The 57,671-nt window shown below is 53.6% G+C and carries 37 protein-coding genes (2 of these 37 cut by a window edge); 17 read left to right on the top strand and 20 right to left on the bottom strand.

Going from position 1 to position 57,671, the window contains the following annotated elements:
* From GBK02_RS06275 to GBK02_RS06220, 12 genes are all read right to left on the bottom strand, one after another.
* Nucleotides 1-6,420, bottom strand: partial view of an Ig-like domain-containing protein gene (locus tag GBK02_RS06275; protein ID WP_203468882.1) — the 5' portion only. The gene continues 11,664 nt to the left of window position 1, outside the view; 6,420 of the gene's 18,084 nt are visible here — the first part of the coding sequence; it begins with the start codon at nt 6,418-6,420; its stop codon lies beyond the left edge, outside the window.
* A gap of 114 nt (nt 6,421-6,534) precedes the next feature.
* Complete coding sequence (locus GBK02_RS06270) at nt 6,535-7,164, bottom strand: response regulator transcription factor (protein WP_203468881.1); 630 nt, start codon at nt 7,162-7,164, stop codon at nt 6,535-6,537.
* Nucleotides 7,164-8,579 carry an HlyD family type I secretion periplasmic adaptor subunit gene (locus tag GBK02_RS06265; RefSeq protein ID WP_203468880.1) on the bottom strand — a complete coding sequence of 472 codons (1,416 nt, stop codon included), beginning with the start codon at nt 8,577-8,579 and terminating at the stop codon, nt 7,164-7,166. The genes GBK02_RS06270 and GBK02_RS06265 overlap by 1 nt, the downstream gene beginning before the upstream one ends.
* Nucleotides 8,576-10,756, bottom strand: a complete 2,181-nt coding sequence (locus GBK02_RS06260) for a type I secretion system permease/ATPase (RefSeq protein ID WP_203468879.1) — start codon at nt 10,754-10,756, stop codon at nt 8,576-8,578. Before GBK02_RS06260 ends, GBK02_RS06265 begins: the two co-directional genes overlap by 4 nt.
* 109 nt (nt 10,757-10,865) lie before the next feature.
* Nucleotides 10,866-12,932: a sodium-translocating pyrophosphatase gene (locus GBK02_RS06255; RefSeq protein ID WP_203468878.1), complete on the bottom strand. Its 2,067-nt coding sequence runs from the start codon at nt 12,930-12,932 to the stop codon at nt 10,866-10,868.
* Between the two features lie 28 nt (nt 12,933-12,960).
* A complete protein-coding gene (locus tag GBK02_RS06250; protein ID WP_203468877.1) occupies nt 12,961-14,220 on the bottom strand; it encodes a 6-phosphofructokinase in 1,260 nt (419 codons plus the stop codon).
* Nucleotides 14,221-14,232: 12 nt separating this feature from the next.
* The gene (gene adk / locus GBK02_RS06245; RefSeq protein WP_203468876.1) at nt 14,233-14,886 is read right to left on the bottom strand and encodes an adenylate kinase; all 654 of its coding nucleotides are present in this window, start codon (nt 14,884-14,886) and stop codon (nt 14,233-14,235) included.
* Nucleotides 14,887-14,987: 101 nt separating this feature from the next.
* Nucleotides 14,988-15,761: a 3-deoxy-manno-octulosonate cytidylyltransferase gene (gene kdsB, locus GBK02_RS06240; protein ID WP_203468875.1), complete on the bottom strand. Its 774-nt coding sequence runs from the start codon at nt 15,759-15,761 to the stop codon at nt 14,988-14,990.
* On the bottom strand, nt 15,761-15,937 hold the full coding sequence (locus GBK02_RS06235) for a Trm112 family protein (protein ID WP_203468874.1): 177 nt from the start codon (nt 15,935-15,937) through the stop codon (nt 15,761-15,763). Before GBK02_RS06235 ends, kdsB begins: the two co-directional genes overlap by 1 nt.
* Nucleotides 15,918-16,916, bottom strand: a complete 999-nt coding sequence (gene lpxK / locus GBK02_RS06230) for a tetraacyldisaccharide 4'-kinase (RefSeq protein ID WP_203468873.1) — start codon at nt 16,914-16,916, stop codon at nt 15,918-15,920. Before lpxK ends, GBK02_RS06235 begins: the two co-directional genes overlap by 20 nt.
* Entirely contained in the window at nt 16,916-17,332 is a 417-nt protein-coding gene (locus tag GBK02_RS06225) for a biopolymer transporter ExbD (RefSeq protein WP_203468872.1), read from the bottom strand. Before GBK02_RS06225 ends, lpxK begins: the two co-directional genes overlap by 1 nt.
* A gap of 3 nt (nt 17,333-17,335) precedes the next feature.
* The gene (locus GBK02_RS06220; protein ID WP_203468871.1) at nt 17,336-17,941 is read right to left on the bottom strand and encodes a MotA/TolQ/ExbB proton channel family protein; all 606 of its coding nucleotides are present in this window, start codon (nt 17,939-17,941) and stop codon (nt 17,336-17,338) included.
* A gap of 281 nt (nt 17,942-18,222) precedes the next feature.
* Here GBK02_RS06220 and xseA point away from each other — a divergent pair, with 281 nt between their 5' ends.
* From xseA to GBK02_RS06160, 12 genes are all read left to right on the top strand, one after another.
* Nucleotides 18,223-19,575 carry an exodeoxyribonuclease VII large subunit gene (xseA, locus tag GBK02_RS06215; RefSeq protein ID WP_203468870.1) on the top strand — a complete coding sequence of 451 codons (1,353 nt, stop codon included), beginning with the start codon at nt 18,223-18,225 and terminating at the stop codon, nt 19,573-19,575.
* A 41-nt stretch (nt 19,576-19,616) separates the two neighbouring features.
* The gene (locus tag GBK02_RS06210) at nt 19,617-20,204 is read left to right on the top strand and encodes a superoxide dismutase (RefSeq protein WP_203468869.1); all 588 of its coding nucleotides are present in this window, start codon (nt 19,617-19,619) and stop codon (nt 20,202-20,204) included.
* A gap of 264 nt (nt 20,205-20,468) precedes the next feature.
* Nucleotides 20,469-22,973 carry a class I SAM-dependent DNA methyltransferase gene (locus GBK02_RS06205; protein ID WP_203468868.1) on the top strand — a complete coding sequence of 835 codons (2,505 nt, stop codon included), beginning with the start codon at nt 20,469-20,471 and terminating at the stop codon, nt 22,971-22,973.
* Nucleotides 22,966-24,693 carry a restriction endonuclease subunit S gene (locus GBK02_RS06200; protein WP_203468867.1) on the top strand — a complete coding sequence of 576 codons (1,728 nt, stop codon included), beginning with the start codon at nt 22,966-22,968 and terminating at the stop codon, nt 24,691-24,693. Before GBK02_RS06205 ends, GBK02_RS06200 begins: the two co-directional genes overlap by 8 nt.
* A gap of 8 nt (nt 24,694-24,701) precedes the next feature.
* Complete coding sequence (locus GBK02_RS06195; RefSeq protein WP_203468866.1) at nt 24,702-28,031, top strand: type I restriction endonuclease subunit R; 3,330 nt, start codon at nt 24,702-24,704, stop codon at nt 28,029-28,031.
* 86 nt (nt 28,032-28,117) lie between these two features.
* Nucleotides 28,118-28,789, top strand: coding sequence for a M48 family metallopeptidase (locus tag GBK02_RS06190; RefSeq protein WP_203468865.1), 672 nt, complete (start codon nt 28,118-28,120; stop codon nt 28,787-28,789).
* A 5-nt stretch (nt 28,790-28,794) separates the two neighbouring features.
* The gene (locus GBK02_RS06185; protein ID WP_203468864.1) at nt 28,795-31,176 is read left to right on the top strand and encodes an McrB family protein; all 2,382 of its coding nucleotides are present in this window, start codon (nt 28,795-28,797) and stop codon (nt 31,174-31,176) included.
* A gap of 20 nt (nt 31,177-31,196) precedes the next feature.
* The gene (locus tag GBK02_RS06180; protein WP_203468863.1) at nt 31,197-32,501 is read left to right on the top strand and encodes an McrC family protein; all 1,305 of its coding nucleotides are present in this window, start codon (nt 31,197-31,199) and stop codon (nt 32,499-32,501) included.
* Between the two features lie 402 nt (nt 32,502-32,903).
* A complete protein-coding gene (locus GBK02_RS06175) occupies nt 32,904-33,821 on the top strand; it encodes a TnsA endonuclease N-terminal domain-containing protein (RefSeq protein WP_203468862.1) in 918 nt (305 codons plus the stop codon).
* 2 nt (nt 33,822-33,823) lie between these two features.
* A complete protein-coding gene (locus tag GBK02_RS06170; protein WP_203468861.1) occupies nt 33,824-36,112 on the top strand; it encodes a hypothetical protein in 2,289 nt (762 codons plus the stop codon).
* Complete coding sequence (locus GBK02_RS06165) at nt 36,109-37,596, top strand: ATP-binding protein (RefSeq protein WP_203468860.1); 1,488 nt, start codon at nt 36,109-36,111, stop codon at nt 37,594-37,596. The genes GBK02_RS06170 and GBK02_RS06165 overlap by 4 nt, the downstream gene beginning before the upstream one ends.
* 12 nt (nt 37,597-37,608) lie before the next feature.
* A complete protein-coding gene (locus tag GBK02_RS06160) occupies nt 37,609-39,126 on the top strand; it encodes a TnsD family Tn7-like transposition protein (RefSeq protein WP_203468859.1) in 1,518 nt (505 codons plus the stop codon).
* A 25-nt stretch (nt 39,127-39,151) separates the two neighbouring features.
* Here GBK02_RS06160 and GBK02_RS06155 read toward each other — a convergent pair whose 3' ends face one another.
* The 3 genes from GBK02_RS06155 to GBK02_RS06145 form a co-directional block, all read right to left on the bottom strand.
* Nucleotides 39,152-40,573 (bottom strand): TniQ family protein, encoded by a 1,422-nt coding sequence (locus GBK02_RS06155; protein ID WP_203468858.1) that lies wholly within the window; start codon nt 40,571-40,573, stop codon nt 39,152-39,154.
* On the bottom strand, nt 40,566-40,916 hold the full coding sequence (locus GBK02_RS06150; protein ID WP_203468857.1) for a helix-turn-helix domain-containing protein: 351 nt from the start codon (nt 40,914-40,916) through the stop codon (nt 40,566-40,568). Before GBK02_RS06150 ends, GBK02_RS06155 begins: the two co-directional genes overlap by 8 nt.
* A gap of 161 nt (nt 40,917-41,077) precedes the next feature.
* Nucleotides 41,078-46,297, bottom strand: a complete 5,220-nt coding sequence (locus GBK02_RS06145) for a RecQ family ATP-dependent DNA helicase (protein WP_203468856.1) — start codon at nt 46,295-46,297, stop codon at nt 41,078-41,080.
* Nucleotides 46,298-46,660: 363 nt separating this feature from the next.
* On the opposite strand from GBK02_RS06145, the gene GBK02_RS06140 reads away from it, so the two are divergent.
* Nucleotides 46,661-48,580: a lipopolysaccharide assembly protein LapB gene (locus GBK02_RS06140; protein ID WP_203468855.1), complete on the top strand. Its 1,920-nt coding sequence runs from the start codon at nt 46,661-46,663 to the stop codon at nt 48,578-48,580.
* A gap of 417 nt (nt 48,581-48,997) precedes the next feature.
* Nucleotides 48,998-51,226, top strand: a complete 2,229-nt coding sequence (locus tag GBK02_RS06135) for a hypothetical protein (RefSeq protein WP_203468854.1) — start codon at nt 48,998-49,000, stop codon at nt 51,224-51,226.
* A gap of 132 nt (nt 51,227-51,358) precedes the next feature.
* On the opposite strand, the gene GBK02_RS06130 is transcribed toward GBK02_RS06135, so the two are convergent.
* From GBK02_RS06130 to GBK02_RS06110, 5 genes are read right to left on the bottom strand one after another with little or no spacing between them, the layout of a single operon-like run.
* Nucleotides 51,359-51,841 (bottom strand): Mov34/MPN/PAD-1 family protein, encoded by a 483-nt coding sequence (locus GBK02_RS06130; RefSeq protein ID WP_203468853.1) that lies wholly within the window; start codon nt 51,839-51,841, stop codon nt 51,359-51,361.
* Nucleotides 51,829-53,445 (bottom strand): ThiF family adenylyltransferase, encoded by a 1,617-nt coding sequence (locus GBK02_RS06125; protein ID WP_203468852.1) that lies wholly within the window; start codon nt 53,443-53,445, stop codon nt 51,829-51,831. The genes GBK02_RS06130 and GBK02_RS06125 overlap by 13 nt, the downstream gene beginning before the upstream one ends.
* Before the next feature lie 3 nt (nt 53,446-53,448).
* Nucleotides 53,449-54,582, bottom strand: a complete 1,134-nt coding sequence (locus tag GBK02_RS06120; protein ID WP_203468851.1) for a cyclic GMP-AMP synthase DncV-like nucleotidyltransferase — start codon at nt 54,580-54,582, stop codon at nt 53,449-53,451.
* Nucleotides 54,576-55,580: a CBASS cGAMP-activated phospholipase gene (locus tag GBK02_RS06115; protein ID WP_203468850.1), complete on the bottom strand. Its 1,005-nt coding sequence runs from the start codon at nt 55,578-55,580 to the stop codon at nt 54,576-54,578. Before GBK02_RS06115 ends, GBK02_RS06120 begins: the two co-directional genes overlap by 7 nt.
* A gap of 2 nt (nt 55,581-55,582) precedes the next feature.
* Nucleotides 55,583-55,807, bottom strand: coding sequence for a DUF2188 domain-containing protein (locus GBK02_RS06110; protein WP_203468849.1), 225 nt, complete (start codon nt 55,805-55,807; stop codon nt 55,583-55,585).
* Nucleotides 55,808-55,982: 175 nt separating this feature from the next.
* Here GBK02_RS06110 and GBK02_RS06105 point away from each other — a divergent pair, with 175 nt between their 5' ends.
* The 3 genes from GBK02_RS06105 to GBK02_RS06095 form a co-directional block, all read left to right on the top strand.
* Nucleotides 55,983-56,303 carry a helix-turn-helix domain-containing protein gene (locus GBK02_RS06105; protein WP_203468848.1) on the top strand — a complete coding sequence of 107 codons (321 nt, stop codon included), beginning with the start codon at nt 55,983-55,985 and terminating at the stop codon, nt 56,301-56,303.
* Complete coding sequence (locus GBK02_RS06100) at nt 56,300-57,163, top strand: ImmA/IrrE family metallo-endopeptidase (RefSeq protein ID WP_203468847.1); 864 nt, start codon at nt 56,300-56,302, stop codon at nt 57,161-57,163. Before GBK02_RS06105 ends, GBK02_RS06100 begins: the two co-directional genes overlap by 4 nt.
* Before the next feature lie 455 nt (nt 57,164-57,618).
* Nucleotides 57,619-57,671, top strand: the beginning of a protein-coding gene (locus tag GBK02_RS06095; RefSeq protein ID WP_203468846.1) for a hypothetical protein. 613 nt of this gene lie beyond the right edge of the window; the window shows 53 of its 666 coding nt (coding positions 1-53); the start codon lies at nt 57,619-57,621; its stop codon lies beyond the right edge, outside the window.

Genomic DNA, 57,671 nt, shown 5'->3' with positions numbered 1-57,671 from the left:
TTTCTCGCCAGTCGGCATCGTCACTTCGATCTTCGCGCCTGGATCGCCCGTCCCGCTGATCGTCGGGGTCTTGTCGTTCGTGATGCTGTCGCCCTTCGTGCCGCTGTCCGAGGTCGGATCCAGCTTCGCCGTCAGCGTCTGCGGGACGATCGTGTCGATCGTCGCACTGTCGCTACCCGTCGCACCGGTATTGCCAGCGGCATCCTTCACCGCAGCGGTCACGGTCAACGTCACGCCTTCGCCCGGATTGCTGACCCCCGTCAGCGCGACTTTGCCACTCAGAATGTCTGCCGCGGTCAGAACAATCGGCGTCTGGGCAACGCCGTTGATGCTCACCAGCAGGGTTTCGCCTGCCTTCGCGCCCGTGCCGGCCAGGCTGACCGTCACACCAATGTCGCCACTCAGTTCGGCCTGGTTGATCCAACCGTCGTTATTGCCGTCTTCGGTGATTTCAACCACTGGGGCGCCCGGGGCTTGCGTATCAATCACCGCGCTGTCGCTGACTTCTGCCGACTTGTTGCCAGCCGGGTCCGTCACCTGCGCCTTGACCACCAGGGTTTCACCATTGGCCGGCGCCGCCACTTCAAAGATCACGCTATGGGCATCAATCTGCGCCTGCGTCAGCGTAATCGTCTGCGCCGCACTCCCGGTCGCGTTCAGCGTCAACAAATCTCCCGCCACCGCGCTCGCCGGCAGATCAACACGCACACCCACCGTCCCCTGCAATTCCGCACTGTTGATCCAGCCGTCGTTGTTCACATCTTCCGTGATCGTCACCGCCAAACCTTCCAGCGTGCTCAAATCAACCTTCGCACTGTCGCTGCCTTGCGTCGACACATTCCCCGCAGCATCAACAATCACCGCCGTCGCCGTCATCGTCGTACCGCTCGCCTGCGCCGCAAAGCTGGTCGTCACAAACCCGGCGGCCTTGTCCACCGCCGTGATCGTCACATCATTCGTCACGCCACCCGACGTGATCTTCACCACATCGCCCACCGCAACCTTGCTGCCGTCAAACTCAACCTTCACGTCCGCATTGCCCACCGCTTCGGTACGGTTGATGAAACCATCGTTGTTCGCATCTTCCGTGATCGTCACCACCGGCGCATTGCCATCATTCGGCACCGTGGTATCAACCTTCGCGCTGTCGCTGCCTTCCGCGCTGCTGTTCTGCGCCGCATCCACAATCTTCGCCGTCACCGTCATCGTGCTGCCATCAGCCGGTTGGGCAAAGTTCGTCGTCACGTAGTTGTTGGCCTTGTCCGCCGCCGTGATCGTCACCGTGTTCGTCACACCACCCGCGCTGACCAGGACCTTGTCGCCCACATCAACCTTCGTGCCGTCAAACGACACCTTCACGTCTGCATTACCAACCGCTTCCGCTTTGTTGATCCAGCCGTCGTTGTTCGCGTCTTCCGTGATCTCGACCACCGGGGCTGCACCACCATTCGGTACCAGCGTATCCACCTTCGCGCTGTCCGACCCAATGCCGCCCAGATTGCCAGCCACGTCCTTCACCTGGGCTGTCACGGTCAACGTTGCGCCTTCGCCCGGATTCTGAACATTCGGAATCGAAATGCTGTTCTTGTCGATATCGGCCTGGGTCAGAACAATCGGCGCCAGCGGCGTACCGTTGATCGTCACCAGCATGCTGTCGCCAGCCTTGGCCGTCGCCGGAACGCTGATCGAGACGTCGATCGGCCCGTTCAACTCGGCCTTGTTGATGAAGCCGTCGTTGTTCGCGTCTTCGTCAATCGTCACGATCGGGGCGCCCGGAGCCGTCAGTTGCAGGCGTGCCGTGTCGCTGACCGGACCGGCACTGTTGCCGGCCGCATCAACGATCGAGGCCTTCGCCACAAAGTCGGTGTTGTTGCCCGTCGGATTGAACGAGACATCAATGTAGCCCGTCGCCAGTTGCGCTGCGGTCAACACGAAAGTCTGCGCCACATTGCCCGAACCTTCAACCGTCAGCGTGTCACCCACCGCCGCACCGGCCGGCAGGGCAACGCGAACGCCAATGTCGTTCCCCTTCAGTTCCGACTGGCTGATGAAGCCGTCGTTGTTTTCATCTTCAGTGATGCTGATCGCAAGACCCGTGAAGTTGGTGATATCCACCTTCGCAACGTCACTGCCCTGAACGGTGCTGTTGCCAGCAGCATCCACAATGATCGCGGTGACCGTCATCGTCGTGCCGTCGGCCTGGGCCGGGAAGGTCGTCGTCACAAAGCCGTTGGCCTTGTCGGCGGCCGTGATCGCCACATCGTTGGTCACGCCGGCCGAGGTGATCTTGACGATGTCACCCACATTGACCAGATTGCCGTTGAACGACACTTTGACGTCGGCTGCACCTTGCGCTTCGGCACGGTTGATCCAGCCGTCGTTGTTGGCGTCTTCCTTGATCTCGACCGTCGGGGCTGCACCGTTGTTCGGCACGCCAGAGTCGATGGTCAGCGGCACCGTCGTGCTGATGCTGTTGCCGGCCGGGTCGGTTTCCTTCACGTTGACCACGATCGGACCTTCCGGAACGTCCTGGGTCGGCGTCACCGTCCAGCTGCCGTCCGGCTTCACCGTCGTCGTCAGTTTCTCGCCAGTCGGCATCGTCACTTCGATCTTCGCGCCCGGATCACCCGTCCCGCTGATCGTCGGGGTCTTGTCGTTCGTGATGCTGTCGCCCTTCGTGCCGCTGTCCGAGGTCGGATCCAGCTTCGCCGTCAGCGTCTGCGGGGCGATCGTGTCGATCGTCGCACTGTCGCTGCCCGTCGCACCGGTATTGCCAGCGGCATCCTTCACCGCAGCGGTCACGGTCAACGTCACGCCTTCGCCCGGATTCTGAACATTCGGCAACGAGATACTGCCCTTGTCGATATCGGCCTGGGTCAGAACGATCGGGGCCTGGTCGGTCCCGTTGATCGTTACCAGCATCTTGTCGCCCGCCTTGGCGGTCGCCGGAACGCTGATCGATACGTCAATCGGCCCGTTCAGTTCCGTACCGTTGATCCAGCCGTCGTTGTCGCCGTCTTCCGTGATCGTCACGATCGGAGCGCCCGGGGCGCTCAACTGCAGACGGGCCGTATCTTCGACCGGACCCAGTTTGTTGCCGGCCGGATCAGCGATCGAGGCGGTCGCCTTGAAGTCGGTGTTGTTGCCGGTCGGGTTGAAGGTGACATCAATGAAGCCGGTCGCCAGTTGGGCGGCCGTCAGCGTGATCACCTTGTCCACATTGCCGGAACCGCTCACCGTCAGGGTGTCGCCCACGGCGGCACCCGCCGGCAGTACAACGCGCACACCAATGTCGTTGCCCTTGAGTTCCGCCTGACCAATGAAGCCGTCATCATTCTCGTCTTCGGTAATGCTGATCGCCAGACCGCTGAAGGTCGTGGTGTCAATCTTGGCGCTATCGCTGCCCACGGCACCCAGGTTGTTGGCCACATCCTTGACTTGGGCCGTCACGGTCAACGTGCTGCCTTCGCCCGGATTGGTCACACCGGTAATCGCCACGCTGCCGGTACTGATGTCCGCAGCCGTCAGTACGATCGGCGTACGTGCCACGCCATTGACCGAGACCAGCAGGCTGTCGCCCGCCTTGGCCGTACCCGGCAGTTCGACGCTGACGCCAATCTCGCCATTGAGTTCGCCCTTGTTGATCCAGCCGTCGTTGTTGGTGTCTTCGGTGATCGTCACCTTCGGCGCACCAATGTCGTCGGTCGCGATCGTCGCCTTGTCGCTGGCCACTGCGGATTCGTTACCGGCCGGGTCCTTGACCTGGGCCGTCACGACCATTTCGGTGCCGCTACCCGGCGCCGTCAGTTCGACGATCACCTGGCCGGCGTCAATCTGCGATTGCGTCAGAATGATCGTCTGCGTCGCATTGCCCGTCGCCGTGATCGTCAGCGCATCACCGGCAACCGCCGTCGCCGGCAGCTTGATTTCTGCACCCACCGTCCCTTGCAGTTCTGCCTTGTTGATGAAGCCGTCGTCGTTCGCGTCTTCCGTGATTTTCACGGTCAACCCGTCCAGCGGGCTCAAATCCAGCTTGGCGCTGTCGCTGCCTTCTTGCGTCGTGTTGCCTGCCGTATCAACGATCACGGCGGTCGCCGTCACCGTCGTGCCTGCCGCTTGTTGCGGGAAGTCCGTCGTCACAAAGCCATTGGCCTTGTCCGTCGCCGTAATCGTCACGTCCTTCGTGACGCCAGCTGACGTGATCTTGACGATATCGCCCACATTGACCAGGTTGCCGTTGAACGACACCTTGACGTCGGTCGGTCCTTGAGCTTCGACGCGATTGATGAAGCCGTCGTTGTTGGCATCTTCCGTGATCGTCACGGTCGGTGCGGTGCCGTCGTTCGGCACGCCCGAATCGATCGTCAGCGGCACCGTCGTGCTGATGCTGTTGCCGGCCGGGTCGGTTTCCTTCACGTTGACCACGATCGGGCCGTCCGGAACGTCCTGGGTCGGCGTCACCGTCCAGCTGCCATCCGGCTTCACCGTCGTCGTCAGTTTCTCGCCAGTCGGCATCGTCACTTCGATCTTCGCGCCTGGATCGCCCGTCCCGCTGATCGTCGGGGTCTTGTCGTTCGTGATGCTGTCGCCCTTCGTGCCGCTGTCCGAGGTCGGATCCAGCTTCGCCGTCAGCGTCTGCGGGGCGATCGTGTCGATCGTCGCACTGTCGCTACCCGTCGCACCGGTATTGCCAGCGGCATCCTTCACCGCAGCGGTCACGGTCAACGTCACGCCTTCGCCCGGATTGCTGACCCCCGTCAGCGCGACTTTGCCACTCAGAATGTCTGCCGCGGTCAGAACAATCGGCGTCTGGGCAACACCGTTGATGCTCACCAGCAGGGTTTCGCCTGCCTTCGCGCCCGTGCCGGCCAGGCTGACCGTCACACCAATGTCGCCACTCAGTTCGGCCTGGTTGATCCAACCGTCGTTATTGCCGTCTTCGGTGATTTCAACCACTGGGGCACCCGGGGCTTGCGTATCAATCACCGCGCTGTCGCTGACTTCTGCCGACTTGTTGCCAGCCGGGTCCGTCACCTGCGCCTTGACCACCAGGGTTTCACCATTGGCCGGCGCCGCCACTTCAAAGATCACGCTATGGGCATCAATCTGCGCCTGCGTCAGCGTAATCGTCTGCGCCGCACTCCCGGTCGCGTTCAGCGTCAACAAATCTCCCGCCACCGCGCTCGCCGGCAGATCAACACGCACACCCACCGTCCCCTGCAATTCCGCACTGTTGATCCAGCCGTCGTTGTTCACATCTTCCGTGATCGTCACCGCCAAACCTTCCAGCGTGCTCAAATCAACCTTCGCACTGTCGCTGCCGCGTTCGGTGGTGTTTCCGGCTACATCGACGATGACGGCCGTAGCAACAACCGTCGTCCCACTGGCCTGTACCGGGAACGTCGTGGTCACAAAACCATTAAGCTTGTCTGCCTCAGTGATCGCAACATCCTTCGTTACACCACCCGAGGTAATTTTTACGACATCTCCAACACTAACCAGGTTTCCGTTGAACGACACTTTGACGTCCGTTGGCCCATCGGATTCCAGTCGATTGATGAACCCATCATTGTTAGCATCCTCGGTGATTTCGACGATTGGTGCCTTGCCATTGTTTGGCACTTCTGCATCGATCACCAATGGGACTTTTGCCGTCGTGACATTACCTGCCGGGTCAGTCGACGTAACAGCAACGGTAGCCGGGCCATTCGGCAAATCGAGGGTCGGCGTCACACTCCAGCTACCATCCGGTTTAACCGTGGTGGTCAGCTTTTCGCCTGTTCCTGGCATAGTGACAAGAATGGAAGCTCCTGGCTCCCCTGTACCGCTGATCGTCGGTGTCTTGTCATTTGTAATCCCATCTCCCTGAACCCCACTATCAGATGTGGAATCCAGTTTTGCGGTCAATGCCGGAGGCGTGACATCAACCAGAACCCCCGGCTGCTCAATCGCCCCAAGCACTCGTCCTGCACCCGTACCAAACTGAAACGCCAGCGGATCGACCGTTTCGACGACACGCAAGAACTCAACGAAGGTATGCCCTTCATTACCGCCAGTACCGACTGCGCCAGCTGCTGGTGCCTCTTGTTCGAGCAGAGAGTCGAGATCGCCACCGCCGGTAATTGCCTTGGCAATCTTCTGGAAACCCTTCGGGTTATTGATGACAGCACTGTCCGCAGCATCCGGCTTGATCGGAGCGCCAACCTCGGCATCAATCCGTGCAACCTCGCCCGGACGAACCGTCATTTCACGACCGTCGGCCAGCTTGAGGACAACCTGAGAGCCATCAGAGCTGACGACTGACTCGCCCTCGCGTATGGAGTCTCCAACCTTCAAACGACGCATTTTGCCGGAACCATCCCGGGCAAACGCCTCACCAGACATAGATGAGACTTTAGCGATAACTTGAGCTTGGGCCATGGTAAAACTCCATACAGCATTAGTGATTGCGCCAGTGTAAGGAGCTTCAAGTTTGTTGGCTATTGCACCAAAGTACAATCCAGCCATTCAGGAGAGACAAGGCTCTCCCGGGAATCAAGGTAGCCGACCGTTGATCCTGAGAGAAAGCTGCAAACGATCACGAATGCCCAGCTTCTCAAAAGCAGCAGTCAGATGAGCTTTGACTGTGCGCTCTGTAATTGCCAGCTGATTCGCCACTTCCTTATTGCTGGCGCCTCCAGCAACCAGACGAGCAACCTGCACCTCGCGCTCTGAGAGCAAAGCAACCCATGCACTGCCCTCGGCGGCATTTTCCTCTGCTGGAGCACGTTGACCGAGAAGTCGCGAAGTCGTCCCAACCAAACGCTGCAAAAGCGACTGGCCGATCCACAAACCACCATTACCGACGACCAGCGCAATCTGCCTCAATACCTCTGGTGCGGCATGAGTATTGCAGCAGCCGGCCGCCCCTAGCGAAAGAGCCTGCATGACAAGCTCCTCGTTCAGATCATCACAAAGAATGACCACCTGATGAGATACCGCATGCGCCATGTCACGAGCCAGCACGGCAAAATCTTCACCGGCACGCAACCGGCACCAGACAATTCCCGGCTCACCCAGAGAAATGCTTGGCAAATCATTGCGGACCAACAGCGCAGCCCCGGGCATTGCCTCCAACCAGGTTGGCAGTGCATTTTTGTCGACATCGATAATCCAGTGTTTCATCAACGCTCCGTCAACGCCACGCTTTTTGCTCGCAAAACCGGCTTCAACAAGTAGGCCAGTACGCTTTTCTTCCCTGTGAGGATATCAACTTCGGCAACCATGCCTGGAATAATCGGGAGATTGGCATCACCGAATCCAGGTTTGTTAGTCCTGACACGAACCGTGTAGAAAGCATTGCCCTTGTCATCCATGACGCTATCGGCACCGATATGCTCCAAGGTCCCTTCAAGCCCGCCATAAACAGAAAAATCATAAGCGGTGAATTTGACCATCGCCGCCTGACCTGGACGCAAGAAAGCGATGTCACGAGGCTGAACGCGCGCTTCCAGCAACAAGGCATCCTCAAGCGGCACGATTTCAATCATGTCCTTGCCGGGTTGAACTACGCCCCCCACCGTATTCACCAACAAGCGCTTGACCGTTCCTTTGACCGGAGAGCGGATGGAGGATTGTTTGACGCGATCAGACAAAGCAATACTTCCCTCAGCCAAGCTATTCAGCTTGCCTGAGGTTTCCGAAAGTTCCTTGCCTGCATCGTTACGAAAAGTCAGTTCAACCTCTTCGATTTTGCGATGGGCTTCGTTAATCGCCGCCTGAATACGGGTGATCTGAGCCGTTGCCATATCGCGCTCACCACGATAGCGCGAGACATCACGCTCAAGACGCAACAATTCGACTTCGGAGACGGCCCCAGAATTAATCAGAGGCTTGGTTACGGTCAACTCGCGCGACGTCAGCTCATACCCTTGCAGTGCCTGGGCCTTGCGGGCCTGCGACTCATTAAGTTCCTGCTGGCGCTGCGCCAATTGCTGGCGAGCAATCGAAACCGCCGCCTGCATCTCTTCCCGCTTTGCCTCATAGAGCAGACGCTCCTGCTCGACGAGTTCGGGCACTTCCTTCAAGACATCCGCAGGAGGAATGAAAGGTTTGCCATCCGACATCGCCTTGAGGCGAGCTGCTTTGGCAACCAGTCCCAGGTATTGGGAGCGATTTTCCTTGACCGAAGAAACGAATCGGGTTTCGTCAATTTTCACCAGCAACTGATTGGCCTGGACGACATCACCCTCACGAACGAGGATTTCGGACACCAAGCCGCCATCGATGCTCTGCAAAACCTGAAGTTGCTTTGACGGAATGACTTTGCCATCGCCGCGCGTCACCTCGTCCAGTTGAGCCACCGCAGCCCAGATAATGAAGATAGCCAGAACGATACCGATTGAGCGCAACAGAACCCGCGCTCTCAACGGCTCCTGACGGAGAATGGCCAGATCGGCATCCGTTGCAAAATCAACGACGTCGACATCCTCCTTACTGGGTAAACGTCCAAGCAGTTTTTCAACACGGGGCGCACTGCGTGCGGCCACCCCTTCCAGCCACCCATGCAGCGCCACACCGATTGCCTTGATGCGACTCATGAAGCTCTCCCGATCCGGCCGCTCTGCAGGGCCTGGATCACCTGATCGCGCGGACCATCAGCCACGATCCGACCGTCATCGACCACGATGACGCGCGTCGCCAAATCAAGAAGACTGTTGCGGTGCGTCACGATCAAGACTGTCTTGTGCGCAGCCATTGACTTGAGGCGCTGCTTGAATTGTTGCTCAGATGAAAAGTCCATTGCACTGGTCGGCTCATCAAGCAGCAAGATCGGCGGATCCATCAGAAATGCACGGGCAATGGCAACGCCTTGACGCTGGCCTCCGGACAAAGAATCCCCTCGTTCGCCAATCATCATGTCAAAGCCATCCGGATGACGATTGACGAACTCTGTCAGGCCGGCCGCCTCAGCCGCCGCCATGATTGCAGCATCATCGGCATAAGGCGCCCCGATCGAAATATTGTCACGCAAAGTGCCGTAAAAAAGCGTCACATCCTGCGCCACATAGCCAACGTTGCGTCGCAAATCTGCTGGGTCCAGCTGGCGAACATCGACGCCATCGATCATCAGCGCACCACCGGTCGGCTGATAAAGCCCCAGCAGTAATTTTTGCAAAGTTGTCTTGCCCGAACCGATCCGCCCGATCACAACCACTTTTTCGCCGGCGACAATCTTGCAGTTCAAGCCCTTCAGAGCGGCAATCGAACTATTCGGATAACTGAACTGCACGTCGCGAAATTCGATATTTCCCTTTAATTCCGGACGATGCACGAAGGCCGCATCGCTCGGACGCTCAACCGGATTGGCCATGATGGTTTCCAGCGAGGCCAGAGAAACTTTGGCGCTGTGATACTGCATGAGCAGGCCAACCATCTGGCCCAACGGCGCTACTGCGCGGGAAGTCAGCATGGTGCAGGCAATCAGCCCCCCCATGCTGAGTTTGCCATCACCAATCAGGTAGACGCCGCAGATAACGACTACGACACTGACCAATTGCTGGACTTCCATCGCCCCGTTGGTTGCTGCCGCAGAAAGAAAGCGCATCTTGTTATTGACTTGGGAAACGAAAGCAACCGACTTCTCCCACTTTGACTGCATGACACCTTCCGCCCCTTGTGTCTTGATTGTTTCCAGTGCGGTCAGGCTTTCAATCAAGGTGGCGTTACGCAATGCCCCTGCACGATACGTTGTCTCTGAAAGCTCGTGCATTTTGTGCTGAAGAATGTAGGCATAAATCACGACAAAAACAATTGCCAGCAATACCGGGATGACCAACTGCCAGGCAATCAGCGCAATCACCAGAATAAACAGCAGGGCAAATGGCAAGTCGATAAACGCCGTCACAGAAGCCGAAGTAATGAAATCACGGACCGACTCGAATGAGCGCAAATTAGATGAAAACGCACCCACAGCGGTTGGCCTTGCTTCCATGCGGACACCAAGTACCCGCTCCATGATCTTGGCGGATAGCTGCATGTCGATTCTGGCACTCGCCAGATCAATGAAATAGCCCCGCAACGAACGCAGGGTCAAATCAACCGCAACCAGCAAAGCCACCCCCAGCGCCAGGACCCACAACGTCTCCATGGCACGATTGGGAATAACCCGGTCATAAACATTCATTGAAAACAGAGGCATCGCCAGTGCAGCGATATTGATCAACAAGGCTGCCGCCAGAACATCGCGATAGAGCGGCCACTGATCAGCCAGCGCCCCCCAGAACCAGTGGCGGAGCTTGACATCCCCAACCTGCGGCGTCCGCTTATCGAAACGGAAATGCGGGCGGCAGAAGATGGCGATACCGGTATAGCGCGCAAGAAGCTCCTCGCGCGCCATCAGCACCGTACCTTGACCGGTCTCCGGGAAAAGCAGGCGGGCATTCTCTCCCGCATCATCCCAACCAAGCAGGACACAAGCCTCTTCTCCGCTGGTCAGCAAAACAGCAGGCAACAGGACCGGATCAATACGTTCGATCTGGCGCCGCATCAGTTTGGCCGACAAACCGGCACGACTCGCCGCCCGGGCGAAAAGCGAAGGGGTCAATACCCCTTTTTCAAGAGGAAGCCCAGCAATCAATGCCGCGCGCGTGCTGGGACGACCATGAATTCGGGTTAACTCGACCAGACAATCAAGCAGGGGATCGTGATGCAGCAGATCCTCGCGCACAACTGATTTACCAAGCTCAACAGTGCTGGCAGCAACTTCCTGATTCATAACTCCCCAGACAGCAATTTTTTTTAGATTCTAACGTGATAAAAAAATCGAGTTCTGAATAAATGTAAAAAGGCGGCAAAAGCCGCCTTTTACTCTGCCTCACGGCCTTTCAGGTCATCAATGGAACAATCAGCAAAGCAACCAGATTAATGATCTTGATCAGCGGATTGACTGCTGGCCCAGCCGTATCTTTGTAAGGATCGCCCACGGTATCTCCTGTGACCGCCGCTTTGTGCGCATCAGACCCTTTGCCACCGAAATGGCCATCTTCGATATATTTTTTGGCGTTATCCCAAGCACCACCACCAGTAGTCATCGAAATGGCAACAAACAAGCCGGTCACAATGGTTCCGACCAGCAAGCCACCCAAGGCCTGCGGACCGAGCAGCAGACCGATGACAATAGGCACAGCGACCGGCAAGATCGACGGAATCATCATTTCCTTGATGGCTGCCACGGTCAACATGTCCACAGCACGAGAATAGTCGGGCTTCGCCGTTCCTTCCATGATGCCCGGAATTTCCTTGAACTGGCGGCGCACTTCCATGACCACTGCACTGGCCGAACGCCCCACAGCCTCCATGGCCATTGCACCGAACAGATAAGGAATCAGGCCACCAATGAAGAGACCGATGATTACCAGATGGTTCGACAGGTCAAAGGTAAAGACCTTGCCCGACGCAGCTTCCAGGCCATGCGTATAGTCGGCAAAAAGAACGAGAGCGGCCAGGCCCGCAGAGCCGATGGCATAGCCTTTGGTCACGGCCTTCGTTGTATTGCCAACAGCGTCGAGTGGATCGGTCACATTGCGTACCTCTTTCGGCAGTTCGGCCATTTCGGCAATCCCGCCAGCGTTGTCGGTAATCGGACCGTAGGCATCAAGCGCCACGACGATACCGGCCATCGACAGCATCGACGTTGCTGCAATCGCGATACCGAACAATCCACCCATGGCAAAAGCTGCATAAATTGCAGCACACACAGAAAGAACTGGCCAGGCGCAGGCTTTCATCGAAACGCCGATACCGGCGATGATGTTGGTTGCGTGGCCCGTCTGGCAGGAAGCCGCCACATGCTTGACCGGTGCGTAGTCTGTCCCGGTGTAGTACTCGGTGATCCAGACCAATGCCGCGGTCAACACCAAGCCAACGACAGAACAGCCAAACATGGTGGCTGTATTGATCACTGATCCATCCGGCAATGTTGCACCGGCGCCAATCAACCAGGCGGTCACCGGATAGTAGGCCGCCAGCGCCAGGACCGCCGCGACGATCAAGCCGCGATAAAGGGCCGACATGATTTTCCCGCCTTCGGTCGCCTTGACGAAATAGCAACCGACAATCGAAGCGATGATCGAAACCGCACCCAACGCCAACGGATAAAGCACCAGGTTTTCACCCAGACCGGTCGCCGTCTTGATCGTCAGGGCCGCCAACACCATCGTCGCCACCACCGTCACGGCATAGGTTTCAAACAAATCGGCCGCCATGCCGGCACAGTCGCCAACGTTATCACCCACATTGTCGGCAATGACAGCGGGGTTACGTGGATCATCTTCCGGGATGCCGGCTTCGACCTTGCCAACCAGATCCGCACCAACGTCGGCCCCCTTGGTGAAAATACCGCCACCCAGACGAGCGAAAATGGAAATGAGCGATGAGCCAAAAGCCAGCCCGACCAGCGGTTCGATCACATGATGAAGATCGGCCCCCGCTGGATTGACTGACTTGAGAAAGGCAAAGTAGCCAGCCACGCCGAGCAGCCCAAGGCCGACCACCAGCATGCCGGTAATGGCCCCACCTTTGAACGCGACATCCAGTGCGGCAGAAATACCGCCCCGCGCAGCCTCGGCGGTACGTACGTTCGCCCGGACCGAAACATTCATTCCAATGAAACCGGCTGCGCCTGAAAGCACGGCACCGACCAGGAAACCAAATGCAGTCAGCCAACCCAGTTTGGGAATCAAACCAATAGCCAGGAAGAGTACGACCCCCACCAGGGCGATAGTCCTGTACTGTCGGCTGAGATAGGCTTCAGCTCCCAGCTGGATCGCCCTGGCGATCTCCTGCATGCGCTCGTTGCCGGCTGGCAACGCGAGGATCTGTCGGCTGGAAACCCAGCCATACAGGACAGCCAACACGGCGCAGGCTAGCGCCAGCAACAACGGTGTAGACATTACTCCCCCTCTTCAGGCTAACAAAAAATCAGACTTTGAACGCCTCCAGCTTTTTGGCGATGGAAACGTTCTGCAAACGAACGTAATCGGGCAAGCCGTTGCGATACGGCGGCGGCTCCTCGCCCTCGATCAGTGGCTGCAAATAGGTGCGGCAGGCATCGGTGATGTGGAAGCCATCAGCCGTGATGAACTCGGCCGGCATCTTGCGCTCGACATTGGCGACGTCCTTGAGCGGAGCTTCGCCGATTTCCCAGCGATACGGCGCATCGGCCAGGCGATCGATGGTCGCCATCACAGCATTTTTGCCCTGCAAGGCCAGGTTGACCGCAGCAACACCCAGCGCATGTGCCTGCTCGACATCAGTTCGCGATGCCAGGTGGCGCGCCGAGCGCTGCAGATAATCAGCCAGCGCCCAATGGTATTTGTAACCCAGCTTGTCCTTGATCAGTTGCGCCACGATCTGCCCAACGCCCCCCAGTTGCGAATGGCCAAAAGCGTCTTTGGTTCCCGAGTCCGCGATCAATTTGCCTTCGGCATCCGACAAACCTTCGGAAACAGCAACCGTGCAATAGCCGTATTGCTTGACGCACTCATCGACCCGCGCCAGAAAACGCTCGGGATTGAAGGGTACTTCGGGGAAAAGCAGGATGTGCGGCGGTTCTCCAGCATTTTCGGCAGCCAGCCCGCAGGCGGCGGTAATCCAGCCAGCATGGCGACCCATGACTTCGAGGACAAAAATCTTGGTTGATGTGCGAGCCATCGAGGCTACGTCATAGCCTGCTTCACGAATCGAAGTCGCGACATACTTGGCGACCGAACCAAACCCCGGACAGCAATCGGTCAGCGGCAAATCGTTATCAACGGTCTTTGGCACACCAACACAAACCACCGGATAACCCATTTTTTCAGCAATCTGGGAAACCTTCCAGGCGGTATCCATGGAGTCGTTGCCACCGTTGTAGAAAAAATAGCCAATATCGTGCGCCTTGAACACATCGATCAGACGCTCGTATTGCGCCCGATGATCTTCCAGGCTTTTCAGCTTATAGCGGCAGGAACCGAAAGCGCCACCCGGCGTGCTACGCAGGCGGGCAATGGCCTCGTCGGTTTCGAGGCTGGTATCGATCAGGTCTTCGGTCAGCGCACCGATGATGCCGTCGCGACCGGCATAGACTTTCCCGATCTTGTCGGGATGTCGGCGTGCTTCCTGGATCAGGCCGCACGCCGTCGCATTGATGACGGCAGTCACGCCCCCTGACTGTGCGTAGAAGGCATTCTTGACCGTCATCGCATGCTCCTTTTACTTCAATGCGTCGAAAACGCTCTTGGTAATGGTGTCGACCGTACCAACACCGGCCACCTTGCGAACCTTCGGCGCCTTGGCATCGCCGGCAGCGGCCCACTTGGTATAGAAATCAACCAGCGGCTTGGTTTGCGAGTGATAAATATCGAGACGCTTCTTGACGGTTTCTTCCTTGTCGTCATCGCGCTGAACCAGATCTTCGCCGGTCACGTCATCCTTGCCTTCAACCTTCGGCGGATTGAACTTGACGTGGTAGGTGCGGCCCGAGGACAGGTGGGCGCGACGGCCAGCCATGCGTTCGATGATGTCGCTGTCCGGCACGTCGATTTCGAGCACGAAATCGATCGCCACGCCGGCATCCTTCATTGCGTCAGCTTGCGGAATGGTGCGCGGGAAACCGTCGAACAGGTAACCGTTCTTGCAGTCATCCTGGGTCAGGCGATCCTTGACCATGCCGATGATGACTGCGTCCGGCACCAGGCCGCCCGCATCCATGTGTTTTTTGGCTTCCAGACCGAGGGCGGTGCCTGCCTTGACTTGAGCGCGCAGCATGTCGCCGGTGGAAATCTGGGGAATGCCGAATTCCTTGGAGATGAACGTGGCTTGCGTGCCCTTACCGGCGCCCGGAGCGCCCAACAAAATCAATTTCATGGAAAGTCCCTCGGTTTATGTATCGAAAAATCTTTTTATCGGCCTGACTTGAAGCCGCTGACTTGAAGCCGTCATGTAAGCCCGAAAAATTACTCGCTATTTCAGGCCCGGTCAAACAGTTTGCGCATCCGCTCGGCATCTTCGGGCGTATCGACCCCCGGCGCCGGTGCAGCATCGATCAATGTGACGCTGATCCGGTAACCGTGCCACAAGGCACGCAATTGCTCGAGTGATTCGAATTCCTCGGTCGGTGCCACGGTCAACCCGGCGTAAGCCTTCAAAAAGCTGGCCCGGTAAGCGTACAGACCGACATGGCGATAAGCCGGAAAATTGGGAGGCAAGCTATCGCCGCCTTTTTCGCGTGCAAAGTGATCGCGCGCATAAGGAATCGGGGCGCGCGAGAAATAGGCGGCATCGCCATCGGCCCGACAAACCACCTTGACCACGTTCGGATTGAAGAAGTCGGCCGGATCGTGAATCGGATGCGCCACCGTCGCGATATCCGCACCACTGGCGGCCAGTTGGCGGGCCGTCTGGATAATGACTTCGGGTTCGATCAGCGGTTCATCGCCCTGCACATTGACGATGATCGTATCGCTGCTCCAGCCACGCTGCTCGACCACTTCGGCCAGGCGGTCAGTACCGGTCGGATGATCGGCCCGCGTCATCAGCGCAGCTACTTCATGCGCCTCGGCCGCCGCCCGGACATCGGCATTATCGGTCGCCACCCAGATTTCTTCTGCGCCGGACAGCCTGGCTCGCTCGGCCACCCGCACAACCATCGGCTTGCCGCCCAGATCGAGCAAAGGCTTGCCGGGCAGGCGGGTCGACGCAAAACGCGCCGGAATGACCACCTTGAAAAGCAGGCCGGGCATTACTCGTTATCCGCTGACAGTTGGCGCGCTTCGTCTTCCAGCATGATCGGGATATCGTCGCGGATCGGAAATGCCAGCTTGCAGGGTTTGCAAACCAGTTCCTTTTCAGCTTTGCGGTGTTCGAGATTGCCCTTGCAAATCGGGCAGACGAGGATATCAAGCAGCCTGGCGTCCACGGAGTTTCTCCAGAATAAGATCAATAAGGGCCGGCGAAAGCTCGGCCTCGACGGGCAAAACCCAGGTTTCCCCCGCCACAAGACCGGCGCATTTTACTGCATCCTTCTCGGTCATCAGCAGAATGCTGTCTTTGGCGAAAGCAAGATCTTCTGCCGTATAAGCATGGTGATCGGCAAACGGGTGTGCCTCGAAGTCCAGGCCAAGCCCTTCAAGGGTGCGAAAAAAACGACCCGGATCGCCAATACCGGCCAGCGCATGCAGCTTTTTGCCGAGAAAAGCCCCGACCTCGCAGTGTTCAGCCGGTGCATCGAGGCGATAAAACAGGCCGGGCTGCAAGCGCATTTCAAAACGCGGCACCTCCGCCGGCAGGCGGGCATCCGGCAAACCATTGCAAATAATCGCGTCGACCGCAGTAAGGCGCGACAAGGGTTCGCGCAACGGCCCGACCGGCAGACGCCAGCCGTTACCGGCACCACGCCCGTCAAAAACGGCCAGTTCGACATCGCGCGCCAGGCGGTAATGCTGCAGCCCGTCGTCACAAAGAATCACATCGACCTCAGGATGCGCTGCCAGCAATGCGCGCCCTGCCGCAGCACGATGACGCCCCACCCAGACCGGAACACCACTGCGCCGGGCGAGCAGAATCGGCTCGTCACCTGCCTCGGCCGGCAGGGAGTCACGGTCGACCCGGTGCGGCACGGCATTTTCGCCACCATAACCACGACTGACGATCCCCGGATGCCAGCCACGTTGCTGCAAGGCATGGGCAAGATGGAGAGTAAGCGGTGTCTTGCCGGCGCCACCGACCGTGATGTTGCCGATGACAATGACCGGCACCGCCAGTTTTTCCGGCCGGGTACGCCGCCGAACCCAAGTAGAGAGCAGGACAAAGAGTCCGCTCAGCGGCAGCAGAAGCCACAACGCCGGCGCAAGCCGGCGTTGATCAAACCATTGACGCTGCAGCCACGCAGAAAACATCAGCGCGGCGCTTGGGTGGCAAAGGAAATGTGCGGATAACCGGCCGTTTGCGCGGCCTGCATGACATCGACCACGCTCTGATGCGTTGCCTTGGCATCGGCATTGATCACGATCACCGGATCCTGGCGGGAGCCCGCGGCACGGCGCAGACCATTCGAAATGCTGTTGACGTCTGCTGCGGTCAACGGCGATTTGTTGATCAAAATCTGGCCGGCTGCCGTGACTGCGACATCGATCTCGTTCGGCTGCTCGGCCTGCTTGCTGGCATCGGCCGTCGGCAGGTTGATTTCCAGTCCGGAAAACTTGGCGTAGGTCGTCGTCAGCATCAAGAAGATGATGATGACGAGCAGCACGTCGATCATCGGGATCAGATTGATTTCCGGCTCTTCCCGGCTGCGCCCGCGTTGAAAGTTCATCGCTTACTTCCGATCGCCGTGCATGTATTCGACGAGGCGAACCGCCTGCTGCTCCATCTCGACGACGAAGCCATCGACCAGCGCGCGGAAATGACGCCAGGCAATCATGCTCGGGATGGCGATGACCAGGCCGAAACCGGTGTTGTACAGCGCAATGGAAATACCGTGCGCCAGTTGCTGCGGATTCGAACCGGTCGGCGATTGCGAGCCGAAAATTTCGATCATCCCGACCACCGTGCCGAACAGGCCCATCAGCGGGCTGATCGAGGCAATCGTGCCGAGCGTCGTCAGATAACGATTCAGTTCGTGAGCCACGCCACCACCGGCTTCCTCGATCGATTCCTTCATGATCTCGCGCGACGCATTGACATTGCGCAGGCCAGCGGAAAGCACACGGCCGAGCGGCGAATGGCGCTCCAGATCATCGAGCAGCTTGTCGTTGTTGGCGCCGCGCTTGAACTCGCCGACCGCCCGTTGCAGCAGGCCATTCGGAACCACCTTGGAGCGGCGCAAGGCAACCAGACGCTCGATAATCAGGGCGACGGCAACGATGGAAGCGAAGAGCAAAGGCCAGATTGGCCAGCCGGCGGCCTGAACGATAGCAAACACGTGAGAAATCCTTGGTGGAATGTTAGCCCGTGATTCTGCCTCTCCCCCCGTCGCGGGGCAAGCCCCATAAAACCGACGGTTTTTTTCTTATCCCCAAAATCTGTGGATAAGTCTGTGAATGAATTGTCATCAAGTGCGCTAACCCCATTCCGGCAAAGGCTTTTTTATACTCTGCCAAAAAACAAGGCATATTCTTTAGATTCAATAAAATCAATAAGTTAAGAATATTTTTGACTGTCAACAGTCTGCCTCGAATATTTTTCACGGGTTACAATCCGGGGATGCAAAATATCGCTTCGCCTGTCAATAATTCAGTGCTGACCGTCGCTGGGCTCAATCGCCTGGTACGCGAATGTCTTGAAACGGCTTTCCCGCTCACCTGGATTGGTGGAGAAATTTCCAACCTGACCTACGCCGCTTCGGGTCATGTTTATTTCTCATTGAAAGATGCCAGCGCGCAGGTTCGCTGCGTGATGTGGCGAAGCCGCGCCCAATTGCTCGGCTGGCGACTGGAGAATGGCCAGAAAATCGAAGCGCGTGCGCTCGTCTCCTTCTACGAACCACGCGGCGAATTCCAGCTGAACATCGAAGCAATCCGCCGGGCTGGCCAGGGAGACTTGTTCGAACGCTTCCTCCGCCTCAAGGCACAGCTCGAAAATGAAGGTTTGTTTGCCGTCGACCGCAAGAAACCACTGCCGAGCTTCCCGCGCCACCTGGCTATCGTCACTAGCCCGCAAGCTGCCGCCTTGCGCGATGTGCTGAGCACCCTCCGTCGCCGCTCGCCGCACATCAGGCTGACGCTCTTTCCGACGCCGGTGCAAGGCGAAGGTGCCGGCGAGAAAATTGCTGCTGCATTGAATGCGGCCAGCGCCAGCGATTGCGAGGCCATCATCCTGTGCCGGGGCGGTGGCAGTATCGAAGATCTCTGGGCCTTCAACGAAGAATGTGTTGCCCGGGCGATTGCTGCGGCGCCTATTCCGGTTGTTTCCGGTGTCGGTCACGAAACCGATTTCACGATTGCCGATTTTGCCGCCGACCTGCGCGCGCCGACACCGACCGCCGCTGCCGAACTGCTGGGCCCGGATCGCGAGGCATTGCGCCTGAGCCTGGCACGCTTGCAGCAACAGCTGGTTCGCCAAATTGAACGCAACCAGGCCGAACGGCAGCAGCAGTTGGACTGGCTGGCCACACGCCTGATTCATCCGGCCGAACGCCTGCGTCAACGGCACAGCGATGTCAGCCAACTCGGGCTGCGCCTGCACCATGCCATGGCACATCAAAACCAATCCGCCCACATGCACCAAGCCAACCTCCGACAACGGCTGCATGCGGCCCGCCCGCAGCCATCAGCCCAGCGAGAAAACATCGCCCACCTGGCCTACCGGCTGCACAGCCAGGCCAATTGGCAAATTTCCCGACAAACAGGGAAACTTAATTCACTGGCCAGCAGTCTCAAGCAACTCGATCCACATGCCGTGCTGGCGCGCGGTTACGCTTTGGCGATCGGTGCGGACGGCAAAGCAATCCGCGATGCCGGCACACTGGCATCCGGCGCGTCGCTGAATATCAGTTTTGCCCGAGGGTCGGCATCCGTTACTGTCAAGCAAGTTGTCGCCACACCGGAAGCTGACTAGAATTTTCGTTTTACCCCTTTACACATACAACGGAGAAAACAATGGAACATCAACTGCCGCAACTGCCGTACGCCAAAGATGCACTCGCCCCGCACATGTCGGCCGAAACCTTTGACTACCACTACAGCAAGCACCACCAGGCCTATGTCACCAACCTGAACAACCTGATCAAGGGCACCGAGTACGAAAACCTCGACCTCGAAGCCATCGTCAAGAAGGCCCCGGCCGGCGGCGTGTACAACAATGCAGCCCAGGTCTGGAACCACACCTTTTTCTGGAACTGCATGAAGCCGAACGGCGGCGGCGCACCGGCTGGCGCGCTGGCTGCTGCGATCGACGCCAAGTGGGGCTCGCTGGATGCCTTCAAGGCCGCCTTCCAGACCTCCGCTGTCGGCAACTTCGGTTCCGGCTGGACCTGGCTGGTCAAGAAGGCTGACGGTTCGCTCGACATCGTCAACATGGGCGCCGCCGGCACCCCGCTGACCACCGGCGACAAGGCCCTGCTCTGCGTCGACGTCTGGGAACACGCCTACTACATCGACTACCGCAACATGCGTCCGAAGTTCGTTGAAACCTTCCTGGCCTCGCTGGTCAACTGGTCTTTCGTCGAAGCCAACTTCGCAGGCTAATCGCCCCTGTGATGCAGAAATAAAGTCGTGAAAAAATTAATAAAGTCCTGAAAAACCACTCAGGGCGAAATTAATAAAGTCATGAAAAGTCTGGGGAGCCATATGCTTCCCAGACTTTTTTTGTGCCTATCGAATGGAGAACTCCCTCACGGCACGCCCAAACCCCTCTTACTGGCGCGAAAATGCTGCCTTACTTCCAGCAAAAATATGGGGCAACCTATAAAATGCCATTTGGAAGCCCTAATAACTAACTATAAGTCCGCGATGCCTCTCACCCTGCCACAACTAGAACGCCACCTTTTCAAAGCCGCCGACATCTTGCGCGGCAAGATGGACGCATCTGAATTCAAGGAATACATATTCGGAATGCTATTCCTCAAGCGCTGCTCCGATGTCTTCGAACAGCGCCGCGCAGAAGTGATCCAGCTCGAAGTCGATGCGGGCAAGGCGCCCGTCGATGCTGAAATGTCGGCTGAGAATAAGCGGTGGTACAAGAAGGATGGCTATTTCTGGGTGCCAAAGGAGTCGCGTTACACATACCTGGTCGACAACTCGCGCCAAACCAATGTCGGCAGCCTTCTGAGCAAGGCACTTGCGGGGATTGAAGGCGAAAATGTCAGCCTCTACGACGTTCTGGAGCACATCGACTTCACCCGCAAAATTGGCCAGAGCAAGATTCCGGATATCAAGTTGCAGCAGCTCATTACGCATTTCGGTAAGTACCGCCTGCGTAATGAAGACTTCGAGTTCCCCGACCTGCTTGGCGCAGCCTACGAATACCTGATTGGCGAATTCGCCGATTCAGCGGGCAAGAAAGGCGGCGAATTCTATACGCCGCGCTCGGTAGTGCGGATGATGGTGCGCCTCATCAAACCCGAACTAAAGCACGACATTTACGACCCGTGCTGTGGTTCTGGTGGCATGCTGATCGCCGCCAAGGAATTCATCGACGAGCACGGCGAAGACGGCCGCAAGGCCAACTTGTTCGGTCAGGAATTCAACGGCACCGTGTGGTCCATCGCCAAAATGAACATGCTGCTGCACGGCATCAGCACCGCCAACCTGCAAAACGAGGACACCCTGGCCGAACCGCAGCACGTCGAAGGCGGCGAATTGATGCACTTCGACCGCGTGCTCACCAATCCACCGTTCTCAATCCACTGGGGCAATACCGAGAAGGATGCAGACGGCAATGCCGCCTGGAAACCCAAGTTCGAAGCCGAACGCTTCCCCTACGGCCAGGTGCCGCTTGGCGCCAAGAAGGCCGACCTGATGTTCCTGCAGCACATGCTGGCCGTCACGCGCGACGGCGGCATGGTGGCCACCGTTCTGCCCCACGGCGTGCTGTTCCGGGGTGGCGAGGAAAAAACCATCCGTGCCGGCATTATTGAGGACGACCTGCTTGAAGCCGTCATCGGCGTCGCGCCCAACCTGTTCTACGGCACCGGCATTCCGGCCTGTATTCTAGTGCTGCGCCAGCGGGTGCAGAACGGCGCCAACCGTGTCAGCGGCAAGCCCGCCGAGCGCCAGGGCAAGGTGTTGTTCATCAATGCCGACCGCGAGTTCTTCGAAGGCCGCGCCCAGAACTACCTGCTGCCCGAGCACATCGAGAAGATCGTCACCACCTTCGACGAGTTCCGCGCCATCGACGGCTTCTCGGCCATCGTCGACAACGCCACGCTCAAGGCCAACGACTACAACCTCAACATCCGCCGTTACGCCGACAACGCGCCATCGCCCGAGCCGCACGATGTGCGCGCCCATCTGGTGGGCGGCATCCCCAAGGCCGAGGTGGCCGACAAAGCCGGACTGTTCAGCGCCCACGGCCTGAACCCGATGGACCTGCTGGTGGAAAGGGATGCCAAATATTTCGACTTCGCGCCCGCCCTAGATACACGGCAAGCGCTCAAGCCGACCATCGAAACCAATGCCGGTCTGGTTGCCAAGGAAGCGGCCATCCGCGCGGCCTTCGAGCAATGGTGGCAAGCCCACAGCGCACGCATCACGGCACTGTCTGGGCAAATGGACAACGCCGCCAGCCTCGTCGCACTGCGCAACGACCTGCTGGCCAGCTTCAGCCAAAGCCTGGAAGCCATCGGCCTGCTCGACCCCTTCCAGGTGCGCGGCATCGTGGCCGGCTTCTGGTACCAAACCAAGTACGAGTTCCTCACCCTGATGGCGCGCGGAGCCAAGGGCGTGGCCGACGCATGGCGCACCAGCATCGTCACTGCGCTGGAAGACAAGGCCAGCAAGGAAAGCCCGCTGGAGCACAAGCTGGTCAAGTTCCTGATGAGTGATTTCGTCGAAGCCATCACCGAGCTGGAAGCCGAGAAGGCCGAGTTGGACAGCCGGATCAAGGCCTCCAGCCCCAAGGATGCGGAGGGCGAGGACGGCGAAGCCGCTGAGGCGGCGGAAGACGATGGCGACGAAGAAAACGCCGTGGACGAAGCCCAACTCAAGGCCTGGAAGAAGGAGCTCACCGCCGTCAAGAAGCAGCTCAAGGCCAAGAACGACAGCTTCAAGCAACATATCGCCTCTGCCGTGGACGGGCTGACGCCAGAAGCCGCCGCCGAGTTGTTGCTGACCATCCTGCACAACGACATGCAGGCCATCGTGGAGCGCTACATGGTTGCGCAGCGCAAGACCATCGTCGCCGCGTTCGAGAACTGGTGGGACAAGTACCGCGTGACCTTGACCGAGATCGAGGGTAAGCGTGATGACGCCGCCAAGGCGCTGCAGGGGTTCTTGAAGGGGTTACGGTATGTCTGAGCAATCCCTTTTGCTTCCGCCGCCAGATTGGAAGCCGGCAACACTTGGACAAGTGTCTGAGTGCATCCTCGGCGGCACCCCATCTACCGAAATTCCCCAGTTTTGGAACGGTGATGTTCCTTGGATGGCGTCGGGCGATGTTCACATTCGGAGAATCCGGGATGTTCCTGGGCGGATTACAGCTCTGGGCCTGCGCTCGTCAAACGCTACGCTTACAAACCCACCCGCCGTCGCCATCGGCTTGGCTGGGCAAGGAAAGACTCGCGGCACTGTGGCGCTCACCCTTTGTACTCTCAGCACCAATCAGTCGATAGCACTTCTGAAAGCGAACGGCAGCGACCTGCGAACGGATTATCTGTTTCACAACCTGGATCGGAGATACGAGGAACTTCGCGCCCGTTCTTCAGGGGGCGGTCGCGGAGGGTTGTCAAAAGCCATCCTGGAGGCAGTACCTATTGATCTGCCCCCATTGAGTGATCAGCAAAAGATCGCCCAAGTCCTCGACACCCTCGACATCGCCATCCACGAAACCAAGGCAATCCTCGCCAAGCTCAAGGCCGTCAAGCAGGGACTGCTGCACGACCTGCTGATGCGCGGCATCGACGTCAACGGCGAACTGCGCCAGCCCCAGGCCGAGGCGCCGCATCTCTACAAACAATCGCCGCTGGGGTGGATTCCGAAGGAGTGGGAGGACGTTACCCTCGGGGAAATTGCGCGACGCTCGGGCGGATTTCTTCAAACCGGGCCTTTTGGATCACAACTCCATGCGCACGAGTACGTGCTTGATGGCATTCCTGTGATCATGCCGCAGGACATGGTCAATGGTGAGCTATCTGTTGAAAGTATCGCCCGGATCAACCAGCGAAAAGCCACGGCTCTTTCTCGGCATCGCGTTCAGCCTAACGACTTGGTTTTTTCTCGCCGTGGGGATCTATCGCGCTGCGTGGCCATTGAGGAAGAACATCTTGGATGGTTGTGCGGCACAGGTTGCCTGTTGGCTCGATTGCCCGCTCACGATGTCAATGGTTACTGGCTTGCACTTGTCTACACGCAGCCAGGTGTTCAGACGCAGGTTATGGGACGGGCTGTTGGGTCGACCATGGCGAACCTCAATACCTCGATCCTTGCCGCGATCACCATCGCTCGCCCACCGGTTACAGAACAAAACGAAATAGCCAGACGCCTGAAGAGCCTGAACAAGCGAATCAGGTTCGAGGAAGAAGAACTCGAAAAACGGCGGTTTGAAAAAACCGGCCTCATGGACGACCTACTCACTGGTCGCGTCCGTGTCACAGGCTTGCACTGTGAAGTTCCGTTGGGCATGTCCGAGAACCCGATAGTTGTCCTGGAAAAGATATGCCTGGCTGCCTATCGAGCAGACAAAGAAACAACCGACGAAATTCGCAAAGAACTATTTGGCGACGTTAGCCTCCCGACGCTCGTAGTGATGAATAAGGATAGTGTCAAAGTTGAAATACGAACAGAGAACGTCAACCACCACGAGCCGCACATGCACATCACCCATTCTGGAAAGTTTGACGTGTCTATCAACCTCAAAGATTTTTCGCAAATGGCAGGCAATATCGACAGTAAAACGTGGAAGCGGTTACGTGCGAAATTGTGGCCATTTCAAGAAAGGCTGCTTCAAATCTGGAATAAATTGAATAAAGAAAACAACGGCATAGAAGCCAAGAAACTGATTACCGAACTGGCGCTTTAGGAGGCCGTATGGGCTGGGAACTAGATGATGTCGAAAAGCCGTTTGTAGCCCAGTTACAGGCACTCGGTTGGGCCTATAGCGCAGGCAGTCTAGATAACCCGGCAGTCACGGGTCGAAACAGCTTTGCCGAGGTAATTCAGGAGGGACTTCTGCGCCAACAACTGCGCACGCTGAACCTTGGGCCTGACGGTGCGCCCTGGCTAGACGAGGTACGGCTTTCGGAGGCCGCAGTAGCCATTACCCGATTGGGTACTCACAAGCTCATGGAGGCCAACGAAAAGGCCTCCGCCTTGTTGATCCGAGGCTTGACGGTGGACGGCCTGCCGGGCTGGGACGGCGGGCGCGGCCAGACGATTCGCTATATCGACTGGGAGACGCCTGCCAACAACCGCTTCACGGTGATCAATCAGTACCGCGTGGATTGCCCGCCTGGCTTCAACAGTGGCAAGGCCTTCATCGTGCCCGACCTGGTGCTGCTGGTGAACGGAATCCCGCTGGTGGTGGTGGAGTGCAAGAGCCCGTCCGTCCCTGAGCCGCTGGCCGAGGCCGTGGATCAACTGCGGCGCTACAGCAACCAGCGCAAGGCCGCGTTTGAGGTGGATGACAACGAGGGCAACGAGCCCCTGTTCACCACCAACCAGTTGCTGGTGGCCACCAGCTTTGACGAGGCGCGCGTGGGTTGTGTCGGCGCGGCCTTTGAGCACTATGCCCAGTGGAAGACGGTGGTCGGCCCGGACGGCACGGGTAGCGAGATTGAGGTAGCTCAGGCGCTAGGCAAATCTGCACTTTCAGAGCAGGAGCGCTTGATCGCAGGATTGCTTTCTCCTTCGCACCTGCTGGACGCAGTTCAAAACTTCATGCTTTTCATGCAGGCGGGCGGCCAAACCATCAAAACGGTTTGCCGTTACCAGCAATACCGGGCCGTGAACCGGGCGATTGACCGACTCAAGTCGGGCCAGACCCGCTTGCAAAATGGTGATCACGACCAGCGCGGTGGGATCATCTGGCATACCCAAGGTTCGGGAAAGAGCCTAACGATGGTATTCCTGGTGCGCAAGATGCGCGCTGATGCACAACTACGGCGTTTCAAGGTCATCGTCGTCACCGACCGCAAGGATCTGCAAAACCAACTGTCCGTCACCGCCACCATGACCGGCGAGATCGTAGAAATTGCAGCCAGCACGGCTGGCGTAAAGGCACTGGCTCGACGCAAGGGCCCAGGGCTGATTTTTGCGACGATTCAGAAGTACCGTGATGGCGATGTTGTAGGCGATGCACCACTTAGGGCAGATGATCTGCCGGTAGCAACTCTGCAAGTGGCAGAGCCAAAGGCCGCCTACAAAACTGAAGAGAAGTTCGAGGTTCTTAATGAGGACGATAGCATCCTCATTTTGGTGGACGAAGCCCACCGTACCCAAGCTGGTGATCTGCACGCCAGCCTGCTGGCTGGCCTGCCGAACTGTGCTCGAATTGGGTTCACCGGTACACCGATCATCATGGGTGAGAAGAAACGCACCCATGAAATCTTTGGCGAATTCATTGACCGTTACACCATCAAGGAAGCAGAAGCAGATGGCGCCACGGTGCCAGTCCTTTATGAGGGTCGCACGGCGAACGGAGCGATCAAGGACGGGGCCAGTCTGGATGAGCTCTTCGAAGACCTGTTCCGGCATCACACGCAGGAAGAGCTTGAAGCAATCAAGAAGAAGTACGCCACCAAGGGGCACATCTTCGATGCACCGGCGTTAATTGCCGATAAGGCTCGCGACATCATTCGTCACTACGTCACCAATATCTTGCCCAATGGCTATAAGGCTCAGGTGGTGGCATACAGTAGGCTGGCAGCGATTCGTTACTTCGAGGCATTGAGCGATGCGCGAGATGAATTGCTAACTGAGGCAAACGCCCTTTCGGCCGAAGATAAGTCTCTGGATGACGAAGCCTTGTGCCTGCGGCCACCCAAGGTGCAAGCCACAGTACAGGCTTGGCGTTACCGTGACACGGTGGCTAGGCTCGAATTCGCACCCATCATTTCTGGCAGCAACAACGATGATCCAGCATGGAAGCCTTGGACCGATGCTTCGGCTCAGGAACAGTTGATCAAGCGATTCAAGAAGCCGCTGTTCAACGCCAAGCCAGAAAAGACCGATCCACTGGCTTTCCTGGTCGTGAAATCGATGCTCCTCACCGGCTTCGATGCCCCCATTGAGGGGGTAATGTATCTTGACCGCCCGATCAGGGAAGCTGAACTGCTACAGGCGATTGCACGCGTAAACCGGACCGGTTTCGGAAAGCGCTGCGGCATCGTGGTGGACTACTTTGGTGTTGCGAAGCATTTGAAGGAAGCACTCGCTGCTTATGCCGATGAGGATATTGAAGGAGCACTCGCCAGCCTGAAGGATGAGGTCCCGGTGTTGCGTGACCGTCACCTCCGCGTAGTGGACCTCTTCCGCCAGCAGGACATCGAATCATTGGAGGACACGGAAGCCTGCGTCGAGGCTCTGGGTAACGAGAAGCTACGTGCCGAGTTTGCCGTCAAGCTGAAGGCTTTCCTCTCCTCGCTTGACACGGTTCTACCTCGACCGGAAGGGCTCCCGTATTCCGGTGATGCGAAGCGCCTAGCCTATATTTACGCCCGTGCTCGTAACCGCTACAAGGACACGCCCGTTCTAGGCAAAGATGTTGGTGCGAAAGTCCGCAAGCTGATCGACGACCACGTGATCTCGCTTGGCATTGATCCGAAGATCCCCCCAATTCAACTGACCGATGCTGAGTTCGACACCCACGTCAGCCGCACAGCCAGTGATCGAGCGAAGGCCTCGGAAATGGAACACGCAATCCGCTCGCATATTCACAAGCACCTGGATGAGGACCCAGTGTTGTTCCGCAAGCTCTCCGAACGCCTAAACGACATTTTGAAGACCTTGGGTGAGCAATGGAATGATCTGATTGCCCAGTTGCAGCAAATGATCGATGAACTGCGCGCGGGTAAAACCAATGATGGTCAAACCCCCAGCGATTTGCCCGAGCATTGCGCCCCGTTTCTTCGGACCGTCCTGGATGTGGTCTACGCAGGACAAACCCCAACCTCTATCGAACTGATACGGCTAAAGGATGTGACGGTCGAGCTGGTGGACTTGTTGGTGCAAGAGCTTCAAGGCAACCGCGACATATGGAGTTCTTACAAACGCGCTGCTCAGGAAGATCTGAATACACAGCTTTTCGAGCATTTGATGCGCCTGCGGCCGCCATTGGTGGACACAGACAAGGCGGGAGTTCTGGCTGACAAGTTGATGGAGCAGGCCCGCGCCAACCACGATAAATTGATGCAGATTTGAGCGCGACTTCGGCCCCAGATATGTCTATAGCGCATCTACAAGATGTCCAGACTGTAAGCGCGTGCAGTAGCTTATGCATCGATGACTTGCAATTCAGCCTGCAGCGCAGCTCACGCCGCCGAACCATTCAGATTACGGTGGAACGCAGTGGAAAACTGCTTCTGCATGCACCGCCCGAAGTGAATGAGGAACAACTCCGGGCATTCGTCCTGGAAAAGCGCTTTTGGATTTACACAAAACTTGCCGAGAAGGAGCGCCTCCAACGACGAATAGCAGTGAAGGAATTCGTCGACGGCGAGGGCTTCCTGTACCTCGGCCGAAGCCATCGGCTTAAATTGGTCGATGAGCAAGATGCAGCACTTCGCCTAATAAATGGTCGTTTTGCACTTCGCCGCGACCGATTAAGCAATGCGCGAGAACAATTCATCCGGTGGTACAGCGAGCGTGCTCGAGCATGGCTGTCTAGCCGAGTTGCCGATTATCAATCACGGATGGAAGTCACGCCAGCGGGCGTCAAAGTTCAAGACTTGGGTTATCGCTGGGGATCGTGTGGCAAAGGTAACTGGCTTTATTTCCATTGGAAGTCGATCCTCCTACCCGCACGCATCGCTGAATACGTCGTTGTTCACGAGATTGCTCACTTGCACGAACCACATCACACACCGAGCTTTTGGTTACGCGTCGAGCGTGCCATGCCTGACTTCGCACAGCGCAAGGCTTGGTTGGCAGAACATGGAATGGATGTCGAAGGGATATAAACGAGATGGCAGACTACTTCACCAGTGACCACTTCAAGCTGCTCAACAAGTGGAAGGGACTGAAACGTGATGAATCAAACCCTGAGCAAAACCGCGCCTATGAGGACTTAAAAAAAGCCTACGAGGTCACTGAAGCATGGGCTAACGAGGTCAAGAAGAAACTATTTCCTCCTGGGCTGGTGAAGGTTCGTAAGCGCCCTACTAGCCAAGCCAACTCTTTTCTACCCTATAACTGGGCTCGAATTTATCCCACCGCAGATGCCCCCAAAGAGCTTGCCTATACCGTCGGGATCGGCGCGGATGAGGGCTTTGTGGTCAAAATCGACACAGTTGGTCTTAACGATAGCGACCCAGTACGCGGACTATTACTCGGTCTGCGAGGCGCATACGACAATACCTCGCCTATCGTAGCGAAGCTGCCCATAGCAGAGGGTTTGAGTAAATCTTTGCCTGAGCTTGTTGAGTGGAGTATTGGTGCTATCCGCGCCTTCCGCCTGCGTTACGAGGATGTAGTAAGCAAATTGAATATTGGCAAGACTTTGAGCGATGAGGACTTACTTAATCATTTCGATGGTAAGCCGGCTTTTAAGACTTTCCGCGCATCTTGGTCTCCACTAGACAAAACCCTATTCTGCAGATTGGCCCGATCGGTTCATGCAGCCGGTTTCGACTGGTGGCACATGGGCAAAAATATTCAGGTCCGCTTTGGCCGCAAGAACCCTGGCAATGAACGCGCTGTAGGGGTACTCGGCATCATTCGCGGGACGCGTACAAGAACGATTTCTTCGACACGCGATATTGGCACCTTACCCAGGCAGCACCGGGAGGCGCTATCTGAAGACTTGGTATCAAAAATAGAATCCGCTTTAGCATCTGAGCGAGAAGCATTCGACGAGTGGTGGCCCTTGGAAACCGAACGCCCTGGTCTTTGGCCTGATCAACTTCGTGAAGACCCGACTGACCAGGATGACGACACGGAAGATGAGGTACCTCCTCCGACAACGGTCTCCAGAAAGCCATTCAATCGTATTTATTACGGACCGCCGGGGACTGGTAAGACTTACGAGCTTTCAAAGATACTGAAACGCGACTACGAACAGTCGATAACTTCGGTATCCAATGAAGAATGGCGCCGCGAGGTGATTACGGAAAAAATCGCCAAACTCAAATGGTGGGAAGGTGCTGCAGCAGCCCTTTATCAGCTGGGCGGGAAAGCAAAAGTTAGTGACTTACTTGCTCATCCGTTCATCCAAGCCATCATTGCCGCCACTCCTTCAAACAAAAGCCCAACCCAAACACTTTGGGGGGCTTTGCAGTACCACACGATTGACGCCTCTACGACGGTAAACACCAAGAGGGGGGTTGCACCTGCAATCTTCGACAAAACCACCGATTCCTTTTGGCAGTTCGCGGGCAACTGGACAGAGCAATGCGCTGACTTGATTGAACTCGTCGACTCTTTGCAAGTAGCCCCCAAGGACACTACCTCAGTTCAACGATTCAGCTTCGTCACCTTCCACCAGTCTTATGGCTACGAGGAGTTTGTGGAAGGACTACGCCCGGTTGTGGTTAGCAACGAAGTTGAGTCAGGCGAGATTCAGTACGAAATACGACCAGGTGTCTTCAAAGAATTGTGCCGAAAGGCACGCCTAGCGCCTGACCAGCATTTCGCCGTGCTGATTGATGAGATTAACCGAGGAAATATCAGCAAGATTTTTGGCGAACTTATCACCTTGATTGAGCCTGACAAACGGGAAGGAGCTGAGCATGCAATCTCAGTCACGCTGCCGTATTCAGGGCAACAATTCTCGGTGCCAGCCAACTTAGACATTATCGGCACGATGAATACTGCCGATCGCTCTTTGGCCTTGCTCGACACCGCATTAAGGCGTCGTTTTGATTTCATCCAAATCTTGCCAGATTCACGTGACGAACAAGGGGCTCCCCTTCACGGCCTCAGGGTCACAGCGGGAGACAAGGAAATCAATATTCCGCAAATGCTCACCACCATCAATCAACGCATCGAGGCGCTTTACGATCGTGACCACTGCATCGGACACGCATACTTCACCGGATTATTTAAGTTAGCTGATGGGGAAGAACGGTTCGTTGGTCTAGCTCAACTATTCAAAGATCGAGTTTTGCCCCTGCTTGACGAATACTTCTTCGAAGATCGCCAGAAAATACGCCTGGTCCTTGCAGATAACCAAAAACCGGAGACCGCTCGCTTCATTACAGAGAGCCGAGATCACGAGGACGAACTCTCGCGCCTCTTCGGGGATGATCACGGCCTTGACTCTTTTTCCACTGCGAAGCGCTATGTGGATCAGGAGTCTGCATTCTCTAATCCTGACGCATATATCGGCATCTACGAGACACTGTCCTGAGCACCAATGGGCATGATGCGATGAATAGCGTCACGATATTCGAATTTGGACTTATAGCCCCTCCTGGCTCCAACTCGCATATTGATATTCAGGACATTCCAGAACCGGTATTTCTCTGGCTGGAAACCTGTTGCCTAAAAAGCTCTGTTGAAGGTGAGATTGCTTGCCTAAGGCTAACCCAGAGGCACGGTCGTAAAGCAATTCAAGTTACCAGCTTTGTAGGTGTTCTAAGAGCCCCGAACGGTTTCCAAATTGAAGTTCTGCCAAAGATCGGTAAAGCCATCAGCGGTGGAGCAGAGCAAGCAAGGAATCTATTGATCGAAATGCTTCGGAGCCTCAATGGTTTCCGGCATATTCAGACCGACAGTGCGAAGCTTTCGGCAACCCGGATGCCTCTTCTCGAAGTGTTCATCAATGAATTTCTGCTTGCTGTGGACCATGTGGTGAAGCGAGGCCTACGCAGTGACTACAGCACAATTCAGGATGATTTATTTGCTCTTCGTGGAAAATTACTGGTATCGCAGCAAATCCGACGAAATTTATTTCGTGCTGACCGCTTCTTTACCGAACATGATGAATTCTCACCCAATCGCCCAGAAAATAGGCTGATTCACGCGGCGCTTCGAAGAGCGCTTTCAATTTCGTCATCGCAAGGTAATCAAAAATTCGCGCGTGAGTTGAGTTTTGTATTTTCCGACATCACAGCATCAAGCGACGTTACCCAAGATTTTAAGAAGGTGCGTATCGACCGAGGCATGAGCCACTACGGCAACGCGCTGGCTTGGGCTCGATTGATATTGGAAGGCCGCTCACCACTAACCGGTAAAGGAAGCGAGTCTGCCACTTCTCTTCTTTTCCCGATGGAAGCAGTATTTGAATCGTATGTAGCCAAATATTTGAGCAAACAGTTGGCAAAAGGCTTAACACTGAAAACTCAGGCACAAAGTCGACACCTCGTTCAACACAATTCTCAGAGCTGGTTCCGTCTAAAACCGGACTTACTCGTCCGCAATGGTGCACACAACGTTTTGGTACTGGATACGAAATGGAAACTGTTGGATAGCGCCAAAGCAAATGGCCGAGATAAATATGGTCTTTCTCAAAGCGACTTTTACCAGCTGTTTGCCTACGGGCAGAATTATCTCGGGGGGGCTGGCGACATCGTGCTGATTTACCCCAAGAACGATAGCTTTGCGCATCCTCTGCCGGAGTTCAGATTTTCTGAGTCAAATAATTTACAGCTTTGGGTACTCCCCTTCTGCCTAGAGTCTCGAAAGCTCCTTCTACCTGAAGGCCATCCACTTCACCTCAAAATATCGCCCTGAAACTCGCTGTGCATCTTCTTCCTTAGCCAATAACTTAGTAGCAGCACATTCAAAGGTGAGATCGGCAAAATACTAAATCCCTTGCCGACGCCCAACGGACAAACTGTCCTTTGTCATAACCTCTGTTAAACAATAAATCAATCTATAAGGTTGGTTTTTATATTGCTCATTCGGTTGAGCAACGTAAGTCCAGTGCCACGATAGAGGAATGCAGCCTTTGGCTCCAACTATACTAATGCATCTCAAAACATCGAATACGAATGCATAGGGAGCACCTGCACATAACCCGCCAGTAGAACATATGCACATCCAGATTTATTATACAATGTTTCTTATGTGATTGATTTTACTTTGTTTTTTCTTGATTTTGCGTTTCGATTCGATTAAATTCGATGCTCAAAAGTGCTTTTCAAATTTCGGAAAACAACTTTGGCAATAACAACAGAAACTATCGAGGCATGGATCGAAGAAGGTCGCGGGCAAGGTCATGGGACTGATTACATACCTTGGATCAAGATTCAAACCAGAGGTTCGCCTACCTTGGGCAACCTTAATTATCGGTACATCCCGGCATTCGATCGATACGGGCATTTTCTCTCTGCTGGAGAAGGCAATTTGGAGGATTTCCTGATGTTTTTAGGTGCCAGCGACCTGCGAGAGCAGTTTCCATGCTGGCCATGGAAACATCCCCATCCGTTATATGGGCATCCGGAATTCAAACCGGCTTCAATCCCTTGGAGCCCAGGAACTTTGGCTATCGCACGGAGCATGGGAATCACTCATCCCCGTTTTCCAGGCACAAAGCTTTACTACATCCCAACGATTGATGTTCTGGCGACCGTTCCAGCCCCTGTCACAAACAGAGCTGTGGCTTTTGCAGTCAAGCCTGATCTCAGCAAAGTTGAAATTGAAGAAGGTGACGCTATAAAACTCGCACTACAGCGAGACTATTGCGATAGGTTGTCCATTCCCTGGCGTCTATTTTCAAAAAACCAGATTCCGGAAACATTAAGCAACAACCTGAGAATCCTGTTTCACTACTCAGCACCAGCCCCAAATATCGCATCTATTCAAGTTCAATTCGCCGACGTTCTTGGAAATCGATTAAGTGAATCGGAAACCATTCAGGACTCCCTCTCACATACGATGCGCCGCCTCCATCTCTCGAAAAAACTGGGTCAAGAGCTATTTCATCGCGCGCTTTGGTTCAAACAAATACCAATCGACATACGAAAAGCATGGGTTTTCGCCGCCCCGCCTTTTCTCACCGATGGCCGCTGGATAACCGAAGCGCGTAACTATATGCTGGGACAGGGCTAGACATGTCCAATGACCCTATCTTGCTAGCTCTTTATCTGTGCTCGGGCAGCAAACCATTCCCTTTAAACAGCCTGCATCGAGTGATCTGGCTCAACAAGGCTGAAAATCTGATCACGCTGATTCGGATAGACAAAAAGCCATTCAGCAAGCCCCAAACGTTGGCCTATTCTAAAGTCAGAGATTGGATCTCCGACAAGCAACTGATTTTAGTTGAGAAAGAGGAGGCCGCGCCTCAGCTACGGCTATCGGATGTACAGCTTGCTGCACGTTACCCACCAAGCAATCGTCGAGAGAAAAAAGGATATACAACCACTCATAAGCTATCAGCCCCCCTGGAGTATCGGCAGAAATGGCTTAAATTTCTTGATGAAATTATTGGTCAACTTGATGGAGCTTGGAAGGGAATAACCTCTCTTTCATCAATCCTCAAACCAGCCTGCGAGAAGCATGATGTTTGTCTCAATGATAGCTACCAAGTGGTCTATGCCTTCTACGCCAATAAGTGTTCCCGACTGAGCGTCATTCCAGAAAGATTTAGATCGGGAGCCTTCGGAAAGCCTCGTGTCGGAAAAGGGCATGTGCTAGGCAGAATGACGACAAAGGCAAAGCTCGAAGGTAAAGGGAACACGAATTTTGGGCTTGATGAAAACTGGCTACAGAAAATCAGGGATACCTATCAGGAAAGCATCAAGCATGGTGTAACAGGTCCTGCGGCCTATGAAACTTTCCTCAATTTGTATTGTTTGATAAGCGTGGAGATGATCAATGGGGAACTGGAAACCACCTACTTGCCACAAGGCCAGCGCCCATCGGAGGCACAATTTTTAGCACATGGCCCAAATGATGATCCAGAGCAGGCTCTCTGGCGCAAACAACTGCTAGACCAGGAATATGAAAAGAACAATCGGCCGTTGAATGGTCAATCCAACCCGATCACTTTGCAAACAGGCTTACGCGCACTGGTCGACGCCTCTTCAAATGATCGCTACCTTGTCTCGGCATTTAACCGCTCACAAACACTTGGGCCAGCAAGGGTCATTCCCGTCGTTGAAGAAAAAACTGGGTACATATGGGGAATCTACGTTGGGTGGCGAGTCAATAAAGAGGCAGCAAAGCTATCAATTTTGAACGCATGTAGCGACAAAGTTGAATTCTGTGCGCGATACCATATTCATATTAAGCCCGAAGAGTGGTATTCACACCTACATGCAGAGTTCCGCGCCGACAAGGGAGAATTCAACTGTACTGCTGTACGTGAAAGCCTTGGCGAAACCAACCGATCAATTGAGTACGTCATAACAGGACGCCCCGATCTGAGAGGTCGCGGCGAACGTGCGCATGGATTACTTCACGACCACAATGCCAATGGATCGACATTCGGCAGATTTCGTAAACGCGGAGAAATAGATCCTGCAAAGGAAGCGGATCAAACATTATTTGACTTCACGCGGGAACTGATCAGAGACGTACTTAGAATCAATAACTTCGATCCTGTACCTCACTTACGAACAACAGAAATGATCCAAGCAGGGGTGGAGCCATACCGGCGAAATATTTTGGAATACTGCATGGCTAACGGTTACCACCACCAGATTAGCTATAACGAGGACGACCTGTATCTAGCCCTGTGTCCGGAGTTTCCAGCCAGTATCACCCGAGATGGAATTTACCCTTTAGTTAAGCGTCATTTTGACTCTGGGGACGAGATACTTCTCAAAGATCTACGCTATCTCGGCCAGAACGCGGAATTTGATCGTTGGCTGGAATCAGCTCGGCGCAATAAGCGCGAGCGCATCAGCATATTGATGAATCCAAATGATCCACGTGTTGCTTATTTCCAAGATCCAGATAATGGACTTCAAAGGCTTCGTCTCGCCACAAAAGACCCTCTTCTGGCGTCACTCGCCAGCGTCCATGATCTGACAATTCGCGCCACCGAAGATACTGTGATGCTTTACAAGGCGAATAACCGGGCAACAGAAAATTCGGCCTCCAAAGCACTTCAAAACAGCGCAGAGCGCAAAGAAATTGCTAAACAGAAAACCGCAGACGTTAAAAGACATGGCGGACGAAAGGGGGCATCATCAAACGCAAGCGGACGTAGGAAAGCCTTGCAGGATGAAGTTCGAACCCACGGCCAATCACCTATTCCTATTTCGCCCACTAAACATCAAACCTCCGTTCAGCCCGAAAACCAGACCTCATCGAGCAATGTTGTCCCACTCAGAGGCCCCCCATCCTCGGATATCGATAAGGACTTCGAGCGGTGGCTTAATGGTGACCCAGAATGAATCAGGCACGGACAACTAGGGGACAATCAGCGCCAGATTCACCCAAAACCAACCCCCTGCTAGAAGGAATATGCCTCGCATCAACAGAAAAAGAGATATTTCCTTTGATTGCGCGAAATCCCTTCCTTGATGCGGCTTGGCGTCGCCAAAACCAAGATATCGATCTATTTCCTGCCTATATGGCGGCGGTAGTGGCCCCAACCAATACTGCACTCCAACTTGGCTTAAATATCCATAGAGCTCTAAAAATCACGCTTTTTCAAAAGAACCCAACTGTCCAACAAAATCAGACATCCTATTTTTCGACTGCATCGCAGCCCTCCGATCCTGTTGTTATTCATAGTAGCTATTGCGGGGTTGTCCTCTCCGGCTTGACCGGACTTGGCAAATCGCATTTGCTAGAAGCAGCGCTACAGAGCATCCCCCAGGTTGTGTACCGAGAAAACATTTTTGGATTGGCCCTGATTGCCCAAATCACATGGATTCGGATAGACATGACCAGTATCGCGTCTATCGAAGCTTTGGCCGAGCAAATCGTAAGAGCGATAGATGACGCCCTAAAGGCCAACGGCGATATTTTCGAGGCCACACTGAAAGGCGCAAAATCTGCAAACACGAAAATGGAACGAGCTTTACGACTCCTGCGAACTCATTACGTAGGCATTCTTGCTGTCGATGAAATCCAGGCCAATAACTTTTCAAAATCTGGCTCAGCAGATATACGTGACTGGTTTTTGCGGATAGCGAACCAGCGCATTTCACTTATTTTTTCGGGGAACCCTTTGGGATTTCGATTACTCCCTCCCAAAAAAAATGAAGACGAAAAGTATGCAACACAGCAACTGCGAAGGCTGTTCGCCACCAATGAGCTTCGCCGAAACCCGGCAGAGTCGATCAACGACCCAGAATGGAAAAAGTTTATTCAAACCGTTGCAACTTGCCATCTCGATGGATCTCGAGATGTCTTCAACGAAAAAAATGAATTACTCAAACTACAACTCAGCGGTGGGTTTGAGGACTTTTATATCGAACTTCATTGCCAATTAGAAAAGCTGAGGGTGAAATTTCCAGCGAAGGAAGTCGACGATTCCTTGATCAATCAAGCAGCCGCTGCTTCTACAAAATTAAGAAAAATGAAACCTTTAATCAGCGCATTTACTGAGCACGACATCATCAAACTCAAGCAGTGCATTGACGTTGACTATGACTACTACATAGAGAAATGGGGGAAGACGTCCAGCCAAAACGTTGGGGGTCAAAGCGAAAACGATCCGCCAGTTTCTTCGTTTGTTGAGAACAATAAAATTGTCGTTGACCCTGTTGCCTCTGCTGAAGCAGATCGGAAATCAATCGAACGTAAATGTTCAAAACAACGAGAGAAACAAAGCGCCCCGTGCTCTCCCCTAAAAAACTCTCTACGCGAACATCATCTTGATGAATTAGAAACAGTCATCATCAATGGGAAGCCCCCTGATGGATCTTAGTGGTTCGCACCAATGGGCTTCGCAAATGACCTTTTCCAAAATCACCACCTTGACTGTATCCCGGCCATATCTCCAGGTGAATCACTTTTTAGTTGGTGTTCCCGCTATCACCGTATTGCGGGCATAGGGACGCCGGCAGTCACCTCCCGAAGGCTATTTGGCTCTAATACGGCTGGCTTTGTACTCGATTTTCCTGGTCGTCTTGGTCATTTTGGAAAAGCTACAGCCAATCTACTGGGCACATCCGTCGACCTCATACATCAACATACGCATTACGCTTTTTACGCGGCATTCCGACCTCCTGAAACAATGGCTAAAGTACAAGCCATGATGCTGAGTAATAGTGTTGAACGACTAAAATTTGTCCTAGGTCTTCCATCCAGTCGCGCCGCCACCTCGCATCCACTTAAGTTTTGCAAATCATGCGCGAACGAGGAAAAAGATGACCATGGAATCGCTCGTTGGTGGCTGATAAATCAATGGCCAACCACCTGGATTTGCCCCAAGCACAAACAAGGGCTTCACTATGTCTCGAATCCCAATAATCAATACACAGTAGCCTCATGGCCATTGCCTGATGACCTCGGCGAGCTTTCAAGTGTAGCCACGAGCGAAAACCTGCCAGACAAGACATGGGATCAGCTTGAACAACTTGGGCGTTTAAGCGAGCTCGCTGCTAAATCACAGATCCAGTTCCGCCCGGAGATATTGCGCCTGGCATTTTATGCACAACTTCAGGCGGCAGGATGGATTCACCCCAACGGGACTCTCCGTTGGTCTGACATTCAAAATGCTTTCCTTAATCGCCACACATACTTAGTCGACTACCCTGGATTTGATTTTATCCGTGGCATACAAAGGGAGGATCTAGGAATACTTGGCCCCATGCTAAGGGGATCTAAGCGACTTCAACATCCGTCCAAGTACCTGCTTCTAATCGATCTTCTCTTCAACTCGTTTGAAGAGTTCGTCGAGCATTATCGCCAATACAGCTCAGAAGAGGATCCCGTTCTAACGAAATTCCAAATGCAACGAAAAAACGATGACTCTTTAGATAAATCTTTAGTTGAACTTGTAATTCAGAAGGACATGTCGCTCAACAAAGCAGCTCTTGGGCTTGGCATAACTTTGAAGCGGGTGATGACTTGGGCCGAAAGGCACAAAGTGCCCTATCAAAAACGGCCTCACAAGGAATCCCCTGAGTTTACAAAGCGGCTCTTAAAGTTAATTTCAAAAGGGGCTTCCCGCGAAGAGATTGCAGAGAGCCTAGATGTTAGCAGGCGCTGGATCACTGCATACATGGCTCGCAATCAGAAACTGAGAGCCAACTGGTACAAGGCAAATCTGAATAAACAAATCAAATCTCGACGAAAGGAATTGCTGGCCTTGCTTGAAGAACACCCAGGAGCTGATCAGAAAACCATCCGAAATATTCCAGGCAATCCATTTCAGTGGCTAGTGCGTAATGACCACCAATGGCTTAAACAAAACTATCCATTTTTCGGCACTCGGAACTCCCAATGCAAATAAATAACGCGAAGGATGCACTTGGAGACTAGTTCCATCCAAGCCGAAGCTTCTGAAGTTCGGCTTTAGTAGCTGGTTGTTTAATTACCCTGCGTAGTACATCTTGAGAATTATTGGTAATACGAGCTAACTCGGAAAGATTGATAGAGCTTCGTCCTCGCCTTAATCGGGCTTTTTGACCAAGGGGCAACTTCTGAATTATCAATGCAACTCTCATATCTCGCCCCCCCCAGTCCGCACCCGCACGGGAACCGTCTCTTCTACGGCATTTAGGCACCAATTTCACTGTCAAATCCAACCATTCGGTGTCGTATTTGAGCGCCCACTCATAGTTAGCCCAACCAAGCAATTTACGTAGATCTGTTCTCCTCAAATCTGGTTTCTCTTGGATCAATGCTCTGATCTTGCTGCGTATAGCGTTGCGATCTTTGTTTTTTTCGGAACAGAAAATAGGACGTTGATGGTGTGCGACGTTGTCACACCCAGCGATCGGCATGGCCAACTCAACCTCCTTTACAGATGGCAGTCGATCAAACAATGCCCCCAATAGCAACACATGTCGAAATGATTGGCGCGGATACTGAGTGCCGTGGATCATTCCTCCCAGCCACTTCCTAAAGCCTACCCCTTTGAACTCGCCCCCTAATTGTTTTGCCAATAACTCTCCGTAACAATCTCGCAAGAACAATTCAATGCCAGACCAATCGATTGCCTTACCCGAAATGAGACCATGCCTATGTAATGCTCTTCCATAAAGTAACCTAACTTTCGATTGATCTGAAAAACGAAAGTTACTTCCCAAAACTGCATGGCTAACTTGAGCTAAAAGCAAGTGTGGATTATTAATACTCCACACGCCACTATCCAGATATGAGTCTCGAACAGACGCTACCGAAATTGAGGCGACTTCGGGAAATTCGATCTCAGCTCGCAGATCCCCTGCCTTGCCCAACGGCAAAGAACTGTTGACCAAAAAATTCCCATGACGGAAACACACTGCAACTCCAGGCAATTGATGCGCACGAATCCATGTGGTTCGCTGGTGGTTCTCCAATTGATCCTGGGCACAAACTGGGCAATATTTAGCTCTCCAAGCTTGGGCGACAAGTTGAGAACCGTTCAACCCCAAAACCCCTCTCGCCTGCACTGTGCTTGCCGCAATTTCGATTAGCCCTGCAATACCAACCTTATGGAAGGCAATGAAATACGGCCACAGTGAATGCTTGAGAAGTAGCTCGCCAGGCTCCTCTAACGATACTTTGCCCAGAAGCGCAGCCAGTCGATTTGGCTCACAATCTAATGGGTCGATCAGCCCTCCTCTAGCATCGCCAAATACAGCTGTTAGCGCCTCACCATAAGATCTCGCACCGAGCAGATTCCCGAGAGCCATTACAAGCCCATAACTTGTTTCGTCAGGAATGGGCTTAATTTTCAAAACAGACTCAAACATTTTTCGTAGCCCCGGAAGGACAATTCATTAGCTCCCTGAGCCCTTTGAGGCTAACAATGACGCGTGCCAATGCATCTGCATGTTGCAAGGTCCCATCCCACGAAAAACGAATCGCATCCACAAGCACTTGGGGGATAGCGTCCTGTTTTGCATATAACTCATGCAAATTTTCAAGGTAGGAGCTCAGCTTTTGCAGGTTCTTTGAAACTCTCCGTACCTTTCCAGACAGCATTCTAGAAATCTGTGACTGGTGAATGCCAGTAGCTGCGGAGATTTCTTGCTGACTCAGGCCGAGAACATTGACCGCATACTTCAGACGCCCAATAAGCGTGTGCTCAATCATCGATAACCGCATTCATTTGCATAATTTCGCATAGTTTATGCAATAACAAAACGCTTGGCAAACCCAAGCGAACATTATTTCGTGCGGGATAGTTAGCTGGCCATAGGGCTGTCGGAATGACAATCAGGGCGCGCCCAACATGAACGCGTCTACGGCATGTATTAGTTTTCGGCTTCCACTTGCTGGACAGCGGATTCTTGGCAAACTTTAATTCCAGGCGTTTCCGCTGGCATAACAGTTAGTGTGACCAGCGGCACATACCAGTTCTCTACGCGCATCATTTCTGCGTATGGCGGTGCAGATTGTTTTTTTGATCTACGGACCAAGGTGTCGAGCCGCACATCAACAAGCCGGCCCTCCGGCACTTTGAATCTCTTGGCTAACGCACCTATCGGCAGGCGAGATGAAGGCACCCTGATTTCAATCCGCTTTTCCGTTTGGAAGATCTGCAGCTCCTCACCGTACTCCAATCCGTCGAGAACACGATGAATGGGATGCTGATCCCCCATCCGTCCCGCATAGCCAAGATCAATGTCAGCCAGTCCTAATGCGAGGTACTTGAGCGCCAGCGAATCAAGCCTATTCACTGTCTCAGGAATTGGGATACGGATCATCCCATCACCGTTGATTCTCTTGGAAAACGGGTTCGAGCCTATTGCTGATTGGCAAAGAACAAGATTTTCTTTGGCTCGAGTCATACCAACATAGTACAGACGTCGCTCATCGTCGTTTGAGCTTGTCCAATCCTGCCCATCCAGAATCACGACATGCTTGAATTCTCGCCCCTTGGCTGAATGCACGGTGGAGAGCGTCAGCCTTCCCCGATCTGTCCTCACCGCATCCACACCAAACTCATAGAGCTCATCGGCAACGGTACTGCTGGGCACCGATATCTCCCCCCAAATACAGACGAACTCCTCGACGAACTGGCCCAGCAGATTGAGCCAAGGGTTGTCATGATACTGACCACCAAATCGCATCTCGAACCAGCGTAGCAAGCCACGTGGCTTTAGACGGCGACTGGGTTTTGATCGCAGCATGTCCAGTAGGAGATAGGCTTCTCTTGTCTGGTAAAAACGGGGACCGGCACTCTCCTTATCTGAGACTCGATATCCGATTTTGTTCTGATGGCACCAAGCTCGGAACGGATCCAGGGTTGCACGATTTCTAGCCAGCACAGCAAAATCGCCCCAATCACTGTTGGCATCCAAGGCTTTTAAACGCATCAGCTCTTCAATAACAACCACTGCCTGTCCGACATGATCGCCCGGAACACTTAGTATCTGCGTACGCCCTTGTGCAATCGGATCCAGTCGCTGCCATAGCCCACCAGGAGATTCACTCTGCCTCGCGTGATTGATACGAATTGGGTGATCAACCTTCAAGCGATTAGGATGCGAGGCGATTAATGCATTGGCTGCGGCAATGATGTTCGCATTTGATCGATAGTTCTCCACCAGATATTCAACCTTTGCCTGATAGTCCTCCTGAAAACGGTGGATAAACTCGTTGCTTGTGCCCCGGAATGTATAAATGTTTTGATCGTCGTCACCGACTGCCAACAAGGTGAGGCGAGCATCTTTATCAGCAGCCTGCCGACCGGCTAGCGCGCTGATCAACTCGTATTGGCGCTGGTCAATATCTTGATACTCATCGACTAGGATGTGGCGATAGCCCGCCAATAACCGCTCACGCAGTTCGTCGCTGTCACCTTCAATGCCGTTCAGATCCGTTTTGCCTTGCAACAACGCAATCGCTTTATCGAGTACGCCATCCAGGCTGATCGATGGCGCATCCGATGTCGCTTGTTCTGCTAGGTTGGCAAAACTCGTCCCGGTCAATCGAAATGCTAACGCGTGATAGGTCAACACCGTCACCGCACCCGCATCGGAAGCAATCAAATTCCTTAGGCGCTGACGAATTTCCCAGGCAGCCCCTCTATTGAATGCAAGAACGATAATGCTACTCGGTGGTTCGCGCAGGACACGAACCAGATAGGCAACACGGTGAACAATCACCCTGGTTTTCCCGGAGCCAGGGCCTGCTAGGATCAGGCGGTTTGTGTCAGCTTTTTCGGAGACCAAACGCTGCTGAATCGGGTGGCGAAGGGACTCAACGATCCGCCGATAGGACTCTTCAGTCGTTGCCCGGTCGAGGATCTCTTTTCGGCCGGCAAAATACCTTCGGATGAATTCGAGCTTTGGCAACGTAAAGTAGGCCAACACAAAATTCAGCGCGTCAGACAGCTTCTTCAAGCCTAGCTTGGCGTATTCATGGATGACATGAATCTGAAAATTCTTCTCGTTGTAATGCTCTTTCAGTGGCTCGTAGTCAGCATTTGTAAACCCGCGGCGCTCCTCGGAGAAAATTTCAATGGTCATCGCCGAACGGAAAACGGTTTTTCCCCGATCGAGAATTACAACACCATTGTCATGCAGATAAAGCAAGCCCGCATCTATCGCCGTCAGATCATCTTTTACCTGGGGCCCGATCTCTAGATCGGACTTGAGGGCTTCAGCCAGCTCACCGACCTTGCATTCAACACGCAAGTCGACACCACGCACTTTGTCGTCGAGCTTTCTTAGGAGGAACTGCAAAAGTACCCCTGCTACTGAACGACGTTTTTCAGCAATCTCGCGAATATTCGCCCAGGATCTGAGCAAACGAATTTTCAATATCTCTCGACGGATGAGCTTCACATCAATTGAGGCTCGGCGGCTCTTCTCTCCCTCCCCAAATGGCCGAGCAAGAGAATGGAGAACCTTCATCAAGTCGGCCGGGATGAAATCGATGCCCGTTCGATTCTTCAACTCCTGGCACAGCCCCCGCTGATTTACATCCTGCCACTCGCCGCTATCGGCATCCGGAGCCAGTTCAGGCAGCAATTCAAGAATGGCTTTTTCGATAGCAATCAGGCGTAGCAAACGATCCTGTGAAGCATCCTTGACTCCTTTCCGGAGTAACACCGTCAGAGACAAATCGTTGGTGAGAACGCCGAGTTGCTCTAGTTGATGAAGCATGCGAATCACTTCATCACTGGTCGCACCGAGAATGGCCATCAGCTCGTCAGTACTAATTCCTTCGTCATCCCGCGCGTTGATCAATACAGAAACAAGATCCCTGTACTTCCCAAAAATGTCTTCGGACAGATTGGCTCTCCGAAGTCGCTTTTCTGCTTCCTCTAGGTTAGGTACCTTTAGGCTCCCCGGGAAAACGCGAGTGTGATTTTCGTTGCGCTCAAGAAACCGGGCACGCTCAAGCCAAGAAACTGCGGTACGAACCTTGGTGTCCGCATCGGGGTTATCTGCCTCAATACTCGTTTCCAGATCATCGTCGGCAAGAATTTCTCCCGGTGTTACAACGACCTCGGTACTCTTGGTCTTGCCAGCGTATCGGCGTAAGGCCTTCAGAATCCCTGCAATATCTTGGCGGGACAACCTTGATCTTGCGGACAAGCTGAACTGGGCCTCGACATCCTCTTCGTCGTAAAGCAGGACGCATCGTGACTCTTCTCGATCACGTCCAGCTCTACCGGCCTCCTGAAGATAGTTTTCAAGAGAACCGGGAATTTCAGCATGAATCACAATCCTCACATCTGGCTTGTCTACGCCCATTCCGAAGGCATTCGTAGCAACGATGACTTTCAAGTCACCTTCAATGAACGCCTGCTGAACATCCTTTTTGACACCTGCGTCCAGACCGGCATGGAAATGTGCACAGGCCCACCCCATATCCTTGAGAAACCCTGACAACTCCTCTGCACTCTTGCGGCGAGCGGCAAATACAACCGCACCGCCTTCGCGCCCAGTTTTGGCAGGATCGCCAAACTCTTTTTCCAAAAGGCGATGGATAAGGGCTGGTTTTTCCGGTTTGGTTACCGGCATAACCTCATAGTGAAGGTTGTTTCGTTCATGGCCACCATCGAGAATTCGTAGTTCGATTCCGAGTGACTCTTGGAAGTGGCTGCGGATGTCATCAATGACCTCGCGTTTGGCTGTTGCCGTGTAGCAACTAACGGGAGCCACATCGTGAGACTGGCGGGCGTAACGTTCTCGAATGAAGCGCGAAACATACAAATAATCGGGCCTGAAATCGTTGCCCCACTTTGACAAACAGTGAGCTTCATCGAACACCCAGGTTCCGATTTGGCGATGCCGAATCGCCTCAACAAACGCGTGATTACGGAACTGCTCCGGGGAAACCAACAATATCCCGACGTCGCCTAAACGGATCTTCTCGAGCACCTCCCGTCGTTCAGGCATCGTGAGCATCCCGTTCAGGGTTGCAGCACTGTAGATACCGACTTTGACCAAGTTATCTACCTGGTCCTTCATCAAAGACTGGAGAGGCGAAACGATGATTGTGAGACTGCCGTTGCGCCAATGGCGGGATAGTGCCGGCAGCTGATAGCAAATTGACTTGCCACCTCCCGTAGGCAGGATGGCCAGAATGCTCTCTCCCGCATATCCGGCCCTGACAATATCTTCCTGTAAAGAGCCACCTTCAGCGTTCTTTGGCTCGGGCCGGAAGTTCGAAAATCCGAAATACCGATCCAGCTCATTACGAGGATCTAGATAGAGTGAACAATAGGGGCAAACGGGATCGTCGCAGGGTGTTTCGCGAAGCTGCTCAATGAAGGTAGTCGTCGACGGGTATTGAAGCCTCACCCATGGGGGCAAGACGGAATTCCCGCCGCTGACACGCAGCCAAGCCAAAACATATGAAAAGGCATGCCCTGCCTCTGTGTCCTCTAGGGATCGGAGCAGAATCTGGTTGAGGTTCTTTGGGCAAACCTTTCCTTGTGTAAGGCGCACCACCGCATCTTTGACATCTGATGCTTTGGGTGGCATCGCACCTCGTAGCTTCGCGAAAAAGCTACCAACGCCGCCTTTGGCTTCCCTCGTCAAGAAATAGTGATGACAAGCCAACTCGTCGGGCGATGTTTGGTTCAGATGCTCGAAAGCAGCGTACTGGTCCTGCCATAGCTTCAGCGATAGCTGAGCATCCTTCAACGGATCATTACGTGCATCACGCACCAATTTATAGTCTTTGACGAGGCTGTGATACGGGTTCGCAGGGAACGCGATGGGCGATAGCTCAAGCGTATCCACTGCTGGCAAATGATTTAGCCTGAGGCTTGGGAATCGAACAGCTAGAGCAGGCAGGTCATGACGAACAACATTGTGTCCAAGCACGAAGGCTGCGCCCTCCGTGAGGGCGTCTATCTTCTCAAGGGAGGATGAGATCTGTTTCCCTTGCAACGCAACAGATGCGTCAGTATCAGCCCGCCATGCGGCAAATTTATAGATATCCAGGACGTTATCGATTGCGGTTTCGATGTCCAGGCAAAGGCATCTTGGCGCAAACGATGTGTGAGTCATTCTGAATATCTACTTTAAAGCGATCTATTGAAACACGGCTCCATGACAGGTTCAACTTCCAGTTAGGAACACAGCCTCTAAAAAATTCAAATTTCGCTTTTCTGTGACCATCACAAAAACAAACTGGCAACTCCTTTAACCAACCGACTGGAGAACCAGCCATGAACCGCACTAACGCCAATCACAAATCCAACCAAAGTAACCCGACTAGTCCTGCATACCAGCAGGTTAACAACAATCGGTCAAACCAAGGAAACCCGAACAATCCGGCTTATCACAGTAGCCGTGGCACGACCGCCGGCCAGAAAAAGTAAGATTGCATAAATGAGGTCGGGCGAGCCCGGCCTCCTTCAGGAGATTTTTATGGGTCGCACAAAATCATCATCCGGAGTACAAGCTGTCATCGAAAGGCTAACTGGGCAGAAGCCATGCCCCGCGTATCTCCGTAACGCTGCAAACAAGTATCTGGACTCAAGCCTTTTTCCAAACAGCCGTCGCTCAGAAGCTGACCGTACTGAGAAACTCGCCAACAAAGAGGCTGAACTGATATTAATCAACGCACTGACGCTAGACGAAGCGTTCCGTGGCGAAACGGAAAAAGTCGCGAAAATCATCCAGAATGAACTGGACCCGACTGAACTAGCCAGAGCGATTGACGATGCTCAACGAGAGATCAATCGGCGATTTGAGATTTATGCCTACTGGAGGGAGCATTTCGGTACGCTCAAGGCGCTACTCACAGACCGACAGGTAGACTTGAAGAAGCAACGCCTCGACGAGAAGCTTCGCCAGTCTCAAGGTCAGAGCCCAACCACTCCCCCCTTACCCTTTGCGCTGCGGGCCATCCAAAACCTGGAAACTATTGAAGAGCGCGGGCGGCGAGGCCGCTGGTCAGCAGACGAATATGCAGAACAGGCCGAGGCATATTTCGCGCTAAAGGACTATGCGAAGGCTAGCCAGAAAGCTCGCGATGCGATCACGGTTGAACCCAATCACGCCCGCGCCTGGTTTATCCGCGTAATGGTCGCACTACACCAGAGAAACCGTGCAATTCACGAGATGCAACGGCAGCAAATGATTTCCGAGGAAGTCGCTGAACCAATGTCAGCACATGAAACCATGGCTCGCGAGCTTACCGACGAACAGGCCTCTATCGCAGCCTCATTCCATGAAGACCTTAATGCAATATTGCCGAAAGCGCTGTCGAACTGGCCCCGAGCCAATCGATGGCAATTTGAGCATGCCGATGAATATCGGATTGTCCGGGACATTTTCATCGACCAAGCCTTCTTAACCGCCCTGAACGGAAAGCGGAATGCGACCAGCCGAGAGGTTCGTACTCTGAATGGCCTGGGTCCAGTTTGGCCTACCTGGCACTTCCCACCATTCGACTCCGAGACATCGGACATTAAGCCAACGCTCTTGCAACATCCGTTTTCAGAAGATGAGGTCATCTTACTAACGAACCTCATCACCGAACGTGACAAGTACCGGCATACTTTTTTCAATATCCTAGGAGATGGTCTGCTAGCCCGAAATTTCAAGCTTCTCCATCTACGTTGGGTTCTTCAGCTTGATGGCTACGAAAAACATTGGCAGGAATGGTCGGAGGAAGCTGAGGGGTACGCGCCAAAGCGCTTTGAAGCAGAAATTTTGCGTAACAGCTCTCTATCCCAGCTATGGCAATCCCACAAAGTAAGGAATTCAGGAAGCTCTACTGTTCATCAATCATTGAAACGTTGGTATCACTTGATCAATGAGCAGAACAACTCGTATAGCGTTGATGTGCTATTGCATCAATACGCTCAGCTTTTCCACAGCAGCTTCGCAAACTATGACTACAAAACGTGCTTTGAAACTGCTGGCTTAGGGGAAAAATTCTTGAAGTCAAGCAAGCAGTCTCAATCCAAAACATCTCACCCAGAGCTCGAGCTGATCAGTTACCCGGCATACAACAACACGTATTGGCTATATCTACAAGCAATTTCTGTTGTCTCGGCGGGACTTGCAGAAGAAGTAGTGAGCGGCCAAATGTTCGACTTTCTGCTAACTGCATCAAAGCTTCGCGAGCAATTCCGAAAGGATGACAGCTGGCAATGGATGGAAGCTGAATTCTATGAAGAAGGAGGAGGCGATGAGTATCCAACAGTGCCTTACGAAATTGATCTTCGTGAAAAACAGCTGTGGACCGATGCGCTCACCAATCAAATCGCCCTCAATCCGGTCGATCAGCAAGGGAAAATTCTGAACGAATTGAGAAACCTTGAAGGCTTTGAATCATGAGGTATAGCGCGAACAAAGACATTTGTACTGAAGTACGCGCTTTGATAGGCAAAGGTTGGCACTTCAGCTGGGGTGGTAAGCACGGCAAACTTATCTCACCATCTGGACGAAAATTTACCGTCCCAACATCGCCAAGCGATCATCGGAGCCTACTGAATTTTCGCCGTGATGTTCGCGTTGGACTAGCAAATTCCTGAAGGAAGGCGGAAAGGGGGGAGAGGAAAATCCCCTCCTTTTCGTCCATATACTTGCCAAAGCAGAAATTCGAATCCATTCCATTGATTGGCAGGTATCAGTTGGCAACAAAACGCCCCCCCGAACCGAGCTTGATCCGGCTTTTCCTCGATAACGGACGAGGAAGCAATCTAGATAGGTAATTCAGAGCGTGGGAATAGCCGCCATCGGATAAGATGCCATTTGACTTCACTTGGTCTATTTTCTTTGAATTTCTATCAAGAACGCAGTTGTGAGCTGATTGCCTCCGGGATTTCCAGAAGCGATGCCGCCATTCTGGTTGCTGAACACTACCTCGACGGAAAACCTGCTCGTCGTGGGAAACATAAGATCACGCAATCTGAGCGTGATGCGGCATTCTGGAGCGCGGAGTTTCTAGGGCAATTGCCGTCTGCAACTTGGTGTGCAGAGGTCATGCTTCTGGCACTAGCTCGCTATCTTGATCAGGAAAGAGTTAGTGCACCAACGCTGCTGCTGTCTATCGCTCAGTCACAGCCCTCTGCGCTATGCAAAGCCATGCGATACGCCCGTATGGTTTATCGCCCAAAGGCAACACGGTTGGCTGAGCTTCGTGAGATCGCAAAAGTCACTTCTGAGATTCACGAACAGTGCTTGGTCATTGATATTTTTGTTGATGTGCACGAAGTACGCCAATCGGAGATCGATAAGTGGCAGATCAAGTTAGCCTACCTCTCTCCCTTCGAGTTCTTGATCTACGCGAGCCTGTTCGCCTTTGAACATTTGATCTCGGGGCAATCTGCCAAATCTGAATCGAGCATGAGTGATGAAGCGATTTGGTATGCCCTGACAGAATTGATTGCTTGGAAACTGAAAACCTCTCCTGACGCGAAAATTCGACTGACCGAGAAACAGATCGGTATATCGATGGCGGAGCACATAGCGCCGTTTTTGTTTCCGGGAAGCACTCAGATCCCGCCACGGCTGGATTTTATTCAAGCATTTTCAGCCCTGATGACCGCGCAGGTCGAGATGAATGAATTTATCTCTCGTTCGGTCGACGCGCATAGTTACGATGACGCGGTTCGGTTTGTCCGTCGAGGAGATCGATTGGAAATTGAGGTTGCTGACCCAAGCATCCGTAACCGCTGGGAACGAGATGGACAACGCCTGCTTTTGTGCCACGGGTACTGGCTTTACAGGGCGCTTCAAGAATTCTATTCGTCGGAAATTGCCAACCAACGGATCGGAAAACCTGAAAACCACGAGGCAAACCAATTAGCATTTATTCGCGCGCTGCGTACCCAAATGGAATTGGATGAAGTTTACGGAATCGACGATGCCGTGTTGCTTGCATCAGGAGAGAGCATTAATCTGTTCCAGGCGCTACTCTCGCTGGAACTGACCTCTGCTTTTTTCCAGCAGGACTTCCTAGCCCAATATAGTTTGCTGCTCGAGAAGTCGGAGAATTCCATGGCCGCGCTGAGCGAACTCGCATTGCAGGGGCTGACGGATGGAATGCAGATTCGTTTTCCACTGACTTGGTCCGAGCGAGAACAGAAAATCCGTTCGATAGTTGGCTGGACGGTTTCTGAAAAAAATCCGAAAGGCAGCTTGCCTCTAGCAGGCTCGATTCTGGATTTTTGGACTAATGACTGGTTAACCTTGGCCGCGCGCCTGCGTAGCAACATGCCAGGCCTAGTTCCCGAGATATTGGAACGTCCATTTCTGAAGTTGGGTGATTATTTTGTGCAATTGCCTTGGGTAACGGGGCGCCAAAACAACTCGACTGCAGCCATCAACAATCTGCGACGCTTGGGGGCACGACGCACCGAGGCGCAGGAGGAAACTCGCCGCATCGAAGCAAGACTTGGAAAGCTCTTTGAGAATCGAGGGTTCAAGGTAACTCAAGGATTTCATCCCAACCCGGAAGCATATCCGGAAGTAGGTGAAATTGATCTGATTTGTGCTCGAGACGGCGTCGCTCTGGTTATCGAAGTAAAGTCCTCGTTCAGACGAAGAAGCCAACGCGAGGCTTGGCTGCATGGCAAAACGACTTTGCGTAAAGCCGGTCAACAGTTGCGACGAAAGGTCGCGGCAATCAATAGGATGCTTGAAAGGCCGCCAGGGGAAACAATGGAGTTAGGCCTAACGAGCACTTGCTCCACGTATGGAATCATTGCTGATACATCAATTGAGCATGATCACGAGCATTTCAATGGATTTCTAAAGGTCTCTGTCGAGGAAATCCTGATTGCGCTTCGGGACGATCGTGAGTTGCTGACCGACCCCATTAGTCTTCTAGGAGAAGGTGACGGGTTGCAAAGCACACACTCACCGGCCAAAAACAAAACGCTGGGAACTTTGTACCCCAATGGGTTCAACGTGCAGCGTTTCATAGAAGTGCTGGAAAACCAATTAGTCTGGCTGGAAGCCGATCTTCAGGCCAAATAACAGATGAATAGCGGTTAAATGATTCGTATCCGAAACACTGAGGCAAGTGCTCTGAATAGTAAAGCAGCCCGCCCAGGTGTCACGAAATGGCGATTTAGCCCCCTCGAACCAGATACCGTTTCAAGTGATTTACTAAGTAGCAAATTCAATAGGAGTCATTGGGAATACAACTCCCCCCTGGCAGAGGGCCCCATAAAACCCCGCCGTCCCGACAATCAAGAAAAACAAAGGCCGTCCATCGGTACGTTCCATTGACTGTCTTGACCATTCCGAAAGGTCAATTCCAGAAGGAGTTGGATGCTCTTCCGGATGGGTGTGCCACTCGCCAACATAGTCTGCTAGGGAGCCAGTTTCACGCCATTTAGCGACGGCTGCTGCCGCGTGGCCAATAATCTCCCTGACAAAACCCAAACGCTGACGTTTATCAGTCTCGCGGGGAATGGTCAGCCACTTTATTTCGATGTTCTGTCCGCGGCGTAAGCCCATGAGAAGGCCACCAGCTTCAGTTGCGCTTAATGATTTCTGGCAATACCCAGCGGCCTGCTCGATGACGTCTTGGTCAATAGCAATCAAACGTCCTGATTTTGGTTCAAGCCAGCCGGTTACGAAGCGCACGCAGGGCACCCTTCAATTTTCTCGAGCTCTTGGACTTGGGTTCCTTGCAGAGCCCCCATCATGACTCTGGAGCGGAATTTCGGAGAGCTCTGGCCATTCACCCAATCTAGGACGGCATCCAGGGCTAGTGCGGCAGCTGACACAGAAACGCTAACTGGGAATGGGACATAAAGGCTTTCACAGCCAAAGCCTGCATAGGAAGGTGGAACAACAGCCCCTATAGCAGCTTGATGAGTAGTCATGCAGTGATAGCAGGCCACGTCGGGTGCATCTCTGATAAAGGCGTTAACACTTTCTCCTGCACCTGCGACCCAAGAAAAAACCATGGGAACAAAGCGGTCCTGACGCATTGTTTTGTTCAGAAAATTGGAAAGCGCCTCCTCCCCGGTTGCATCAATAACAAGGTCAAACTCGGCCAAGTTAGCAACCTTTCTGACATCCTCTACGCACGCTTCAACACAAGCACTCGGTACAACACGCTTAAGTTCATTTGCCAACTCAGAAGCTTTGGATTTGAAGATGCTGGGCAACCCCAAACGATGCCGCCCCATGTTTCCCGGCATAAAGCTCTCTGAATCAATCAAAGTTAGCAGCCCCCCTTTTAGGCCCGCGCCTGCCCGAATCAGCAAATCAGCCAGATAGCCACCAATCGTCCCGCACCCAACAAGTGCAATCCGAAGACCAACCAGTGTTTTTCTTTCTGGCACGTTCCTGCTCGCCAGATAGTCATCATCAATGCGAATTACTGACAGCGGCGAAACTCGAGACTTAAGAAGTGCTGGTCGAGCATTCAGACGAAGCATCAAGCTACCGCTTCGCTCCGATTGGTCGAAGTCAGTAAGAATTCCATACCAAGATGTTGGCGACTGAATCAGGATAGCCGCATAACTAGCCCCTGATTTCATCCCCCTCTCAAGCGACCTGACAATTCGGCGAGAACAATCTGAATCCAGCTCCCCTTGCCAAGACAGGAACTCACCAACAGTCTTGGGCGGCCAAGAGGTCTGCCTTACTCCGGGGCTAGTCTTTGACTTAAAAACCTGAATATCCACCGCATGATGTTGTGCGCTAAAAATGCTGTCAGAAAGCTTTTTCTTTGTTCGCTCGACGTCATCAGTTAGAAATACAAACTGGTTACCACTGCTGGCGTGCTTGCATAAGAAGGCTTTGCCGCTACTAGCCTTGGTAAGTGGCATATCGGCAAACACCACCGCCCCTGGCCAATAGGCAAAAAACTCTTCGGCCAGGTCGGCAGCCAAATCTCCCCTGACTGCACTTTCCACGACCCGAATAGCGCGCTCTACGCAAGCCAGCGTCTGACCGGCTGGGTCGAATATATTTAACGCCAGTGTCCCGCGTGCTGCATAACAGATGAACCCGTCTGGAGAAACATGGGGAACGATAGCGGGCATTCCGACAGGCCGCTCAAGCAGCTGGACTTCCGGGAGGTCGACGAAAGAGTCGTCTTCAAGAGTCACCCTAATTCGCACCAAATTCCCGCAAATTGGCACCGCTCCCTCGAAGGCATACCCTGCCGTCGAATAGACGAACTTGAACCCGCGCTGATGAAGCGCTTGTGTTGCCAGCTGGATGCCTGACGACAAAACTTAGCCCGCCTTGCTTCTACCAACCAGTGGCGATGCAACAGCCGCTACTGGTGCTGCCTGTACGGTGCTTTTAACGCTTTCAGTCTTCACCCTTTCAGGCAGCAACGGAAAACGGCTACCAAACATGGCTTGTAGCCATGTGCATGCTTGCGTAGGTTCGGATGCATGAATTGCCGCCCCAAGGTACTGAGCCAGCAAGTCAAATTTCACACAAGCATCCTCGACTCCCTCCTTACCTAAACGCTTGGTAAGCGACTCTTCGAGGTCAACCGGATTCGATACGCCGCGCCTAAGAGTTTCAGGAAGCTGTTTTACTACGTCTAACAACGCGAGGTCGTCTCGCCGGTCACGGGTCTCATAACATTCAACCGCAGCAGCCATCAACAGAATAGAAGCTGGCCCCCCCGACTCCCACTGCCAATCCCGAAACGCTTTCAGGTAACGAACAACCCGGCGAAGCTGCTCACCATGTACCAATACCGCTTTGACAAACCAGTCTTTCACGGGGCGCGGGTCTGAACTAATCCAATTGTCTTCACGGTGCGCTAACAAAACAGATTGCGTTGGAAGTGCCTCCCACACATCCTGTTCCGACTTAGCAAACATGGCATCGAGCGCAGCAACACGGTGATTTCTTGCCTCGGCAAGCTTTACGTATTCACTATCAGGGATAGCATAGAGTGGAATGTCCTCATGCGCGTCTGCAGCAATAATGACTCGAACACAGGTTGCCTTCGATGTATCCAGTCGCCAATCTCGCATATCAACGAGGGGCTTGAGCGTTTCTTCAACAGCCCGAAAGAAGACTTTGCTCGCAATGCTAGGGCGCGGCGATTCTTTCACAAAACTCATGGGCAAATAAGCCCCGTCATCAATATCTGCCTGCTGCGTCTTCTTAGCTGGAGCATTGAGCGTTTTGTAGGCCCATGAACCCTGAGTAAAAAATCTCGGCGTCACAGCAGCCTTGACTTCATCATTAGCAGCCAAAGCCACCGGCAAATACTTCTTTAGCCAGGCTCGTATTTCAGCTTTTGACTCAGCCAAATTGCCTTTACGAACTGGATGGAGTTCGATGTTGGTCAGCAGTGAAACCTCATCGACAGGCGAATAAAAGAGCGAGCTCAGATTTAGCATACGGGCAACTCCGTGTTCTTGTTGGGGCCATGGAAAAAAGTGGGCAATGAGGCAACGTGCGTTCTGAATGGAGAAAATGTCTTCATTCCGAGAGCCCCTTGAGCGGCATTTCGAGCACGCAGGGTTAAAGTTTTGACGGCCGCAGGGGAAACCACGTCAAGACATCGAATGTCGTCGACTTGGTCAGGTGTCGCCTCGTCATCGATGCGGGCGTAGCGGTCACCAAGTTCATGCTGAAGCAGAAAATTGGTTGATGACTCTTGTGCCGAAATCATCAACGAGATGAGTGCTTCGCCCCAGTCGAGAATCCCCCTGTCTCGACGAGCACTTCCTGGCACGGTATTACCGGAACTCATTGTTCCGATTGCAAGCAATCGCATAGTGGCCGGGTCCGCTTCCATGAAGTGCTTCGCTTCATGAAGGCCGAAAAATCCTGGGGAGTTTCCTACCAAACCTCCGTCACAGAATATTCCCCGAGAATTTTCAGCAAGCGGCAGAAAAACCGGAGCAGCTGATGTCGCCAAGGCGACATCTACTAGGGAAAGCCGATGGTCGAGTTCCACCCTAGGATGATGGGGAGTCTTGAACATCTGTGCGCGCCCAGTAGAGTAATTAACGGTCGGAATCAAGACAGGATGTTTTAGGTCACCAAGCAGTCGACCTTCGAACACCAGCTCCAGAGTTTCACGCAGACCTTCGTCACTGTGCTTCGCCCTAAAGATGCCGCGCCCAAGACGCCGCAACCAGGATTGCCGTCCGAATATATCTTTGCCGTGCTCAGTAAAAATCTTGGTGAGGTCTGAGGCTGGAATTTCAGCAGCCAAACCCATTGCCAGCAAACCGCCTACTGAAGTGCCACAAATCAGGTCGAACCGACTACCAATAGGCGAACCCAATGCGGCCTCTAGTTCCTCGAGCACTGTCGCGGTATAGAGCCCACGAAACCCGCCGCCAGACAAAGCAAGGATGTGGAACGGCTTAGGTTCGCTGCTATTCATATTTAACCCTTCGGAGGAAATTTGTCTTTACCGTGGCTATCACGCTCACGAATACGACCATCACGACCATGAATCAGCAATTCCGTGCCCTGATGCCGGGCAATGTTGCGAGCACGCTCAATGGCCTCTTGTTGCGTATTCACGACGACCGTTGCACGTTCAGCACCGGCGCCTTTTACTGCCCATCCGTCATTACGGGGTACAACGTGTTGATTTCGCTTCGTCATTTTTTGCTCCAGGACAAGAGACTACCGTTCGTATAGGTGCATCCGCATACGTAAGATATATCTAACACCTAGAAAATTCAACCATTGCACAACAAATTTGTTCGGGTGTATCTTACGCGCCACGCTTTCAGCTAGCTGGTGCCAGTCTGGGCGCAAGAATTAGGAGGATAATGTCATGTCCCTCGGGGCTAAGCTCAACGAGCTTCGCATGAGAAAGGGAGAGTCGCTGCAACAGACGGCTGACACCATTGGTATAACCAAGACGCATATATGGGAGCTTGAGAAAGGTAAATCCTCGAATCCGTCAGCAGAGTTACTTCGAAAGTTTGCTGACCACTTCAAAGTCACAGTGGACTATTTAATTGACCCAACTCGCGATGGGCTCACTTCTGATGATGAAGCGATGGTTTTCTACAGGGACCTGAAGTCACTAGACCCTCGAGACCAAGAAACTCTCAAGCAAATGATGGTTTTTCTGAAGGGCAAGAAAGATTGAGTTCAAGCATTTCCCTCGACCTAATGGAATTGGATGGCAAGGTTCGCCCCATAGAAATCGTTGACGAAATCCTGCGCCAGAATCCAGACATACCCTACCCAGTTCCACTTGAAGAACTGGCTACTGCTGTAGGCATACAACAAATCAGCGAGTTGGTCACCGAGGGATTTGAGGGAATGTTAATGACCAACCCTGAGAAATCTCAGGGAGTCATTATGGTGAAAGCTAATGCCAATCCTCAACGTAGACGATTCACCATTGGCCACGAACTAGGCCATTACTTGCTCCCCTGGCACCGACAAACAAGATTTTCCTGTTCCTCAGAAAGTATCAAAGACTCTGGGACCGATTCAAAAGCCGCCAGAGGTCTTGAGATGGAAGCTGAGGCAAATGCATTTGCTTCAGAGTTGTTGATGCCATCCGCAATATTCAAGAAATTGCAGAGAAAAGCTGGAGAACCTGACATTGAGCAGGTTGTTCAATTCTCTGCTCATTTTGACGCCAGCGTCGAAGCGACAGCTCGCAGGTTCATGAACCTATCCGACCACCCCGTTGCATTCGTTTTTTCGCTGAACGACACCGTCCGATATTGGACAAAGGGGCCAGAGTTTCCCTATCTACTGAGTATCAAGAACGGGCAGCAATTACCGAGGCAATCTTCTGCTCGAGGCAACGGCCAAGGTGTTGGTGAAATGGTCGAGCTAGACGGATATATATGGTTGTCAGATGCAAGGGGGCCTAGTTTGCCAAACAGGATTCTTGAACAGACCCTGCATCAGCAAGACGGTTACAAGGTAACCATGCTGTACATTGAAGAAATGCCGGATGAGGATAGTTTCACTAATCAGGGCCGATTTTGACTCATCTAGAGCAAGCAAAGGAACTCCTACTTTTTGTAGCTGCGAACCGAACTCCCCAATTTTCGGGTGTCGGGATCGTCTTCTACAAATACTTGGGGTTACTCCCTCACATTTCCCTGGGAACTCCAAAATTAGCCTGTCCTCAGCTCCCCATTTCCGGAACCGAGGGGATTGCATCTGCATTGGTATCAATCTCTGACACCTCATCACCGTGGCACGATGGCTTCCACTTAATTGATGCCAAAACCTGGTCGCTAACCCACATTTCTCAGTTTCTCTCACCAGTTTTGCCGAAAAATGATTCTGAAATTGGTAATGACCGACCAAATGGTGCCCGTCACATGACGGCCTACCTAGTTTCAAAGCTTCCTGAAATTGCTTGCGTTGGGCTGCTGACTCACACTGGTGAGCTATGCATCTTCGAATGCGGCAGAAAAGTCTGAGCATCCATTCTCATGAACCTACTAAGCCTGACCTACGCAGAATTTGAACGCCTATTAAAAGGCTT

This window comes from Dechloromonas sp. TW-R-39-2, assembly GCF_016864195.1.
Lineage (GTDB): Bacteria > Pseudomonadota > Gammaproteobacteria > Burkholderiales > Rhodocyclaceae > Azonexus.
Note: the sequence above shows the minus strand (reverse complement) of the source record. Positions and strands in the feature narration are given on the sequence as shown.

Bases quoted from the DNA above. Each gene is read 5' to 3' on its own strand.
- GBK02_RS06225 (WP_203468872.1), bottom strand. From the start codon at position 17,332: ATGAACTTTCAACGCGGGCGCAGCCGGGAAGAGCCGGAAATCAATCTG.
- GBK02_RS06155 (WP_203468858.1), bottom strand. From the start codon at position 40,573: ATGTTTGAGTCTGTTTTGAAAATTAAGCCCATTCCTGACGAAACAAGT.
- GBK02_RS06120 (WP_203468851.1), bottom strand. From the start codon at position 54,582: ATGCTAAATCTGAGCTCGCTCTTTTATTCGCCTGTCGATGAGGTTTCA.
- lpxK (WP_203468873.1), bottom strand. From the start codon at position 16,916: ATGTTTTCTGCGTGGCTGCAGCGTCAATGGTTTGATCAACGCCGGCTT.
- GBK02_RS06210 (WP_203468869.1), top strand. From the start codon at position 19,617: ATGGAACATCAACTGCCGCAACTGCCGTACGCCAAAGATGCACTCGCC.
- GBK02_RS06140 (WP_203468855.1), top strand. From the start codon at position 46,661: ATGGGTCGCACAAAATCATCATCCGGAGTACAAGCTGTCATCGAAAGG.
- GBK02_RS06265 (WP_203468880.1), bottom strand. From the start codon at position 8,579: ATGAGTCGCATCAAGGCAATCGGTGTGGCGCTGCATGGGTGGCTGGAA.
- GBK02_RS06165 (WP_203468860.1), top strand. From the start codon at position 36,109: ATGAATCAGGCACGGACAACTAGGGGACAATCAGCGCCAGATTCACCC.
- GBK02_RS06170 (WP_203468861.1), top strand. From the start codon at position 33,824: ATGTCCAATGACCCTATCTTGCTAGCTCTTTATCTGTGCTCGGGCAGC.
- GBK02_RS06115 (WP_203468850.1), bottom strand. From the start codon at position 55,580: ATGAATAGCAGCGAACCTAAGCCGTTCCACATCCTTGCTTTGTCTGGC.
- GBK02_RS06260 (WP_203468879.1), bottom strand. From the start codon at position 10,756: ATGAATCAGGAAGTTGCTGCCAGCACTGTTGAGCTTGGTAAATCAGTT.
- GBK02_RS06270 (WP_203468881.1), bottom strand. From the start codon at position 7,164: ATGAAACACTGGATTATCGATGTCGACAAAAATGCACTGCCAACCTGG.
- GBK02_RS06200 (WP_203468867.1), top strand. From the start codon at position 22,966: ATGTCTGAGCAATCCCTTTTGCTTCCGCCGCCAGATTGGAAGCCGGCA.
- GBK02_RS06185 (WP_203468864.1), top strand. From the start codon at position 28,795: ATGGCAGACTACTTCACCAGTGACCACTTCAAGCTGCTCAACAAGTGG.
- kdsB (WP_203468875.1), bottom strand. From the start codon at position 15,761: ATGCCCGGCCTGCTTTTCAAGGTGGTCATTCCGGCGCGTTTTGCGTCG.
- GBK02_RS06205 (WP_203468868.1), top strand. From the start codon at position 20,469: ATGCCTCTCACCCTGCCACAACTAGAACGCCACCTTTTCAAAGCCGCC.
- GBK02_RS06255 (WP_203468878.1), bottom strand. From the start codon at position 12,932: ATGTCTACACCGTTGTTGCTGGCGCTAGCCTGCGCCGTGTTGGCTGTC.
- GBK02_RS06180 (WP_203468863.1), top strand. From the start codon at position 31,197: ATGAATAGCGTCACGATATTCGAATTTGGACTTATAGCCCCTCCTGGC.
- GBK02_RS06145 (WP_203468856.1), bottom strand. From the start codon at position 46,297: ATGACTCACACATCGTTTGCGCCAAGATGCCTTTGCCTGGACATCGAA.
- GBK02_RS06110 (WP_203468849.1), bottom strand. From the start codon at position 55,807: ATGACGAAGCGAAATCAACACGTTGTACCCCGTAATGACGGATGGGCA.
- GBK02_RS06105 (WP_203468848.1), top strand. From the start codon at position 55,983: ATGTCCCTCGGGGCTAAGCTCAACGAGCTTCGCATGAGAAAGGGAGAG.
- xseA (WP_203468870.1), top strand. From the start codon at position 18,223: ATGCAAAATATCGCTTCGCCTGTCAATAATTCAGTGCTGACCGTCGCT.
- GBK02_RS06160 (WP_203468859.1), top strand. From the start codon at position 37,609: ATGGGCTTCGCAAATGACCTTTTCCAAAATCACCACCTTGACTGTATC.
- adk (WP_203468876.1), bottom strand. From the start codon at position 14,886: ATGAAATTGATTTTGTTGGGCGCTCCGGGCGCCGGTAAGGGCACGCAA.
- GBK02_RS06250 (WP_203468877.1), bottom strand. From the start codon at position 14,220: ATGACGGTCAAGAATGCCTTCTACGCACAGTCAGGGGGCGTGACTGCC.
- GBK02_RS06150 (WP_203468857.1), bottom strand. From the start codon at position 40,916: ATGATTGAGCACACGCTTATTGGGCGTCTGAAGTATGCGGTCAATGTT.
- GBK02_RS06195 (WP_203468866.1), top strand. From the start codon at position 24,702: ATGGGCTGGGAACTAGATGATGTCGAAAAGCCGTTTGTAGCCCAGTTA.